General features: G+C 71.2%; 48 protein-coding genes, 2 tRNA genes, 2 pseudogenes and 1 riboswitch (1 of these 53 only partly in view). Of the genes and pseudogenes, 23 read left to right on the plus strand and 29 right to left on the minus strand.

The window, feature by feature from the left end:
- Positions 1–26: 26 nt before the first annotated feature.
- Both AOQ37_RS06985 and AOQ37_RS06995 read right to left on the minus strand, forming a co-directional pair.
- On the minus strand, positions 27–605 hold the full coding sequence (locus AOQ37_RS06985) for a histidine phosphatase family protein (protein ID WP_062642239.1): 579 nt from the start codon (positions 603–605) through the stop codon (positions 27–29).
- 456 nt (positions 606–1,061) lie between these two features.
- Positions 1,062–1,646 (minus strand): dihydrofolate reductase family protein, encoded by a 585-nt coding sequence (locus AOQ37_RS06995; RefSeq protein WP_062642240.1) that lies wholly within the window; start codon positions 1,644–1,646, stop codon positions 1,062–1,064.
- Positions 1,647–1,768: 122 nt separating this feature from the next.
- Here AOQ37_RS06995 and AOQ37_RS07000 point away from each other — a divergent pair, with 122 nt between their 5' ends.
- The gene (locus tag AOQ37_RS07000; protein WP_062642242.1) at positions 1,769–2,374 is read left to right on the plus strand and encodes a TetR/AcrR family transcriptional regulator; all 606 of its coding nucleotides are present in this window, start codon (positions 1,769–1,771) and stop codon (positions 2,372–2,374) included.
- Between the two features lie 145 nt (positions 2,375–2,519).
- Here AOQ37_RS07000 and AOQ37_RS07005 read toward each other — a convergent pair whose 3' ends face one another.
- Both AOQ37_RS07005 and AOQ37_RS07010 read right to left on the minus strand, forming a co-directional pair.
- A complete protein-coding gene (locus AOQ37_RS07005) occupies positions 2,520–3,578 on the minus strand; it encodes a family 2 encapsulin nanocompartment cargo protein polyprenyl transferase (RefSeq protein WP_234436832.1) in 1,059 nt (352 codons plus the stop codon).
- A gap of 50 nt (positions 3,579–3,628) precedes the next feature.
- The gene (locus tag AOQ37_RS07010; RefSeq protein ID WP_062642244.1) at positions 3,629–5,035 is read right to left on the minus strand and encodes a family 2B encapsulin nanocompartment shell protein; all 1,407 of its coding nucleotides are present in this window, start codon (positions 5,033–5,035) and stop codon (positions 3,629–3,631) included.
- Positions 5,036–5,208: 173 nt separating this feature from the next.
- Here AOQ37_RS07010 and AOQ37_RS07015 point away from each other — a divergent pair, with 173 nt between their 5' ends.
- A complete protein-coding gene (locus AOQ37_RS07015) occupies positions 5,209–6,093 on the plus strand; it encodes a 1-aminocyclopropane-1-carboxylate deaminase/D-cysteine desulfhydrase (RefSeq protein ID WP_062642523.1) in 885 nt (294 codons plus the stop codon).
- Between the two features lie 62 nt (positions 6,094–6,155).
- Here the strand turns inward: AOQ37_RS07015 and AOQ37_RS07020 are convergent, their stop codons facing one another.
- Positions 6,156–7,754: a Na+/H+ antiporter gene (locus AOQ37_RS07020; RefSeq protein ID WP_062642246.1), complete on the minus strand. Its 1,599-nt coding sequence runs from the start codon at positions 7,752–7,754 to the stop codon at positions 6,156–6,158.
- 59 nt (positions 7,755–7,813) lie between these two features.
- Here AOQ37_RS07020 and AOQ37_RS07025 point away from each other — a divergent pair, with 59 nt between their 5' ends.
- From AOQ37_RS07025 to AOQ37_RS38460, 3 genes are all read left to right on the plus strand, one after another.
- Positions 7,814–8,074 (plus strand): UBP-type zinc finger domain-containing protein, encoded by a 261-nt coding sequence (locus AOQ37_RS07025; protein ID WP_062642248.1) that lies wholly within the window; start codon positions 7,814–7,816, stop codon positions 8,072–8,074.
- Between the two features lie 281 nt (positions 8,075–8,355).
- A complete protein-coding gene (locus AOQ37_RS07030; RefSeq protein ID WP_020130755.1) occupies positions 8,356–8,769 on the plus strand; it encodes an ATP-binding protein in 414 nt (137 codons plus the stop codon).
- On the plus strand, positions 8,766–9,908 hold the full coding sequence (locus tag AOQ37_RS38460; protein ID WP_107085123.1) for an RNA polymerase sigma factor SigF: 1,143 nt from the start codon (positions 8,766–8,768) through the stop codon (positions 9,906–9,908). Before AOQ37_RS07030 ends, AOQ37_RS38460 begins: the two co-directional genes overlap by 4 nt.
- Positions 9,909–9,979: 71 nt before the next feature.
- Here the strand turns inward: AOQ37_RS38460 and AOQ37_RS07040 are convergent, their stop codons facing one another.
- Positions 9,980–10,420, minus strand: coding sequence for a hypothetical protein (locus AOQ37_RS07040; RefSeq protein ID WP_062642252.1), 441 nt, complete (start codon positions 10,418–10,420; stop codon positions 9,980–9,982).
- Positions 10,421–10,567: 147 nt separating this feature from the next.
- On the opposite strand from AOQ37_RS07040, the gene AOQ37_RS07045 reads away from it, so the two are divergent.
- A complete protein-coding gene (locus tag AOQ37_RS07045) occupies positions 10,568–11,536 on the plus strand; it encodes a diacylglycerol/lipid kinase family protein (protein ID WP_062642254.1) in 969 nt (322 codons plus the stop codon).
- Positions 11,537–11,855: 319 nt separating this feature from the next.
- Positions 11,856–12,113 carry a WhiB family transcriptional regulator gene (locus tag AOQ37_RS07050; RefSeq protein WP_016639615.1) on the plus strand — a complete coding sequence of 86 codons (258 nt, stop codon included), beginning with the start codon at positions 11,856–11,858 and terminating at the stop codon, positions 12,111–12,113.
- Positions 12,114–12,278: 165 nt separating this feature from the next.
- Here the strand turns inward: AOQ37_RS07050 and AOQ37_RS07055 are convergent, their stop codons facing one another.
- Positions 12,279–13,745 carry a sensor histidine kinase gene (locus AOQ37_RS07055; protein WP_062642255.1) on the minus strand — a complete coding sequence of 489 codons (1,467 nt, stop codon included), beginning with the start codon at positions 13,743–13,745 and terminating at the stop codon, positions 12,279–12,281.
- Between the two features lie 570 nt (positions 13,746–14,315).
- On the opposite strand from AOQ37_RS07055, the gene nagB reads away from it, so the two are divergent.
- Entirely contained in the window at positions 14,316–15,101 is a 786-nt protein-coding gene (gene nagB / locus AOQ37_RS07060) for a glucosamine-6-phosphate deaminase (RefSeq protein WP_062642256.1), read from the plus strand.
- A gap of 96 nt (positions 15,102–15,197) precedes the next feature.
- Here the strand turns inward: nagB and AOQ37_RS07065 are convergent, their stop codons facing one another.
- The 4 genes from AOQ37_RS07065 to AOQ37_RS07080 all read right to left on the minus strand — a co-directional run bounded on the left by AOQ37_RS07065 (position 15,198) and on the right by AOQ37_RS07080 (position 19,988).
- Positions 15,198–16,730 carry a glycoside hydrolase family 3 protein gene (locus AOQ37_RS07065; protein ID WP_062642259.1) on the minus strand — a complete coding sequence of 511 codons (1,533 nt, stop codon included), beginning with the start codon at positions 16,728–16,730 and terminating at the stop codon, positions 15,198–15,200.
- Positions 16,731–16,738: 8 nt separating this feature from the next.
- On the minus strand, positions 16,739–17,605 hold the full coding sequence (locus AOQ37_RS07070) for a carbohydrate ABC transporter permease (protein ID WP_062642260.1): 867 nt from the start codon (positions 17,603–17,605) through the stop codon (positions 16,739–16,741).
- The gene (locus tag AOQ37_RS07075; protein ID WP_062642263.1) at positions 17,602–18,588 is read right to left on the minus strand and encodes a carbohydrate ABC transporter permease; all 987 of its coding nucleotides are present in this window, start codon (positions 18,586–18,588) and stop codon (positions 17,602–17,604) included. The genes AOQ37_RS07070 and AOQ37_RS07075 overlap by 4 nt, the downstream gene beginning before the upstream one ends.
- Before the next feature lie 119 nt (positions 18,589–18,707).
- On the minus strand, positions 18,708–19,988 hold the full coding sequence (locus AOQ37_RS07080) for an extracellular solute-binding protein (RefSeq protein WP_062642265.1): 1,281 nt from the start codon (positions 19,986–19,988) through the stop codon (positions 18,708–18,710).
- Positions 19,989–20,361: 373 nt separating this feature from the next.
- On the opposite strand from AOQ37_RS07080, the gene AOQ37_RS07085 reads away from it, so the two are divergent.
- From AOQ37_RS07085 to mctP, 3 genes are all read left to right on the plus strand, one after another.
- Entirely contained in the window at positions 20,362–21,126 is a 765-nt protein-coding gene (locus AOQ37_RS07085) for a GntR family transcriptional regulator (RefSeq protein WP_057603350.1), read from the plus strand.
- Between the two features lie 102 nt (positions 21,127–21,228).
- Complete coding sequence (locus AOQ37_RS07090; protein ID WP_062642267.1) at positions 21,229–21,504, plus strand: DUF3311 domain-containing protein; 276 nt, start codon at positions 21,229–21,231, stop codon at positions 21,502–21,504.
- Positions 21,501–23,129, plus strand: a complete 1,629-nt coding sequence (mctP, locus tag AOQ37_RS07095) for a monocarboxylate uptake permease MctP (protein ID WP_062642269.1) — start codon at positions 21,501–21,503, stop codon at positions 23,127–23,129. Before AOQ37_RS07090 ends, mctP begins: the two co-directional genes overlap by 4 nt.
- 130 nt (positions 23,130–23,259) lie before the next feature.
- On the opposite strand, the gene AOQ37_RS07100 is transcribed toward mctP, so the two are convergent.
- Positions 23,260–26,841: an NACHT domain-containing protein gene (locus AOQ37_RS07100; protein WP_062642271.1), complete on the minus strand. Its 3,582-nt coding sequence runs from the start codon at positions 26,839–26,841 to the stop codon at positions 23,260–23,262.
- A gap of 142 nt (positions 26,842–26,983) precedes the next feature.
- Between AOQ37_RS07100 and AOQ37_RS42100 the strand changes: the two are divergent.
- From AOQ37_RS42100 to AOQ37_RS07115, 3 genes and pseudogenes are all read left to right on the plus strand, one after another.
- Positions 26,984–27,500, plus strand: a pseudogene (locus tag AOQ37_RS42100) (GNAT family N-acetyltransferase).
- Between the two features lie 52 nt (positions 27,501–27,552).
- A riboswitch (cobalamin riboswitch) is annotated at positions 27,553–27,688 on the plus strand.
- A 123-nt stretch (positions 27,689–27,811) separates the two neighbouring features.
- Complete coding sequence (locus tag AOQ37_RS07110) at positions 27,812–30,187, plus strand: ribonucleoside-diphosphate reductase subunit alpha (protein WP_062642274.1); 2,376 nt, start codon at positions 27,812–27,814, stop codon at positions 30,185–30,187.
- On the plus strand, positions 30,187–31,215 hold the full coding sequence (locus AOQ37_RS07115; protein WP_062642275.1) for a ribonucleotide-diphosphate reductase subunit beta: 1,029 nt from the start codon (positions 30,187–30,189) through the stop codon (positions 31,213–31,215). Before AOQ37_RS07110 ends, AOQ37_RS07115 begins: the two co-directional genes overlap by 1 nt.
- On the opposite strand, the gene AOQ37_RS40795 is transcribed toward AOQ37_RS07115, so the two are convergent.
- A complete protein-coding gene (locus tag AOQ37_RS40795; RefSeq protein ID WP_199824946.1) occupies positions 31,128–31,370 on the minus strand; it encodes a hypothetical protein in 243 nt (80 codons plus the stop codon). The two genes, AOQ37_RS07115 and AOQ37_RS40795, sit on opposite strands and share 88 nt — an antisense overlap.
- A gap of 93 nt (positions 31,371–31,463) precedes the next feature.
- On the opposite strand from AOQ37_RS40795, the gene AOQ37_RS07120 reads away from it, so the two are divergent.
- Positions 31,464–32,432, plus strand: a complete 969-nt coding sequence (locus AOQ37_RS07120) for a helix-turn-helix domain-containing protein (RefSeq protein WP_062642525.1) — start codon at positions 31,464–31,466, stop codon at positions 32,430–32,432.
- A gap of 10 nt (positions 32,433–32,442) precedes the next feature.
- On the opposite strand, the gene AOQ37_RS07125 is transcribed toward AOQ37_RS07120, so the two are convergent.
- The 10 genes and pseudogenes from AOQ37_RS07125 to AOQ37_RS07170 form a co-directional block, all read right to left on the minus strand.
- Positions 32,443–33,813: a bifunctional albaflavenone monooxygenase/terpene synthase gene (locus tag AOQ37_RS07125; RefSeq protein ID WP_062642276.1), complete on the minus strand. Its 1,371-nt coding sequence runs from the start codon at positions 33,811–33,813 to the stop codon at positions 32,443–32,445.
- Entirely contained in the window at positions 33,810–34,907 is a 1,098-nt protein-coding gene (cyc1, locus tag AOQ37_RS07130) for an epi-isozizaene synthase (RefSeq protein ID WP_199824947.1), read from the minus strand. Before cyc1 ends, AOQ37_RS07125 begins: the two co-directional genes overlap by 4 nt.
- A 283-nt stretch (positions 34,908–35,190) precedes the next feature.
- Positions 35,191–35,841 carry a peptide deformylase gene (gene def / locus AOQ37_RS07135; RefSeq protein WP_062642277.1) on the minus strand — a complete coding sequence of 217 codons (651 nt, stop codon included), beginning with the start codon at positions 35,839–35,841 and terminating at the stop codon, positions 35,191–35,193.
- 124 nt (positions 35,842–35,965) lie between these two features.
- Positions 35,966–36,946 (minus strand): tetratricopeptide repeat protein, encoded by a 981-nt coding sequence (locus tag AOQ37_RS07140; protein WP_062642279.1) that lies wholly within the window; start codon positions 36,944–36,946, stop codon positions 35,966–35,968.
- 125 nt (positions 36,947–37,071) lie between these two features.
- On the minus strand, positions 37,072–38,340 hold the full coding sequence (locus AOQ37_RS07145) for an HD-GYP domain-containing protein (protein WP_062642281.1): 1,269 nt from the start codon (positions 38,338–38,340) through the stop codon (positions 37,072–37,074).
- Positions 38,337–39,643 (minus strand): annotated as a pseudogene (locus AOQ37_RS07150) (HD-GYP domain-containing protein). Before AOQ37_RS07150 ends, AOQ37_RS07145 begins: the two are co-directional and overlap by 4 nt.
- A gap of 120 nt (positions 39,644–39,763) precedes the next feature.
- On the minus strand, positions 39,764–40,066 hold the full coding sequence (rsrA, locus tag AOQ37_RS07155) for a mycothiol system anti-sigma-R factor (protein WP_062642283.1): 303 nt from the start codon (positions 40,064–40,066) through the stop codon (positions 39,764–39,766).
- Positions 40,063–40,923, minus strand: a complete 861-nt coding sequence (locus tag AOQ37_RS07160; protein WP_078890040.1) for a sigma-70 family RNA polymerase sigma factor — start codon at positions 40,921–40,923, stop codon at positions 40,063–40,065. Before AOQ37_RS07160 ends, rsrA begins: the two co-directional genes overlap by 4 nt.
- Before the next feature lie 99 nt (positions 40,924–41,022).
- Positions 41,023–41,670 carry an alpha/beta hydrolase family protein gene (locus tag AOQ37_RS07165; RefSeq protein ID WP_234436828.1) on the minus strand — a complete coding sequence of 216 codons (648 nt, stop codon included), beginning with the start codon at positions 41,668–41,670 and terminating at the stop codon, positions 41,023–41,025.
- 1 nt (position 41,671) lies between these two features.
- Complete coding sequence (locus tag AOQ37_RS07170) at positions 41,672–42,487, minus strand: SOS response-associated peptidase (RefSeq protein ID WP_078890041.1); 816 nt, start codon at positions 42,485–42,487, stop codon at positions 41,672–41,674.
- A 78-nt stretch (positions 42,488–42,565) separates the two neighbouring features.
- Between AOQ37_RS07170 and AOQ37_RS07175 the strand changes: the two genes are divergently transcribed.
- The 4 genes from AOQ37_RS07175 to AOQ37_RS07190 all read left to right on the plus strand — a co-directional run bounded on the left by AOQ37_RS07175 (position 42,566) and on the right by AOQ37_RS07190 (position 46,199).
- On the plus strand, positions 42,566–43,288 hold the full coding sequence (locus AOQ37_RS07175; protein ID WP_062642289.1) for a M50 family metallopeptidase: 723 nt from the start codon (positions 42,566–42,568) through the stop codon (positions 43,286–43,288).
- Positions 43,289–43,408: 120 nt separating this feature from the next.
- On the plus strand, positions 43,409–44,749 hold the full coding sequence (aroA, locus tag AOQ37_RS07180) for a 3-phosphoshikimate 1-carboxyvinyltransferase (protein WP_062642291.1): 1,341 nt from the start codon (positions 43,409–43,411) through the stop codon (positions 44,747–44,749).
- Positions 44,750–44,760: 11 nt separating this feature from the next.
- Positions 44,761–45,771 (plus strand): ribosome small subunit-dependent GTPase A, encoded by a 1,011-nt coding sequence (gene rsgA / locus AOQ37_RS07185; protein WP_062642292.1) that lies wholly within the window; start codon positions 44,761–44,763, stop codon positions 45,769–45,771.
- A 104-nt stretch (positions 45,772–45,875) separates the two neighbouring features.
- On the plus strand, positions 45,876–46,199 hold the full coding sequence (locus tag AOQ37_RS07190) for a DMT family transporter (RefSeq protein WP_062642293.1): 324 nt from the start codon (positions 45,876–45,878) through the stop codon (positions 46,197–46,199).
- Here the strand turns inward: AOQ37_RS07190 and AOQ37_RS07195 are convergent.
- Positions 46,193–46,819 carry a TetR/AcrR family transcriptional regulator gene (locus tag AOQ37_RS07195; RefSeq protein ID WP_062642294.1) on the minus strand — a complete coding sequence of 209 codons (627 nt, stop codon included), beginning with the start codon at positions 46,817–46,819 and terminating at the stop codon, positions 46,193–46,195. The genes AOQ37_RS07190 and AOQ37_RS07195 overlap by 7 nt on opposite strands.
- A 167-nt stretch (positions 46,820–46,986) precedes the next feature.
- Between AOQ37_RS07195 and hisN the strand changes: the two genes are divergently transcribed.
- The 3 genes from hisN to AOQ37_RS07210 all read left to right on the plus strand — a co-directional run bounded on the left by hisN (position 46,987) and on the right by AOQ37_RS07210 (position 48,969).
- On the plus strand, positions 46,987–47,787 hold the full coding sequence (gene hisN / locus AOQ37_RS07200) for a histidinol-phosphatase (protein ID WP_062642300.1): 801 nt from the start codon (positions 46,987–46,989) through the stop codon (positions 47,785–47,787).
- Positions 47,788–47,944: 157 nt separating this feature from the next.
- On the plus strand, positions 47,945–48,337 hold the full coding sequence (locus AOQ37_RS07205; RefSeq protein WP_062642302.1) for a CBS domain-containing protein: 393 nt from the start codon (positions 47,945–47,947) through the stop codon (positions 48,335–48,337).
- Between the two features lie 215 nt (positions 48,338–48,552).
- The gene (locus tag AOQ37_RS07210) at positions 48,553–48,969 is read left to right on the plus strand and encodes a Fur family transcriptional regulator (RefSeq protein WP_062642304.1); all 417 of its coding nucleotides are present in this window, start codon (positions 48,553–48,555) and stop codon (positions 48,967–48,969) included.
- 81 nt (positions 48,970–49,050) lie between these two features.
- On the opposite strand, the gene AOQ37_RS07215 is transcribed toward AOQ37_RS07210, so the two are convergent.
- The 4 genes from AOQ37_RS07215 to AOQ37_RS07230 form a co-directional block, all read right to left on the minus strand.
- A tRNA-Met gene (locus AOQ37_RS07215) sits at positions 49,051–49,124 on the minus strand.
- A 260-nt stretch (positions 49,125–49,384) separates the two neighbouring features.
- Positions 49,385–51,247 (minus strand): tetratricopeptide repeat protein, encoded by a 1,863-nt coding sequence (locus AOQ37_RS07220; protein WP_078890042.1) that lies wholly within the window; start codon positions 51,245–51,247, stop codon positions 49,385–49,387.
- A gap of 207 nt (positions 51,248–51,454) precedes the next feature.
- A tRNA-Met gene (locus AOQ37_RS07225) sits at positions 51,455–51,528 on the minus strand.
- Positions 51,529–51,568: 40 nt separating this feature from the next.
- Entirely contained in the window at positions 51,569–54,547 is a 2,979-nt protein-coding gene (locus AOQ37_RS07230) for a UPF0182 family membrane protein (RefSeq protein ID WP_062642311.1), read from the minus strand.
- A gap of 164 nt (positions 54,548–54,711) precedes the next feature.
- On the opposite strand from AOQ37_RS07230, the gene AOQ37_RS07235 reads away from it, so the two are divergent.
- The gene (locus AOQ37_RS07235) at positions 54,712–55,254 is read left to right on the plus strand and encodes a PPA1309 family protein (protein WP_062642314.1); all 543 of its coding nucleotides are present in this window, start codon (positions 54,712–54,714) and stop codon (positions 55,252–55,254) included.
- A gap of 9 nt (positions 55,255–55,263) precedes the next feature.
- On the opposite strand, the gene AOQ37_RS07240 is transcribed toward AOQ37_RS07235, so the two are convergent.
- Positions 55,264–56,267 carry the 3' portion of a YlbL family protein gene (locus AOQ37_RS07240; RefSeq protein ID WP_062642315.1) on the minus strand. Its footprint extends 88 nt past the window's final position, so only the last 1,004 of its 1,092 coding nucleotides appear in the window; its start codon lies beyond the right edge, outside the window; the stop codon is at positions 55,264–55,266.

The following is a 56,267-nucleotide window of genomic DNA, read 5'->3' on the forward strand; positions in this document are numbered from 1 at the left end:
GCAGGCCGCGCCGCTCGGCTGGCTGCCTACGGCGCCTCGCCGAGCGGCGTGCCCACCCGTAGGTTCCACCGTCCCGCCCGGCCGCTCAGGTCCACGGCGGCCAGCGGGCGCACGTCCAGGCGCCAGAAGGCCGGTTCCGGCAGACCCAGCGCACGGACGAGCAGGGCCCGCACGACATCGGGTTCCACCACGGCGGTCACCCGCCCCGGAGTGCGGGCGATGTCCTCCAGCCATGTCCCGGCCCGATCGCACAGCGCCCGCACGGTCTCCCCGCCGTGCGGGGCGTGGTCCGGATCCGCCAGCCACGAGGCCACCGCCTCCGGCTCGGCGGCCGTCACCTCGGCGAGGGTCCGGCCGCGCCAGCGGCCCACGTCGAGGGCGGCCGGCGCGGCCGTCCGGGGCGCGGGCAGGCCCAGCGCCTCGGCGGTCTGCCGGCAGCGGGTGGAGGGCGAGGCGGCCGAGCGGTCCGCGCCGGGCAGCAGCCCCGCGACCGACCGGGTCCGGCGCACCCCGGCGGCGTCCAGCTCACCGCTGCCGTCGTCGAACCGCGCCTCGCGCAGTGCCGAAGTGATCGCCGGTGAGATCAGGGTCACTCGGCTGGTCATCCGTCTCCGCTCGGTCTGTTCAGGAGGTGGGGGCGGTGGGCGCACCGGGTCCGTCTTCGCCCTCGGCGACCTGGGAGGCCGCGCCCCGGGTCCTGGCCTGCTGGGTCTCCGCGCCTTCGGGCCCGGCGGCTCCGACCGACGCGCTGTCACTCCCGGCGGCTCCGGCCGACGCGCTGTCACTCCCGGCGGCTCCCGTGGACGCGCCTTCGGGCCCGGCGGCTCCGGCCGACGCGCCCTCCGTCCCGGCGTGCTCGTGCCGGGGCCCCGGCTCCACGTACGCCTCGCACCGCGGGTTGTGGCACGGGCCCGGCACCCAGCGCGGTACCCACGCGCCCAGCGTCTTGTGTCGCCGGACGACGGACTGCACAGGCTGCCCACACTGGGGACAGGCGCGTTGTTCCCGGTCCATGCCCTACAGAGTAGGGCGGCAGGGGCACGAGCGCCCCCCGCCGTGCGTCAGCGCTCCCTGGCGTACGTCCGTACGACCGCGCCGTTGCCGAAGGAGCGCACCCCGCCGAGGGTGAAGCGGGCGAGGTCGGAACCGGCGCCGAACATCGGCATGCCCGTGCCGTAGACGATCGGGTAGGTCTTGATCACCAGCTCGTCGATCTCGTCGAACAGCTCTCCCGCGAGGCGGGAGCCGCCGCACAGGTAGATGCCGAGGCCGCCGTCCTCCGCCTTCAGCTCGCGGACCCGGTCGAGGAGACCGTCCGCGATGATCTCGACGTCCGGGGAGGGCGACTCGCCGAGGGTGCGCGAGGCGACGTACTGGCGCAGGTGCGCGTACGGGCTCGTGACGCCCTGCTTCAGCGCCACGTCGTAGCTGGCCCGGCCCTGGACGACGGTGTCGAACCTCTTGTTCTCCAGGTCGTCGAAGCCGAGCGCGCGACGGCCGGGGGTGGACATGGTCTCCGGATGGTCGGCCTTCAGGAAGTCGAGGAACTCGTCGTCGACGTAGGGGTACATCGCCGCGGCGTCGCCGTTCACGTCGCCGATGAAGCCGTCGACGGAGCAGGCGATGAAGTACGTGAGCTTTCGCAAGTGGGGGCTCTTTCCGTAGGCTGCTCTCGAACCACTCCATTTGTAGTACTTCAGTTGTAGTGGTTGCAAGAGGGTTTCCCGGTCTTCCGGGAAACGGAGCCAAGTGAGAGAGAGGGTTCCGCATGGCCGGAAATCCGGAGCGCCGGGCGGCCCTGGTGGACGCCGGGGTGGAGGTGCTCGCGCGGGAGGGCGCGCGCGGGCTCACCTTCCGCGCGGTGGACTCGGCGGCGGCGGTGCCGGTGGGCACCGCCTCCAACTACTTCACCGGGCGGGACGACCTGCTGCGGCAGATCGACTCCCGGCTGCGCGTCCGGCTGGCACCCGATCCCGAGGTGCTCGGCGCGCTGCTGGCGCGGCCGCGCGACCGCTCCCTGGTCACGGCGCTCATGCACGATCTGACGGCCCGCGCGACCGGTGACCGCAGCGGCTACCTCGCCCTGCTGGAGTTGCGCCTGGAGGCCACCCGGCGCCCCGAACTCCGCGCCTCCTTCACCAGCTCGGTGCGCGGCGACCTCGAGTACGGCATGGACTTCCACCGCGAGGCCGGGCTGCCCGGCGGCGACGAGACCGTCGTCGTCCTGTACCTCGCGATGCTCGGGCTGCTCATGGAGCACCTGACCCTGCCGGACGTCCTGGACGGCGTCCTGCCGGGGGTGGGAGTGCCGGAAGGACTGGTCGAACGGATCGTGGCCACGGTGCTCCCGCACGACGCCCAGGCCCCCACGTAGGGCACCCCACGGCACGTCCCGCCCACGGCCGGCGCCCCACGAGGCCGGCGCCGCGCGGCGCCGCGTTCGTCAAGGGACGCGGGGAACCGCGCACGCACCCGGCAGGGAACGGCGCGCGGTTCCCCGCGGGGGCGTGGCGTCGTGTTCAGTTGCTGCGCCGTGTCACGAACTCCGCAAGGGACAGCAGGCCGCCCGCCGACTCCGGGTCCGGGATCGCCCGGGCCAGTTCGTGCATCGCGCGGGCCATCCGGTCGGCCGCCTGTTCCTGCGCCCACGCGCGACCGCCGGCCCGCTCGACGGCCAGGGTGGTGCGCTCCAGGTCGGCCGGGTCGTAGGGCGCCGCGTAGAGGCCGGCCAGTTCACCGGCCGCCGCCGTGCCGGAGGTCAGCGCGGCGACCACCGGCAGGGACTTCTTGCGGGCGGCGAGATCCGCGCCGGCCGGCTTGCCGGTGTGCTTCGGGTCTCCCCACAGGCCGATGACGTCGTCGATGAGCTGGAAGGCGAGCCCGGCCTCCCGGCCGAACGCGTCCAGCGCGTCCACGTCCTCCTCGGCCGCCCCCGCGTACAGCCCGCCCACGGCACAGGCGCAGCCGAGCAGCGCTCCCGTCTTGGCCTCGGCCATGACGAGCACCTCGTCGAGGGTGATCTCGGTGGGGCCGCGCTTCTCCAGGGCCGTGTCCGCCTGCTGGCCCGCGCAGAGTTCGATCACGCAGGCCGCGACCCGGCGGGCGGCCGCCGAGGACGCGGGATGCGGATCCGCCGCCAGCAGCCCGAGCGCGAGGGCGTGCAGGGCGTCCCCGGCGAGGATCGCGTCGGCGTCACCGAACACGGTCCAGGCGGTGGGGCGGTGCCGGCGGGTGGTGTCCCGGTCCATCACGTCGTCGTGCAACAGCGTGAAGTTGTGGACCAGTTCGATCGCCGCGGCCGCCGGCAACGCCGCCGCGCGGGCCGCCGGGCCGCCGAGCGCGGCGGCCGCGGCGAGCACGAGGGCCGGGCGGATCGCCTTGCCCGCGTTGCCCGCCGCCGGGGTGCCGTCCGCGTGCTCCCAGCCGAAGTGGTAGAGCGCGACCCGTCGCATGGAACCGGGCAACGAGTCGATGGCCGCGCGCAGTTCGGGGTCGACGGACGCCCGGGAGCGCTCCAGGATCACCGCCGCCTCGCGCCCGTCGGCCGGCCCCGGACCGCTGTCGCCCTGGCTGCCGATGGGCCCCCGCCTTTCGCGCGTCTCACCCCGGTACCGCCTGATGGCGGAAGTCACCGCCAGCGGCCGATCTCGACGTTCTCCAGGACGCCCAGCGCGTCCGGCACCAGGACCGCGGCCGAGTAGTAGGCCGTGACCAGGTATTTGATGATGGCCTGTTCGTTGATGCCCATGAACCGCACCGACAGGCTCGGCTCGATCTCGTCCGGGATGCCGGACTGGCGCAGTCCGATGACGCCCTGGTCCTCCTGGCCCAGGCGCAGCGCGATGATGGAGCTGGTGCGGGCCTCGGTGACCGGGATCTTGTTGCACGGGTAGATCGGCACCCCACGCCAGGTCGGGATGCGGTTGCCGCCGACGTCGATCGTCTCGGGGACGAGCCCGCGCTTGTTGAGCTCACGGCCGATCGCGGAGATCGCGCGCGGGTGGGCGAGCAGCATCTTGGTGCCGCGCCGCCTGCTCAGCAGTTCGTCCAGGTCGTCCGGGCCGGGCACGCCGTCGTGCGGCTGGATCCGCTGGTCGTACTCGCAGTTGTGCAGCAGTCCGAACTCACGGTTGTTGACGAGCTCGTGCTCCTGGCGCTCCTTGAGCGCCTCGACGGTCAGCCGCAACTGCTGCTCGGTCTGGTTCATCGGCTGGTTGTAGAGGTCGGCCACCCGCGAGTGGATGCGCAGGACGGTCTGCGCGATGCTCAGTTCGTACTCGCGCGGCCGGGCGTCGTAGTCCACGAAGGTGTGCGGGATGTCCGGCTCCCCCGCGTGGCCGGCGGCGAGGTCGACCTCCTTCTCGCCGTACTTGTTGGTGCGCTGCTCGGGGATCGCGCGCAGCTCCTGGAGGTGTTCGCGCAGCGAGTCGGCACGCTCCGCGACCTGCTCGACGTCCTGCCGGGCGAGGACCAGCACCGTGCAGGCCGTGTCCGCGCGAGCCGTGTACTCCCAGATGGCGTCCGCGTCGAGCAGCGCCTGGTCGCCGAAGTACGCGCCGTCCGCGAGGACGCCCAGCACCTGGTCGTCGCCGTAGGGGCCGGTGCCGACCTTCTCGACGCGGCCGTGCGCCAGCAGGTAGACCTCGTCGCTCTGGCTGCCGAAGGAGGCGATGACCTCGCCCGGGCCGAACTCCCGCTGCCGGCAGCGGGAGGCGATCTCGCCGAGCACCTCCTCGTCCTCGTAGGAGCGCAGCGCGGGCAGTTCGCCCAGCTCGGCCGGGATGACCTCGACCCGGTCGCCGGTCTTCACGAACGTGATGCGGCCGTCGCCCACCGCGTACGTCAGACGCCTGTTGACCCGGTACGTACCGCCCTGCACATCCACCCAGGGCAGATTGCGCAGCAGCCAGCGGGAGCTGATCTCCTGCATCTGCGGTGCGGACTTGGTGGTGGTGGCCAGGTTCCGCGCCGCCGCGGTGCCGAGACTCTGCTGCGGCTTGCCCGAATCCGCGCGGACCTCTTCGCCTACCGACATGAGAAATGCCCTCCCGATTCATGCACGGGCGCCGAACTGCGCCGGTGCACTTCGTTCACGCGGCAAGCCTTCCATCACCGTGTGTGCTCGTGCTATTACACGAAAGAGCGGGAATGGATCAACGTGGGCAGGGAAGACGTACGTTTCACCGAACGGTGTTCGACAATGGGCGGGTGACCGACCTGCGCCCCCGCCTGCCGTCCCCCCTCCAGGAGGTGTCGGACGACCGGTTCGGGCGGCACGGCGTCCGGCTGCTGCTGAAGCGCGACGACCTGATCCACCCGGAGCTGATCGGCAACAAGTGGCGCAAGCTGGCGCCCAATCTGGAGCGGGCCGCCGGACGGACGCTCCTCACCTTCGGGGGTGCGTACTCCAACCACCTGCGGGCCGCGGCCGCCGCCGGCCGGCTCCTCGGGCTGCCCACGGTGGGGGTGGTGCGCGGCGACGAACTGGCCGGACGGCCGCTCAACCCGTCCCTGGCCCGGTGCGCGGCCGACGGCATGCGCCTGCGTTTCGTGGACCGCTCGACGTACCGCCGCAAGACCGAGCCGGACGTCCTCGGCGGGCTTCTGGACACGGCCGGCGCGCGGGACGCCTATGTCGTGCCCGAGGGCGGCAGCAACGCGGCGGCGGTCCTCGGCTGCCGCGCGCTCGGCGAGGAGCTGCGGGGCCGTACCGATGTCGTCGCCCTGGCCTGCGGCACCGGCGGCACCCTCGCCGGGCTGGCGGCCGGCCTCGCCCCCGGCCAGCGTGCCCTGGGCATACCGGTCCTCAGAGGAGGCTTTCTGGCCGACGGGATACGGGCGCTCCAGGAGGAGGCCTTCGGCGGCCGGCGGGGCGACTGGCTGCTGGACGAGCGCTTCCACTTCGGCGGCTACGCCCGTGTCACCCCCGAGCTGGAGGCGTTCGCGGCGGACTTCGAGCGGCGCCACGCGGTGCCCGTGGAACGTCTCTATGTCGCCAAGTCGCTCTACGGCCTCGTCGTCCTGGCCGAGGAGGGCGCCTTCCCGCGCGGCACGACGGTCACGGCCGTGATCACGGGCCGCCCGTTCCCCTGAGGCCCGGACCGCCGCGCCGCCCCTCGGGAGCCGGCCGCGTCAGCGACCTGCCGGAAGCCCGGCTAGGCCGTCTCCCGGAACGCCGCGGCCTCCTCCAGGTCCAGCCGGCGCAGCAGGGTGCGCAGCATCTCGTCGTCGATGTAGCGGCCGTCCCGCAGCCGGACGAACATCGCGCGCTCCGCGCTGATCATCTCGCGCGACAGGCGCCGGTAGGTGTCGTCGACGGTCTCGCCGGTGACCGGGTTGACCTGCCCGAGGCGCTCCCAGACGGCGTTGCGGCGCCGCTCCAGGACGCTGCGCAGCCGGTCGGCGAGCGGCGGCGGCAGCGCGTTGCGCTCGTCGGCCAGCAGTTCGTCCAGCCGCTCCTCGGCGACCCGGGAGGCCTGCGCCTGGGCGTTGGCCTCGGCGAGCGTCGCGGCCTGCGGGTCGGGCTTCGGGAACTTCAGCAGGCGAATCAGCGGCGGCAGGCTCAGCCCCTGGACGACCAGGGTGCCGATGACCGTCGTGAAGGTGAGGAAGAGGATCAGGTTGCGGTACGGGAAGGGCGCGTCGCCGTGGTCCACGGTGAGCGGGATGGAGAAGGCGATGGCGAGCGAGACCACCCCGCGCATGCCGGCCCAGGCGATGACGATCGGCCCCCGCCAGGTCGGATTCTCCTCCCGCGCGCGGATGCGCGCCGAGAGCAGCCGGGGCAGGAAGGTCGCCGGGTACACCCACAGGAAGCGCGCCGCCACGACCACGAGGAACAGCGCGACGGCGTACCAGGCGGCGTCCGTGCCCCGGTAGTCGCCTAGGCCCTTCAGGACGACCGGGAGCTGGAGGCCGATCAGCGCGAAGACCGCCGACTCCAGGACGAAGGCGACCATCTTCCACACGGCCTCCTCCTGGAGGCGGGTCGCGAAGTCGACCTCCCACGCGCGGTGGCCCAGATAGAGCGCGACGACGACCACCGCGATGACACCGGAGGCGTGGAACTGCTCGGCCGCGGAGTAGGCGACGAAGGGGATCAGCAGGGAGAGCGTGTTCTGGAGCAGGGGCTCCTTGAGGTGGGTGCGCAGCCAGTGCAGCGGGACCATCAGGATCAGGCCCACGGCGGTCCCGCCGACCGCCGCCACCAGGAACTCCTCGATGCCGCCGGCCCAGGACGCGCCCTCGCCGACCACGACCGCGAGGGCGACCTTGTAGGCGGTGATCGCGGTGGCGTCGTTCAGCAGCGACTCGCCCTGGAGGATCGTGGTGATCCGTGACGGCAGGCCGACCCGGCGGGCCACCGCCGTGGCCGCGACCGCGTCCGGCGGCGCCACCACCGCGCCCAGCACCAGCGCCGCCGTCAGCGGCAGCCCGGGGACGATCAGATAGGCGGCCCAGCCGACGACGAAGGTCGCGAACAGCACGTACCCGACCGACAGCAGGGCCACCGGCCGCAGCTGGGCGCGCAGGTCGAGATAGGAGCTGTCGGTGGCCGAGGTGTACAGCAGCGGCGGCAGCAGGAGCGGCAGCACCACGTCCGGGTCCAGGGTGTAGTCCGGCACCCCCGGCAGGTAGGACACCACCAGGCCGACCGCCACCAGCAGCAGCGGCGCGGGCACCGGGGTGCGCCGGGCCCCCGCCGCGATCGCCGCACTGCCGGCCACCAGCAACAGCAGTGGCATCACGTCCATGTCGAGCCGCCCTCGTTTTTCCGCGCGGCCGTCCGCGCGCCCGTCGTAATCTGGCAATCATGAAACAGTGCACGCATGCCGACGCGCTGCCCCACCCGGAACCCGTCCCGCTGGGCGAGACGTGTCCGGAGTGCCTGCGAGACGGTACCCACCCGGTGCAACTTCGGCTGTGCCTGACCTGCGGCCACGTCGGCTGCTGCGATTCCTCGCCGAGCCGGCACGCGACCGGGCACCACAAGGAGTCCGGCCACCCGGTGATGCGGACCTTCGAACCCGGCGAGGACTGGCGCTGGTGCTTCGTCGACCATGTCCTCGTCTGAGGAGCCCCGTAGGAGGAGACCATGACGCCCCGGCCGTCCGGCGGGTACGGTTCGACCATCTGACGCCTGGGTACGTCAACCCGGCGCGCCCTGTTCCCATTTGGGCCGACCGACCTCTAGACACGGAGCGTGTTCACAGCTTTACTGTGAGTGACGCCAGGGGGTTGGGGTCCCGGGGACAGAAACCTGAGAGCGCGATAGCGTCACCGCTGCACCACAGACGCGTTACCCCGGGGGGCGACCCTCGGCCCCGAAAAGCTTGTACCACCTTGGAGGTGAGGGTGTCCCAGATCGCAGGCGAGCCCGCGACCCAGGACTTCGTGGAAGTCCGGCTGCCGGCTGCGGGTGCCTACCTGTCGGTGCTGCGGACGGCCACGGCCGGCCTCGCGGCCCGTTTGGACTTCACCCTGGACGAGATCGAGGACCTGCGCATCGCGGTGGACGAGGCTTGCGCGATCCTGCTTCAGCAGGCCGTGCCCGGCTCGGTACTCAGTTGCGTGTTCCGACTCGTCGACGACTCGCTGGAAGTCACCGTCTCCGCGCCGACCACGGACGGACACGCCCCCTCACGGGACACCTTCGCCTGGACCGTCCTGTCCGCCCTCGCGGGCAAGGTGTCCTCCGCCGTCGACGAGGACAAGACCGTGACGATCAGTCTCTACAAACAGCGCGGCGCGGGACCCGGGCCGGCGTGAGGAACGGGGACGGGCCGGTGCGGGACGAAGAGCGCGGCACACGGGAGCTGCCGGCCGAGAACGCCGGGATTCCCGTCTCTCCGGACGGTTCCCGACGCATGACGGACGGCATCGACGGCATTCCCGAGCAGGCCCGGCCGCATCCGGAGGACGACTCGGTCTCCGCGCAGGCGGGTCTGCCGGAAGGTGCCGTGCAGGGCTCGCCTCGGGAGAGGCGGATCGGGGGCGCGCCCCCGGGCCGAGCAGAGGCGAGGGCTCGACAGAGGGCGACGGGCGGGACAATGAGCGAGCACCAGCGAGACGGCGAACAGAGCGTGCCGGGCACGCCACACGAACCTCCGGCCACCCCTGTGCCGGCCGTCCCCGTGCCGGGTCCCCCGGCGCCGGGGGACCGCAGCGGCGCACGGGCGATGTTCATCGAGCTGCGCAAGCTCGAGAGCAGCAGCGCCGAGTACGCGGAGATGCGCAACCAGCTGGTCCGTATGCACCTGCCGCTCGTCGAACACCTCGCGCGGCGCTTCCGCAACCGCGGCGAGCCGCTGGACGACCTGACCCAGGTCGCCACCATCGGCCTGATCAAGTCGGTCGACCGGTTCGACCCGGAACGCGGTGTGGAGTTCTCCACGTACGCGACCCCGACGGTCGTCGGCGAGATCAAGCGGCACTTCCGTGACAAGGGCTGGGCGGTGCGGGTGCCGCGCCGGCTCCAGGAACTGCGCCTGGCGCTGACCACGGCCACGGCCGAGCTGTCGCAGCAGCACGGCCGCTCCCCCACGGTCCACGAACTCGCCGAGAAGCTGGCGATCTCGGAGGAGGAGGTCCTGGAGGGTCTGGAGTCCGCCAACGCGTACTCCACCCTCTCCCTGGACGTGCCGGACACCGACGACGAGTCCCCGGCGGTCGCCGACACCCTCGGCGCGGAGGACGAGGCGCTGGAGGGGGTCGAGTACCGGGAGTCCCTCAAGCCGCTCCTGGAGGATCTCCCGCCGCGCGAGAAGCGAATCCTGTTGCTGCGGTTCTTCGGCAACATGACCCAGTCGCAGATCGCGCAGGAGGTCGGCATCTCGCAGATGCACGTCTCCCGCCTGCTGGCCCGCACGCTGGCCCAGCTGCGGGAGAAGCTGCTCGTCGAGGAATAGCCGAGGAACAGCCGCGGCACAGCGGACCGCGGCAGGACGGCGGTACGCGGGAGGGCCGGCCGGAAAGGCGGCTACTCCGACGCGCGGCCCGGCCCCCGGATCCCGAGGGCCCGGGTCGTCTCACCGTTGACGAGCAGGACGAGCGACGCGACGGCGACGGCCGCGAGCGCGATGCCCGCCGGGATCGCCATGCTGTCGGCCCGCAGCAGGTTGTAGGCCACCGGCAGCGCCATGATCTGGGTGATGACGGCGGGTCCCCGGCTCCAGCCGCGCAGCCCGAGCAGTCCGCGCGCGGCGAGCAGCGGCAGCAGGGCGAGCACGATCAGGGTGACGCCGCCGGTGACGGCCTGCCGGCGGTCGTCCGGGTCGCCGCCGATGCCCAGGGCGAGCATCCACACCCCGCCGACGACCAGCGCCAGCCCTTCGAGGGCGACGAGCGCGGCGGCGTACGTCAGCCGGCGCGGGCGCGGGGCGGCGGATTCCGGGGCTGCGGGAGTCTGGTCACTGCTCACCCCAGAAGGGTAGCCCGCGCCCCTGACCGGCCCCGGGCCGCCCGCACGGGGAGGCGCGGCACCCGTGTCGAGGCTCACCCCGCGATCTCTTACCCGATCCCCACCTCGGCCTGTGCCCGGTACCACCCAGTAGGTACGCTGCAACTCATGCGTGCACTTCTCGTGGTCAATCCGGCGGCAACCACTACGAGTGCACGGACGCGCGACGTCCTCATCCACGCGCTCGCGAGCGAGATGAAGCTCGAAGCGGTCACCACCGAGTACCGCGGGCACGCACGGGACCTGGGCCGGCAGGCCGCGGACAGCGGGAACGTCGATCTGGTGGTGGCCCTCGGCGGCGACGGCACGGTCAACGAGGTGGTCAACGGCCTCCTGCACGCCGGCCCCGATCCGGAGAGACTGCCCGGCCTCGCGGTGGTCCCCGGCGGCTCCACCAACGTCTTCGCCCGCGCCCTGGGGCTGCCCAACGATCCGGTGGAAGCCACCGGCGCGCTGCTGGACGCCCTGCGGGAGAGCAGTGAACGGACGGTGGGGCTCGGTCTGGCCTCGGGCACGCCGGGCACGGAGGACGAGGCGGTGCCGTCGCGCTGGTTCACCTTCAACGCCGGGCTGGGCTTCGACGCCGGGGTGGTGGGGCGGGTGGAGCAGCAGCGCGAGCGCGGCAGGAGATCCACCCACGCTCTTTACATCCGCCAGGCCATGCGCCAGTTGTTGGGTGAGTCACAGCGGCGGCACGGGTCGATCACGCTGGAGCGGCCGGGCGCGGAACCGGTGACCGATTTGGTGCTGTCCATAGTCTGCAACACGGCTCCGTGGACCTATCTGGGCAATCGCCCGGTGTACGCGTCGCCTAAGGCCTCGTTCGATACGGGGCTGGACGTACTCGGTCTCAGCCGTCTGTCCACGGCGTCGGTTGCCCGATATGGCACCCAGTTGCTCACTTCGTCCCCCGAGCGGGGCCCGCACGGCAAGCATGCGGTCTCACTGCACGATCTGGACCGGTTCACCTTGCATTCGAAGGTCCCCTTGCCCCTTCAGATGGACGGTGACCACCTGGGGCTGCGAACAAGCGTGACGTTCACAGGCGTACGCCGTGCACTGCGTGTGATTGTGTGAGCAGAAAGGGCTGAAGTCCTTTCACTCGAACGTTTAGGCCAGGGTCCACCCCATGGAAGTACGGCTGTGACCTAGTCGACACCGAGGAATCAAAAAAAACTTTCCGGAAGGGGTTGTATCCGCCGCTGAGGTTTGCGAGTCTCTACGTGGCGATCGAGACAGCCCGCAACACCGGCATCCACTGATCACCGGAACCCCTCTTCAAACAACAGGACCGCGCCAGGGAACCTGGCTGGTGGCCCTTCACTTGTTGAGGGATTCGTGAAAGCGTTCACATTCACAAGCAACTTGCACGTAATACCAAGGAGAGGTAGCAGCCATGGACTGGCGTCACAACGCCGTTTGCCGCGAGGAAGACCCCGAGCTCTTCTTCCCCATCGGCAACACCGGTCCTGCGCTGCTGCAGATCGAGGAAGCCAAGGCCGTCTGCCGTCGCTGCCCGGTTATGGAGCAGTGTCTGCAGTGGGCGCTCGAGTCCGGCCAGGACTCCGGCGTCTGGGGTGGCCTCAGCGAGGACGAGCGTCGCGCCATGAAGCGCCGCGCCGCCCGCAACCGGGCCCGTCAGGCCTCCGCCTGACAACACCCGCCCCGCAAGCCTGAGCTTGGCGGCGCGTACGACGTGTACGCATCTCCCGCCCCCGAGCCGCAGCGCGCAGTACCCCCGATGCGCAGCACAAGCTGGCAACGAGCATTCGAGCCCCGGACCCCTGAACGGTCCGGGGCTTCTTGCTGTGCGGGCCCGCTACTTCTGTGCGCGCACGGGAATGTCCAGGATCACCTGGGTGCCGCGCTCGGGCCCCGGGACCATGTCGAAGGTGCCGCCCAACTCGCCCTCCACCAGCGTCCGTACGATCTGGAGGCCGAGGTTGCCCGAGGTGTGCGGGTCGAAGCCCTCGGGGAGTCCGACGCCGTCGTCCTGGACGGTGACCAGCAGACGTGTCTCCTTGCTGGTGCCGCCGCGGACCGCGGAGACCTCGACCGTGCCGGTGTCGCCCTCGACGAAGCCGTGCTCCAGGGCGTTCTGGAGGATCTCGGTGAGGACCATGGACAGCGGGGTGGCGACCTCGGCGTCCAGGATGCCGAAGCGTCCGCTGCGCCGGCCGGCGACCTTGCCCGGCGAGATCTCGGCGACCATCGCCAGCACCCGGTCGGCGATCTCGTCGAACTCCACCCGCTCGTCCAGGTTCTGAGACAGCGTCTCATGCACGATGGCGATCGAGCCGACCCGCCGGACCGCCTCCTCCAGCGCCTCCCGGCCGCGTTCGGACTCGATACGCCGGGCCTGGAGCCGCAACAGGGCCGCCACCGTCTGGAGGTTGTTCTTCACCCGGTGGTGGATCTCCCGGATGGTCGCGTCCTTGGTCATCAACTCGCGTTCGCGACGGCGCAGTTCGGTGACGTCACGCAGCAGGACGAGCGCGCCGATGCGGGTGCCCTTGGGCTTCAGCGGGATGGCCCGGAACTGGATGACGCCGTCCTTGGCCTCGATCTCGAACTCGCGGGGCGCCCAGCCGCTGGCGACCTTGGCGAGCGCCTCGTCCACCGGACCCCGGGTCGGGGCGAGTTCGGCCGTGGTCAGGCCCAGGTGCTGGCCGACCAGGTCGGAGGCGAGGCCCATCCGGTGGTAGGCCGACAGCGCGTTCGGGGAGGCGTACTGGACGATTCCGTCGCCGTCGACGCGGATCAGGCCGTCGCCGACGCGTGGGGCGGCGTCCATGTCCATCTGCTGGTCGGGGAACGGGAAGGAGCCGGCCGCGATCATCTGGGCGAGGTCGGAGGCGCTCTGGAGGTAGGTGAGCTCCAGGCGGCTGGGGGTGCGCACGGTGAGCAGGTTGGTGTTGCGGGCGATGACCCCGAGCACCCGGCCCTCGCGCCGCACCGGGATCGACTCGACCCGGACGGGGACCTCCTCGCGCCACTCCGGGTCGCCCTCGCGCACGATCCGGCCCTCGTCCAGGGCGGCGTCGAGCAGCGGACGGCGGCCCCGCGGGACGAGGTGGCCGACCATGTCGTCCTGGTAGGAGGTCGGGCCGGTGTTGGGCCGCATCTGGGCGACGGAGACATAGCGGGTGCCGTCGCGGGTGGGGACCCACAGGACCAGGTCGGCGAAGGAGAGGTCGGAGAGCAGCTGCCACTCCGAGACCAGCAGGTGGAGCCACTCGAGGTCGGAGTCGTCGAGTGCGGTGTGCTGGCGTACGAGTTCGTTCATGGAGGGCACGTCTGCGAGCGTACCCGTGGGTCTGTGCGGGGCCTAAACCCGTCGGCGGCGCGCGGGAGGCCGCGCGGGGCACCCGGGCCCGGAAACACCCGCGGGCCGCGGCGCCTGAGAGGGACCCTCAGCCCTCCCGGCACCGCAGCCCGGAGCAATATCGGCCGCGGGGTGTGCGGTCCCGTCGACCGAAGGGTGAGGATCCGGGGCAGTCAGGGCAGAGAGCTCCGGGTCCTCGGTCCGCCTTCCTGTGCGGGGAAGACGGAAGTGCTGTGTCTCGCTCCCCTCCATTGTGGACTAGACCACTAGGGGTGTCCATGTGTGGAAGGTCGTTCGTTGTCATGGGTCTGCGGACGCTCTGACATCCACTGCGCAGCCTAGCCTGTGCGGGTTCCCGCGCGGGGCCGGTTACGCGGGGCATTTTCCGCGATCCACGCCGGAGCGGCCCGCGTCGCCCCTCCCTCGCCCGAAGACGAACAGGGCCGTTTCTGTTAGATTGACCTCATAGATTGGTCTAAACCACATAGCCCTTCCGGGCCCCCGAAGCCCCTCTCAGAACGGCAGGCCAGCGTGGAAGTTGTCATCGTTGCGGACGCCCGGTCGGGCGGCGAGATCATCGCCGAGGCCATGGGGCGCCTCCTGCGGCGCAAGCCGGACGCCCTGCTCGGTGTGGCCACCGGTTCCACCCCGCTGCCCGTCTACCAGGCCCTGGCGGCCGCGGTGCGCGCCGGCTCGGTGGACACCGCGCGGGCGCGGATCGCCCAGCTCGACGAGTACGTGGGCCTGCCCGCCGAGCACCCCGAGTCCTACCGCTCGGTGCTGCGGCGCGAGGTGCTGGAGCCGCTGGGCATCAGCATGGACGCCTTCCTCGGTCCGGACGGCACGGCCACGGACGTACAGGCCGCGTGCGAGGCGTACGACCGCGCGCTGGCCGAGGCCGGCGGAGTGGACCTCCAGCTGCTCGGGATCGGCACCGACGGGCACATCGGGTTCAACGAGCCGTGCTCCTCCCTCGCCTCGCGCACCCGGATCAAGACGCTGACCGAGCAGACCCGGGTGGACAACGCGCGCTTCTTCGACGGCGACATCGAGCAGGTCCCGCACCACGTGATCACCCAGGGCATCGGCACGATCCTGGAGGCGCGGCACCTGGTGCTGCTCGCCACCGGGGAGGGCAAGGCGGACGCGGTCGCGGCTACGGTGGAGGGGCCGGTCGCGGCGGTGTGCCCGGCGTCCGCGCTCCAGCTGCACCCGCACGCGACGGTCGTCGTCGACGAGGCCGCCGCGTCCAAGCTGAAGCTCGCGGACTACTTCCTGCACACCTTCGCCAACAAGCCGGAGTGGCAGGGCATCTGAGGGCGCCGCCCCTCCTCCCCCGCGCACACCACCGCCGGCCATGACGAAGGCGCCGGGCTCCCGTTCAGGAGCCCGGCGCCTTCGTCGTGACGGCACTCAGGCGGGCGTGGCCCCCGCGATGACCTCAGCCGCCGCGCGGCCGCACACACGGGCCGCGCCGTGGGTGGCGATGTGCAGGGCGCCGCGGGGCGGGGCCTGCGGGACGCCCATCTCGACGACGACCGTGTCCGGGCGCGCCGTGAGGAGGGTGTCCAGGGCCGCCGTCATCCAGGGGTGCCGGTGCTCGTCGCGGACCACCGCCACGATCCGCCGCTCCCCCGCCGCGACCAGCGCCTCGTGGCCCGCCTCCGCGCCCGTGAAGCCGCCGGTCCCGGTCCCCGGCAGCAGGCGGCCCAGCTCGGCGGCCACACCCCACGGGGTCTCGTCCCCGACGGCGATGTTCGCGACCGGGGTGAGCGCGGCGACGTAGGGCGGGTCGGTGACCGGGGTGAAGCCGTCGCCGCCGGTGAGTCGCAGCGCACGGCGGGCGGCGATCAGGCCGACATCGGCCCGCCCGGTGCTGCGGCCGGCGCGGGCCGGCGCCTCGTCGGTACCGGCCGCCGCCGTGCCGTGTGCGGCTGTGGCTGTCCAGCGGGCCAGTGCCCGTACCCGCTCCGCCGCGTCCGCGAGACGCTGTTCGGGGAGTTCACCGGTGCGGACGGCGGTGACCAGGGCGTCGCGCAGGCGGCGTACCGTCTCGTCGTCCGCCAGGCCGCCGCCCACGCAGATGGCGTCGGCGCCGGCCGCGACGGCGAGGACGCTGCCGCGCTCGATGCCGTAGGTCGCGGCGACGGCCTGCATCTCCATGCCGTCCGTGACGATCAGGCCGTCGTAGCCGAGTTCCTCGCGGAGCAGGGTGGTGAGGATGCGCGGGGACAGGGTCGCCGGCCGGGCCGGGTCCAGGGCGGGGACCAGGATGTGCGCGCTCATCACGGCGCGGGTGCCGGCCGCGATGGCGGCGCGGAACGGGGTCAGTTCGCGTTCCGTCAGGACCGCGGGGTCGGCGTCGATGCGCGGCAGCGCGTGGTGGGAGTCGACGGCGGTGTCGCCGTGCCCCGGGAAGTGCTTGGTGCAGGCCGCCACGCCGGCCGACTGGAGGCCGGTGACGTAGGCGGCGGTGTGCCGGGCGACCAGGCCGGGGTCGGCGCCGAAGGAGCGGACCCCGATGACCGGGTTGGCGGGGTTGGAGTTCACGTCGGCGGAGGGCGCCCAGTTGAGGTTGACGCCGCACTCCGCGAGGCGGCGGCCCAGCTCGGCGGCGACCTCCAGCGTGAGCGCGACGTCGTCCACCGCGCCCAGCGCGTGGTTGCCGGGGAAGCTGGAGCCGGTGCGCACCTCCAGCCGCGTGACATCGCCGCCCTCCTCGTCGATCGCGACCAGGACGTCGTCCCGTTCCGCGCGCAACTGCGCCGTCAGCGAGGCGAGTTGTTCGGGCGAGGCGATGTTCCGCCCGAACAGACCCACCGACGCCAGGCCCTCGCCCAGGCGGCGCAGCAGCCAGTCGGGGGCGGTGGTGCCGGGGAATCCGGGTTGGAGGACCGTCAGGGCGTCACGGGTGAGAGTGTCGGTGCCGCTGGCGATTGTCGTCATCGGGGGCGTTATCCCTTCACGGCGCCCGCGGTCAGCCCCGCGGCCATCTTGCGCTGGACGAGGAGGAACAGGGCGACGATCGGTAGGGCCATCATGGTGGCGCCGGCCATCATCGGGGCGTACTCGGTGCCGTGCTTGGTGGAGAAGTTGCTGAGCCAGACGGTGGCCGTCTGGTTCTTCTGGCTGAGCAGCATCAGGGCGTAGAGGTACTCGTTCCATGCCTGGATGAAGGCGTAGACCGAGGTGGCGACCATGCCCGGGGCCAGCAGGGGGAAGACCACCCGGACGAAGGCCCCGGTGCGGGAGCAGCCGTCGACCATCGCGGCCTCCTCCAGCTCCTTCGGGATGTTGACGATGAAGCCGCGCAGCGTCCACACCGTGAAGGGGAGGATGAAGGTCAGATACGTGATGATCAGGCCCGACAGCTTGTCGTACTGGTTCAGGTCGTTCAGGAGCAGGAAGACCGGGATGATCATGGCGACGAGCGGGACCATCTGGACGGCCAGGATGCCCACGATCACGACCTTGCGGCCGCGGAAGGCGAACCGGGAGATGGCCAGGGCGGCCAGCATGCCGACGACGACGCCGATCGCGACGACCGCCAGGGAGACGAGCAGGCTGCGGCCCACCGGACCCCAGAAGTCGGCGATGTGCAGCGCGCGGCTGAAGTTGTCGAGGGTGAGTCCGGTCGGCAGCACGCTCGGGTCCGGGTCGATGGCGTCCTTCGCCGGCTTGAACGCGGTGTTCAGCATCCAGTAGACGGGGAAGCCCGCGACGGCGAAGACGAGCAGGCCGAGGAGGTTCCAGCCGGACTTCGACCTGCGGCGCCCGGAGCGGCTGCCCGCCCGGCTCGCCTCGGAGGCAACGGCGCTCATTCGACCTCTCCGATCTTCAGCATCTGGCGCATGTAGACGGCGACCACCCCGAGCAGCAGCAGCACGGTGATCAGGGCGATCGCCGAGCCCTGGCCGTAGTCGTTGACGACGAAGGCCCGGTCGTAGGAGTAGGTCGTCAGGATCTGGAACTCGGCTTCCGGGTGTCCGTTGCGCATGACGAAGACCTGGGGGAAGACGCCCATGTCCCAGATGACCGACAGGGTCGTGAGCATCACGATGATCGGCTTGAGGATGGGCAGGGTGACGTACCGGAAGACGCCCCAGGCGCCCGCGCCGTCGAGGCGGGCGGCCTCCTCCAGTTCGGCCGGGACCTGGGTCAGGCCGGCGCTGAGGGTGATGACCACGAAGGGCACGGCGCCCCAGACGACCAGGAGCATGATGACCGCCAGCCCCTGCGGTCCGCTGGCGAACCAGTTGTGGCCGATCAGTTCGACGCCCGGCAGCCTGCTCAGGACCGCGTTGAGGATGCCGTAGTCGGCGTCGAACAGCCACTTGAAGACGGTGGTGGCGACGATGACCGGCATTCCCCAGCTGGCCACGAGCGCGATGTTGACGAGGGTCTTCACCCAGCCGGAGACCCGCTGGAGGAGCAGCGCGATCAGCATGCCGATGACCATCGTGAGGATCACGCAGCCGGCCGCGAAGACGATCGTGCGGAGGACGACCTGCCAGAACTCGCCGTCCTCCAGCACACCCGTGAAGTTGTCGATGCCGACGGACTCGGCCGGCTGGAAGCCCCACAGCTGGGACTGCCCGAACTTCTGGAAGGAGAGGGTGACCAGCCGGACCAGCGGATAGCCCATCACCAGGGCGAGCACAAGCAGGCAGGGGGCGAGGAGCAGCCAGGGGGTCGCGGCCCCGCCGGACCTCCGGCCGCCGCGTGGTCTTGGCACCACGGGTGGTGGTGGCGGTGACTGCCGCGTCGGCGGCACTTTGGCAGTGGTCGTGTCTGCGGCACTCATCCGCGCGCTCCTCAGCGGTCCCTCGGGTCGTACGAAGGCGAAGCCCCGTACGGGTCGTACGGGAGGCAGGGCCCCGCCCCGATGAAGCTCTCCGGGGTCGACGGGGCCCTGCCCTCAGGTCACTTGTTGTTGATGACCTTGTCGATCGCGGCGTCCGCGTCCTTCGCGGCGGCCTCGACCGTCTTCTTGCCGGTGCCGATGCTCTGGAGCATGGTCTGGAGCACCTGGGCCTTCTCGACCTGGCCCCAGCCCGGAGCCATCGGGACGAACCAGTTGGACTCGGCCGCGGTGGCCGGGACCGCGGTGGCCGGGTCGCTCTTGAGGGTCGCGAGGTCGGTCTTGTTGTTGGGCAGGTTGCCCTTGGCGATCAGACCCTTCTGGCCGGACGGGCCGGTGAAGGCGTTGATCCACTCGGCGGCGAGGGCCTGCGCGTCCGACTTCACCGGGACGGCGAGGTCGGAGCCGCCCAGGAAGACGGGCAGGTTCTTGCCGGACGGGCCGGGCATCACGAAGTTCTCGACGTTGTTGGCGAGCTTGCCGGTCTTGTCGTTCTCCTTCGCCGCGGCGGTCGCGCCCTCCCAGGCGGGGGCGAAGATCATGCCGGACTTGCCCTGACCGTAGACGATGTAACGGTCGGACTCGTCCTTGGTCTTGTCGCCGTGCATGTACTTGTCGAGGACGTTCTTGAACTCGTTGAGGCCCTTGAGCGACTCGGGCGAGGACAGGTTGGCCTTCCACTGGCCGCCGTCCTCCTTGGCGATCGAGCCGCCGGCGTCGTACACGAAGGACATGGCCGCGTACCAGTCACGGGAGGGCTGGTACCAGGCGGAGAACTTGTCGCCCTCCTTCTTCTGGACCTTGTCCAGGGCGGCGGTCAGCTCGGCGTACGTCTTCGGCGTGGTCTTGACGCCCGCCGAGGCGAAGAGGTCCTTGCGCCAGTTGGCGACCCGGCCGCCCGCGTAGTACGGCACGCCGTAGGTCTTGCCGTCGTAGGTCACCGAGGCCTTGAGGCCGTCGAGCCAGGCGGAGGAGTTGTCGAACTTGGCGGTGTCGAGGGGGGCGAAGGCACCCTTGACCATGTAACCGAGCATCTCGGTGTTGCCCATCTCGACGACGTCGGGGGCCTTGTCGGTGGCGAGAACGGCGTCGAGCTTGGCGTTCTTGTCCGGCCAGCCGTAGTACTCGTGGTTGATCTTGACGCCGGGGTGCGCCTTCTGCACCGCCGCGTCGGCGGCCTTCACGAGCTCGGGCCAGTTGTTCTGCGCGTCGACGGTGAGCCAGACCGTCAGCTCCTTGGCTTCGGTGCCCTTCGAGTCCCCGCTGCCACTGTCGTCCCCGCACGCCGCGATGGAGACCATCATGCCCGCGATACCGATCGCGGCTATCAGCTTGCGCTTCACGCCATCCTCCTCAGGGATGCCACACCCCCCGCCCACGGGCCGGGACCTCGATCTGGACCAATGGTGTAGACCAGTGCGCAGAGCTTGGCTCAGACCAATAAGCCTGTCAAGGGTGGCCGAACCCCCTCCGAACAGCCGTTATGGGACCTACATATGCAGGAACCTTTAAGTAAGAAGCCCTCGAAAACCCGAACGCCGGAGGGCCTCGCTCCGGTAGACCATTTGCCCTGGTGGACTAGACCAGCAAAGGTTGCGACGGTATACAGAGGGATCACGGAACGGTGGAGCAGCATTCCCGCGTCCGTGCCACGATGTGAGCCGCGGCCGACGGCGTGTCGGCCATTTCGGCACCCCGCAGCCGGGAAGGCAGGCCATGAGCACCGACGTCAGCAGTGCGGAGAACGAGGGTGGGGCGACCGTCCGTACCGCGCGTGTGCCCAAGTACTACCGCCTGAAGAAACACCTGCTGGACATCACGGAAACCCAGTCCCCGGGCACCCCGGTCCCGCCGGAGCGCACGCTGGCGGCCGAGTTCGACACCTCGCGCACGACCGTCCGCCAGGCCCTCCAGGAACTCGTCGTCGAGGGCCGCCTCGAGCGGATCCAGGGCAAGGGCACCTTCGTGGCCAAGCCGAAGGTGTCCCAGGCACTCCAACTCACCTCGTACACCGAGGACATGCGCGCCCAGGGCCTCGAGCCGACCTCGCAGCTCCTGGACATCGGCTACATCACCGCCGACGACCGGCTCGCCGGCCTCCTCGACATAACGGCGGGCGTCCGGGTGCTGCGCATCGAGCGCCTGCGCATGGCCAACGGCGAACCGATGGCCATCGAGACGACCCATCTGTCGGCCAAGCGCTTCCCGGCCCTGCGCCGCTCGCTGGTCAAGTACACCTCGCTGTACACCGCCCTCGCCGAGGTCTACGACGTCCGGCTCGCCGAGGCCGAGGAGACCATCGAGACCTCGCTGGCCACCCCGCGCGAGGCGGGCCTGCTGGGCACCGACGTGGGTCTGCCGATGCTGATGCTCTCCCGCCACTCGCTGGACCAGGAGGGCCGGCCGGTGGAGTGGGTGCGGTCGGTGTACCGGGGCGACCGGTACAAGTTCGTGGCACGACTGAAGAGGCCCACCGAGTAGAGGGTCTGTGGAGGGTCTTCCGCTCGGCTTATCCGTCACTTACATTGCCTGCGCATTACACCTGTAATCAAGGCGATCAGAGTGAGGGGACGGGAGCCGCCGATGTCCGACGAACGAACGAGGGAACCGGTGGTGACGCCTGCGCGCGTCGCCATCGGCCTCTGTCTGATCGCGCCCTTCGTGGCGATGCTGTGGGTGGGTTCGTACGCGAAGGTCGATCCGGCGTTCATAGGGATCCCCTTCTTCTACTGGTACCAGATGCTGTGGGTGCCGCTCTCCGCCGTGCTCACCGTGACCGCGTACAAGCTGTGGCAGCGTGACCAGCGCGGCCGCGCCGGCTCCTCGTCCGCTTCCGCGAAGGGCGGTGCGTCGGAGTGAAGGACGGCGTGAACGGCGTCGCGCTCGCCGTCTTCATCTTCTTCTTCCTGGCCGTCACGGTCATGGGCTTCCTGGCCGCGCGCTGGCGCAAGGCCGAGAACGAGCACAGCCTCGACGAATGGGGCCTGGGCGGCCGCTCCTTCGGCACCTGGGTCACCTGGTTCCTGCTCGGCGGCGACCTGTACACCGCGTACACGTTCGTCGCCGTACCCGCGGCGATCTACGCGGCGGGCGCGGCCGGCTTCTTCGCGGTGCCGTACACGATCCTGGTGTACCCGCTGATCTTCACGTTCCTGCCCCGCCTGTGGTCGGTGTCGCACAAGCACGGCTATGTGACGACCTCGGACTTCGTGCGCGGCCGGTTCGGCTCGAAGGGCCTGTCGCTGGCGGTCGCCGTCACCGGCATCCTGGCGACGATGCCGTACATCGCGCTCCAACTGGTCGGTATCCAGGCGGTGCTCGACGTGATGGGCGTCGGCGGCGGCGAGGACACCAACTGGTTCGTGAAGGACCTGCCGCTGCTGATCGCCTTCGGCGTGCTGGCGGCCTACACCTACTCCTCGGGTCTGCGGGCGCCCGCGCTGATCGCGTTCGTGAAGGACACGCTGATCTACATCGTCATCGCGGTGGCGATCATCTACATCCCGATCAAGCTCGGCGGGTTCGACGACATCTTCGCCAAGGCGGGCGAGGCGTTCAGCCAGACCAACCCGGCGACGGGCAAGCCGCGCGGCGCGCTGGCACCGGCGGAACCCGGCCAGTGGACGTACGCCACGCTGGCCCTGGGCTCGGCGCTGGCGCTGTTCATGTACCCGCACTCGATCACCGCGACGCTGTCGTCCCGCAGCCGTGAGGTGATCCGCCGCAACACCACGATCCTGCCGCTGTACTCGCTGATGCTGGGTCTGCTGGCGCTGCTGGGCTTCATGGCGATCGCGGCCGGGGTCAAGGTCACCAACGGCCAGCTGGCGATCCCGCAGCTGTTCGAGGACATGTTCCCGTCCTGGTTCGCGGGTGTGGCGTTCGCGGCGATCGGCATCGGCGCGCTCGTGCCCGCGGCCATCATGTCGATCGCGGCCGCGAATCTCTTCACCCGAAACATCTACAAGGACTTCATCAAACCGGACGCGACGCCCGCGCAGGAGACGAGGGTCTCCAAGCTGGTCTCGCTGCTGGTGAAGGTGGGCGCCCTGGTCTTCGTCCTCACCATGGACAAGACGGTGGCCATCAACTTCCAGCTGCTGGGCGGCATCTGGATCCTCCAGACGTTCCCGGCCCTGGTCGGCGGCCTGTTCACCCGCTGGTTCCACCGTTGGGCGCTGCTCGCCGGCTGGGCGGTCGGCATGGTCTACGGCACGGTCGCCGCGTACGGCGTCGCGTCCCCGACCCAGGCGCACTTCGGCGGCTCGTCGAAGGAGATCCCGGGCATCGGCGAGATCGGCTACATCGGTCTCACCGCGTTCGTGATCAACATCGTCGTCACGGTGGTGCTGACCTTCGTCCTGAGGGCGGCCAAGGCCCCCGACGGCATCGACGAGACGAAGCCGTCGGACTACACGGCGGACGCGGGCGACCCCGGCGTCGCGGTGGAACTGCCCCCGGCGACGGCGGGCGCGGGCCACTAGCGCCCGTCCGAACGCGCGGATCACCGGGCCGCGCGGATCACCGGGCCGCGCGGATCACCGGGCCGCGCGGGCCATCGGGGCGCGCGGGCCATCGGGGCGGGACCGGGCGCGGGACGGGTGCGGGACGGGTCTAGTCCCGCGTCCGTCTGGCCATCGTGGCCCAGAAGCGGTCCAGTTCGCGCACCCGCATGCCGACCCAGCGCGGGGTCTTCCTGCGCAGCCCCCGGGGCAGCCGGCGCCGGACGCCGCCGGGCAGCAGGGCCTGCTGCTGACGGCAGAACGGCTCGCGGATCTCTCCCCGGGGCAGGCCGCCCCGGGGAGGGTAGGGGCACAGCTGGAACTTGCAGCCGGGCAGACAGGTCGAGCCCGGTGCGGGCGGGGTGGACGTGCCGATGCGCAGTCCGGGCCGCAGTGGCTCCCGGTCCGTGCGGATGCACGGCGGCAACGACATCCCGGGCTGCTCCACGCGGGCCAGGCGCTCCTCGACCTCGTCCGGGTGCCCGTCCCGTTCGATGAGGTTCAGCATCACGAGCACGTCGGCGACGAGACGCTGGGCGCGCGGGTCGAGGGTGCTCCAGCCGACCGACGGGGGAATCCACAGGCTGTGCTTGCGGTACACCCCCGTGCTCCCCGCGCGGGCGCCGATGTTGTCGGCGACGCCCTTCTCGTCGATCCACAGGAACCGCTCGGGCTGCCCGGTCTCCAGGGCGAGGGCGACCAGGTCGCCGGCCTCGGCTACGAACGGATGCAGGCACCGCCGGGCCGGTTCGCCGTCCGGCCGGCCCGGCGCCGCGTTCACCGTGCCGGCCATCGCCAGCCACCGCTTCACCGTCTCCACGGCGGTGGCCCCGCCGAACCGCTGGACCGGCTGGTGCCCGTCGGACCGGCCGCCGCCGGCGTCCGGGAGTTCCCACAGGCACAGGGCCTGGAGCAGGCTGAGCTGCGCGTACCAGCAGCGTGACTGGCGGAGCACGGTCTCCGCCTGACGGATCAGGTCGGTGCGGCCTCCCAGGTGGGTGCGCGGGTGCCGATGGCGCCGGTTGGCCGCGTACTTGAAGCCCTGGGCCAGCGCGGCCTCCAGGGCGAGCGGCAGATCGGGGGCGCCGCCGGTGAACTCCGGGTCGAGGTGACGCAGCCACTTGGTGAGGCGTTCCCGGGCCTCGTCGCGATGGGCCTCGTCGACGGAGCCCAGGAGCATCGGGAGCATCCAGGCCCGCATCACGAACTCCCGGAAGAGAGCGACCCGGCGCTCCCGGTAGCGCCGGTTCAGTTCCCTGCGCTCCTCCTGGAGCCGCCCGATGTCCTCGGCCGAGGCGCCCCCTTGTGCCATACGGTCCGCGTGCGCCTGCCCCATCCGCGCGGACCACGCCTCGTACTCCCGCCTCTTCCAGGCTCTGAGTTCGTCCAGCCGGTCGTTGTACTCGTTCACGGGGTCGCTGTTCAGGCCGACCCGCTCGCGGATGACGGCGAACGCCGCGTTGCCGCCCGCGCCGAACTCCTGGGCGACCACCAGGCGGATGGAGTAGGAGGGTTCCTGGATCCCCAGCCGGAAGAACTCCCAGTACAGCGGGGTGGTGTCGATCCGGTCGGAGACCTTCCGCAGGGCGGCGCCCAGTTGTCTGAGCACTCTGCGCTTGGCGTCCCGCAGGGTGCGCCGGTCCCCCTTGATCCCGGCCCAGTGCTCCCGCACCGCGGTGACGATCGCGCTCAGCTCGCCCGGGTCGTCCTCGGCGCTCTCGATCTCCAGGGCGGCCGCGTACAGGTCCAGGGCCTTGGGGTCGTCGGTGCGGCGGCCCGCGGCGGCGCACAGCCGGTGGGCGAGCGGGCGTCCCCGCACAGGTGTCTGCCGCAGCAGTTCCGCGATCTCCTTGCGCAGCTCGGCCCGCACGCCGTGTCCCCGGGACGGGTCGTGCGCCGCCCTGTGGCGGGACAACAGGACGAGGGCGATGAGCAGTTCGCGGCTGGGGCCGGGCGGCTGGAGCGCCTGCTCGGCCAGGTCCCCGGCGCCGCGCTCCCCGAGGTGGTTCAGCAGACGGCATCCGAAGTAGGCCTGGATGATGCTGTGCGGGAAGCGGACCCGGTGCTCGAAGCCCTCCACCAGTCTGAGCTTGCCCGCGCGGGCCGCGAAGCGGGCGAGGACGGCATGGCACTGGTCCATGTTGCCCTCGCGCAGCCGCCTGCTCTCCGCCTCGCCGAGCCGCTCGCACAGCGCGTCCCAGATCCGGCGCCGGTGCCAGTCGGAGAGAGTGGTCCCGCGTCTGCCGTACCGGTCGAAGCCGTGGCCGGCCCACGCGTGCTCGGCCCGTGCCCGTGCCCGCCGCCCCGGACCGGGGTGCAGGACGTCCGGGTCGAGGAGCTCCGCGAAGCCGACCTCCAGCTTGTCCTGGAGCAGTCCGACACAGGCCAGGGCCGAGACCACTTCGAGCGTGTCACGGCGCTCCTGCGGGGTCAGCGCCACGTCCTCGCGCAGCCGGCCCTCGCACAGCGCCTCGGCCCAGGTCTCCAGCAGCCACAGGCGCAGGGTGGCGCGGTCGCGGCTGCGGGTGTTCATGTGCCGCGGATCGTCGTCCGGACGGTCGTGCTCCAGGATTCCCCGCCGGTGGAGTTCGCGGGCGATCTGGAGGTAGATCGGCGACTCGGTCACCTCCGCCGTCTCCACGATCCAGTCCACCCGGCGTTCGTCGGTCTCCGGTACGTCCGCCTCGATGAAGCGCAGCGCCTCCTCCTCGCTGAGCGGTTCCAGCACCACGATCGCTGCGGAGGTGGCCTCCAGCGGGCTGTGCGGCCGGGAGGCGATGACCAGGGGCAGCTTCTCCTCGTGGGCGCGCTCGATGGCCCGGCGGATGACGTTGTCCCGGTTGTGCTGCCGGCCGTCGCCGTCGTCGAGCAGGGCCTCCTCCAGGCCGTCGGCGAGGACGACCGGCTTGTCGTCGGCGAGGAGTTGCTGCCACACCCGGTCGGTCTTGCTGCGCGCCAGGATGCCCTTGGGCGCCTCCTGGGCGAAGCGCTGCCTCGCCAGGCGTTCGAAGTTCAGGTCGGAGCCGTCCGCCGCGTCCCGCAGTCTGACCGGCACCGGTACGGCGTGCTGACGGGCCAGCAGTTCGGTGAGCCGTACGAGGACGGCGGTCTTCCCCGCTCCGACGCCGCCGACGAGCAGATAGGGCCGCCGGGTGTCGCGTTCGCGCAGCCGCTCGGCGAGGACCTGGGCGATGTCCTCGCGGCCGACGATCTCGGCGGTGTCGTACCCGGCGGTGGGCACCAGCCGGCGCGGATCCCGCAGTGCCTTGGTGAGGTAACGCCGTTTGGTCCAGCGGTACCACCAGAACAAGAAGAGCGTGGCGGCGATCGAGGCGGCGAGGACGGGGCCGAGGAACTTGAAGACGGTGTCGAACCCGATGTTGCCCTGCCGCCACTGCTCGAACCTGGTCGTCTCCTGCGTGATGACGATGTACAGGCCCTCCCCGACCCAGGCGAGCAGTGCCAGGACGGCGACCAGCCAGATCGCCCTGGTGACGTTGGCGTAGGAGACACACCGGCGCCACTTCTTGGGTCGGGTGACACCGCGGCGGGCCTCCAGACGGATCGTCAGGGAGTGCCAGCGGCCGAGGAGTCCGTGTCCGACCCGGTGCCCCGCCCGTCGGAAGACCAGTGTGGCCATCGGCGCGTCGCGCGGTCGCTCCTTGCCGGGGGGATGGCGGACGACCCTCGTCATGGCGTTCTCCTTGCGCGTTCCGGATAAGCGGTTCCCGGGACGGAGACTCGCGGAGCGGAGAGTTCGTACGGCGCCGACGCCTTCTTCCATGGAATCACTCCCGGCACGCTCCGCAACCCGGGCGTGCGGCACACACGGGGCCGTGGACCTCGTGACACGGCAGGCCGCGCCGGGCCCGGATACACGCCCTCGGCGACACGGCGACACGGCGGCCCGCGCCCGCCCCGACGGCGGCCTCCTCGACTTCGGCGAGCGCGACCGGTGTCCGCGCGCATCGCGCGGCATGGCCGGGCGCGCGGCCGCCGCCGAGGTGCCGGTGGCCGTGGAGGACGGCCGTCTCCTCGGCGGTGTCACCTTCGTCCCCGGCGCCGGCCCGATGTCCGGGATCGCGGTCCGCGGCGAGGACGAGATCCGCGTGCCGGCGGTCGACGGGCCTCGCCCGCGGCCGGGGCGCGGGCGAGGCCCTCGTCCGCGCCCTGCCCCGCCGTGCCCGGGCCGCCAAGGGCCGCACCGCTGTCTTCCCGTCGATCCGGCGCGTGATGTGCGCGGCCCACCGCATCCACGAACGTCCGGGTTCCGTCCGCACACCAGTGCTGGACCGGAATCCCCCGCCGGACCGGAGCGATCTCACTCCGATGGCCTGTCAACTGACGCTCTGAAACCACCCCGACACAACATCTGGGGGTGGCGTGACGGGTGAGCACAAGATGTATGCTCGTGCTCGCTGTCGCCGCAGGGGAATCCGGTGCGAATCCGGAACTGTCCCGCAACGGTGTACTTGCGTGCGTCCATACCCGTATGCGCACGCCTGTTCAGTCCGAGGTCCTGCCGACAGCGTGCCCGGCCGTCCGGTCCGGGTGCCCTGACGTCCGGGTCTCGTGGAGTGGGCCGGTGGACGCGACGCCCCGCGCGCTCGTGTGCCGCCCCCTGCCCTGCGCAAGGCCCACCGCCGAGCGAGGGAGAGCCCCACGTGACCATCGCGCCAGCCGAGCCGGTTTCCGCCACCGAGCTGGAGACCGACGGTCCCGGTACCGCGTTGCTGCGGACCCTGACCGAGCTGACCGCCGACCTGCCCGACGCCGACCCCGGCCGGGTCGCCGCCGCCGCCCTGCGCGGCCGGTCCGCCCGGGCCGACGAGGCGGAGCTGCGCGAGCTGGCCACGGAGGGGGCCGCGGGCCTGATCTCCGAGGACCCCGCCTACTCGAAGCTGGCCGCCCGGCTGCTGACGATCGGCATCGCCGCGGAGGCCGCCTCCCAGGGCGTCACCTCGTTCACCGGCTCGGTGGCCGTCGGCCACCGCGAGGGCCTGATCGCCGACCGCACCGCCGAGTTCGTGCGGATCCACGCGGCCCGCCTCGACGCGCTGATCGACGAGCACGCCGACGACCGCTTCGGTTACTTCGGGCTCCGTACCCTGCACAGCCGCTATCTGCTGCGGCACCCGATCACCCGCAAGGTCGTCGAGACGCCCCAGCACTTCCTGCTGCGCGTGGCCTGCGGCCTCGCCGAGGACGACATGCCGCGTTCCGTGGACGAGGTCGCCGCGCTCTACGGGCTGATGAGCCGGCTGGACTACCTCCCGTCCTCGCCGACGCTCTTCAACTCCGGTACCCGGCACCCCCAGATGTCGTCCTGCTATCTGCTGGACTCCCCGCTGGACGAGCTGGACTCGATCTACGACCGCTACCACCAGGTGGCCCGGCTGTCGAAGCACGCGGGCGGCATCGGGCTGTCGTACTCCCGGATCCGCAGCCGCGGTTCGCTGATCCGCGGCACCAACGGGCACTCCAACGGCATCGTGCCGTTCCTGAAGACGCTGGACGCCTCGGTCGCCGCGGTGAACCAGGGCGGCCGGCGCAAGGGTGCGGCCGCGGTGTACCTGGAGACCTGGCACTCCGACATCGAGGAGTTCCTGGAGCTGCGGGACAACACCGGTGAGGACGCCCGCCGGACGCACAACCTGAACCTCGCGCACTGGATCCCGGACGAGTTCATGCGCCGGGTCAACGCCGACGCCCCGTGGTCGCTGTTCTCCCCCGCCGACGTGCCCGAGCTCGTCGACCTGTGGGGCGAGGAGTTCGACGCGGCCTACCGTTCGGCCGAGGCGAAGGGGCTGGCGAAGAAGACCATCCCCGCCCGGGACCTGTACGGCCGCATGATGCGCACCCTCGCGCAGACCGGCAACGGCTGGATGACCTTCAAGGACGCGGCCAACCGCACCGCCAACCAGACGGCCGAGCCGGGCCACGTCGTGCACTCCTCCAACCTCTGCACGGAGATCCTGGAGGTCACCGACGACGGCGAGACGGCGGTCTGCAACCTGGGCTCGGTGAACCTCGGCGCGTTCGTCGACACGGCGGCCGGCACGATCGACTGGGAGCGGCTGGACGACACCGTCCGCACGGCCGTCACCTTCCTCGACCGGGTCGTCGACATCAACTTCTACCCGACCGACCAGGCGGGCCGTTCCAACGCCCGCTGGCGGCCGGTCGGCCTGGGCGCGATGGGCCTCCAGGACGTCTTCTTCAAGCTGCGGCTGCCCTTCGACTCGGCCGAGGCGAAGGCGCTGTCCACCCGTATCGCCGAGCGCGTCATGCTCGCCGCGTACGAGGCCTCCGCCGCCCTGGCCGAGCGCAACGGCCCGCTGCCGGCCTGGGAGAAGACCCGTACGGCCAGGGGCGTGCTGCACCCGGACCACTACGGCGTGGAGTTCACCTGGCCCGAGCGCTGGGCGGCGCTGCGCGAGCGGATCGCGAGGACGGGCATGCGCAACTCGCTGCTGCTCGCCATCGCGCCGACCGCCACCATCGCGTCCATCGCGGGCGTGTACGAGTGCATCGAGCCGCAGGTGTCCAACCTGTTCAAGCGCGAGACGCTGTCCGGCGAGTTCCTCCAGGTCAACTCCTACCTGGTGCGGGACCTCAAGGAGCTCGGTGTCTGGGACGCCCGCACCCGTGAGGCGCTGCGCGAGTCCAGCGGCTCGGTGCAGGACTTCGCCTGGATCCCGGCGGACGTGCGCGCCCTGTACCGCACGGCGTGGGAGATCCCGCAGCGCGGCCTGATCGACATGGCCGCCGCCCGCACCCCGTACCTGGACCAGGCCCAGTCCCTGAACCTGTTCCTGGAGACGCCGACCATCGGCAAGCTCTCCTCGATGTACGCGTACGCCTGGAAGTCGGGCCTGAAGACGACGTACTACCTGCGTTCCCGCCCGGCGACCCGGATCGCCCGCGCGGCCCAGGCCCAGGCGCAGCCCGAGAAGACCCTCCCCGTCCAGCAGGTGACCGAGCCCGACGCCGTCGCCTGCTCCCTTGAGAACCCCGAGTCCTGCGAGGCCTGCCAGTGATGACCAGCGAAGCCAAGGCTGCACCGCCCAAGAACCTGCTCGACCCCGGCTTCGAGCTGACCCTGCGCCCGATGCGCTACCCGGACTTCTACGAGCGCTACCGGGACGCCATCAAGAACACCTGGACCGTCGAGGAGGTCGACCTCCACTCGGACGTCGCCGACCTGGCGAAGCTGTCCGAGGGTGAGCAGCACATGATCGGCCGGCTGGTCGCGTTCTTCGCGACGGGCGACTCGATCGTGGCGAACAACCTCGTGCTGACGCTGTACAAGCACATCAACTCCCCCGAGGCCCGCCTCTACCTGTCGAGGCAGCTCTTCGAGGAGGCCGTCCACGTCCAGTTCTATCTGACGCTCCTGGACACCTACCTCCCGGACCCGGAGGACCGCGCGGCCGCCTTCGACGCGGTGGAGAACATCCCCTCCATCCGCGAGAAGGCCGAGTTCTGCTTCAAGTGGATCAACGAGGTCGAGAAGCTGGACCGGCTGGAGACCAAGGCCGACCGCCGCCGCTTCCTGCTCAACCTGATCTGCTTCGCCGCGTGCATCGAGGGCCTGTTCTTCTACGGCGCCTTCGCGTACGTCTACTGGTTCCGCAGCCGGGGTCTGCTGCACGGCCTCGCCACGGGCACCAACTGGGTGTTCCGTGACGAGACGATGCACATGAGCTTCGCCTTCGAGGTGGTGGACACCGTCCGCAAGGAGGAGCCGGACCTCTTCGACGACCGGCTCCAGGAGGAGGTGACCGCCATGCTGCGGGAGGCCGTGGAGGCCGAGCTCCAGTTCGGGCGCGACCTGTGCGGTGAGGGGCTGCCGGGCATGAACACCGACTCGATGCGGCAGTACCTCGAGTGCGTCGCCGACCAGCGTCTGTCGCGGCTCGGGTTCGCCCCGGTGTACGGCTCGGAGAACCCCTTCTCCTTCATGGAGCTCCAGGGTGTTCAGGAGCTGACCAACTTCTTCGAGCGCCGTCCGTCGGCGTACCAGGTCGCGGTGGAGGGCTCCGTCGACCTGGACGAGGACTTCTGACCCTCCCTCTCGCCCCGGGCCTCCTGGGCCTCCCTGATCTGCCGGTCGGCGCGCCGGTCGCGCACGACGCCGAGCGCGGACGGGAGGACCAGGAGGACGAGGATCCCGAGGACCATGAGCATTCCGATGAGGCCTTCGATCTGGTTCGTGTTCATGGACACCAGTGTCGTGCGGAACGCTCCTGACCGTGAGTGGCAGGACTGCCGCACACCTTCAAATTCCTGCCACTTCGGGTGCACACTGGCAGCATGCTGAACAACGTGGCCGCCGTCCTCGTCGACGGCGTGCATCCTTTCGAACTCGGCGTCGTCTGCGAGGTCTTCGGCCTCGACCGCAGCGACGAGGGACTGCCGGTGTACGACTTCGCCGTGGTGTCGGCGGAGGGCCCGGTGCTGGGCACCCACGTCGGCGGGCTGACCGTGTCCACGCCGTACGGCCTGGACCGGCTGGACGAGGCCGACCTGATCGCCGTACCGGCCGCGGACGCGAACATCGACCGCGCGTACCCGCCCGAGCTGCTCGACGCGCTGCGCCGGGCCGTGGACCGCGGCGCCCGGGTCCTCAGCGTCTGCTCCGGGGTGTTCGTGCTGGGCGCCGCGGGGCTGCTCGACGGCCGGCGCTGCGCCGCGCACTGGCGGCACGCGGACGTGCTGGCCCGCCGCTACCCGCGGACCGCCGTGGAGCCGGACGTGCTCTACGTCGACGAGGACCCGGTGATCACCTCGGCCGGCACGGCCGCCGGGATCGACGCCTGTCTGCACCTGGTCCGCAAGGAGCAGGGCCCCGAGGTCGCCAACCGGATCGCCCGGCGGATGGTGGTGCCACCGCACCGGGACGGCGGGCAGGCCCAGTACATCGAGCGGCCGCTGCCCCGGTCGCGGTGCGACACCGTCGGCGAGGTGCTCGCGTGGATGGAGCAGCACCTCGACGAGGAGGTCACGGTGGAGCAGCTCGCCGAGCGTGCCCACATGTCACCGCGCACCTTCGCCCGCCGTTTCCAGCAGGAGACGGGTACCACCCCCTACCGCTGGCTGCTGCGCCAGCGGGTGCTGCTGGCACAGCACCTGCTGGAGGCGACGGACGAGACGGTGGACGCGATCGCCTGGCGGGCCGGCTTCGGCACGGCCGGCGCCCTGCGCCACCAGTTCGTGCAGGCGCTGGGTACCTCCCCCAACGCCTACCGGCGCACGTTCCGCGGCCCGCAGGCCGCCGCCTGAGCCGCGGCTCTCACCCGGGTACGGCCCGCAGCAGCAGCCGTCGCGGCCGCAGCGTGATGCCGATGTGCGTCCGGTTGTCGGAGCCCGGCGCCGCCTCGAAGCGGAACGCGGACGCCACCACCGCGGCGATCAGTGTCAGCTCCGCCATCGAGAAGTGGTCGCTCGGGCACTTCCGGTTGCCGACGCCGAACGGCGTCATGGCGTACTTCGGCACCTCCGGGGAGCGGCCGGGCAGCCAGCGGTCGGGATCGAACTCCGTGTGCCGCTCGTAGGACCGCGGATCGCGCTGCACGGCGTACGGGCTGTAGACGATGTCGGCGCCCGCAGGAATGCGGTAGCCGCCGAGCTCGGTCTCGGTCACCGCGCGCCGCGTCAATATCCACACCGCTGGATACAACCGCATGGTCTCGACGACGACATTGGCGGTGTGCTGGAGCTTTCGGACGTCGCCGAATGCGACCGGCCGGTCACCGGCGACGCTTTTCACCTCTTCGCGGATCTTGTCCACCAGGTGGGGGTGCTCGGTGAGGACATGGAGCAGGGACATCACCACGGAGCCTGCTGTTTCGCTGCCCGGGGTGAGTATCGCGATGACCTGGTCGTGGATCTCCTGTTCCCCGATCGGTTCGCCATTCTCGTCCTTCGCCTCCAGCAAAGCCGTCAGCAAATCGTTCGGCTTTTGACCGGATGCGCGGCGGTCGGCGATGATCTCGTCCACCAGCCGATGCAGATCGGCCAGCGCCCGGTTGAATTCGCGGTTGGCCGGAATCGGTACCCGATAAAGCGGACCGAGGGGCACCACCATGCGCTGGTACATACCGGCGAACAGGGTGGCGAGCGCGGAGGTGATGCGCTCGGACCGGGCGTCCATATAGCTGCCGCGCATCAGGCAGCGGGCCGAGATGCGCACGGACACCCGGAAGGACTCCGCGGTGACGTCGAGGACCTCGCCCTGCCGCCAGCGCTCGACGAGCGCGTGCGCCTCCTCCTCCATGATCGGCCCGTAGCCGGGGATGGCGTCGAGCCGGAACGCGGGCTGGATCGTGCGCCGCTGGCGGCGGTGCAGCGGGCCGTTGGCCGTGGCCACGCCCTCCTTGCCGAGCAGGCTCTCCAGGGACTCCCACAGGGGCCCCGAGATGATGAAGTCCGGGCTGAGCGCCAGGGCGCCGGTGAGTTCCGGCGCGGTGACGGCGTACACCGTCTTGGGGCCGAGCCTGAGGCGGACGATGTCGCCGTGGTCGCGGAGCCGGGCCAGGAAGGCCAGCGGGTCACGGGCCAGCTTCCAGCCGTGTCCGAGGAACGGCACCCTGCCACCGGCCAACGGTGGCTCACGCAGTTCGGGCGACGCGGGGGTCGCGGGTTTCACCGACTCGACGGTCATTTCTCACCTGCCGCTTCGTTGTTGACGTACGGGGGCGTGGACCGGTCGTCCCAGCTGTCGACCATGTATCGGCCGGACTCGTGGTGGAACCAGTAGACGGAACTGAACCAGTTCCGCATATTGCCGAGGCAGGACCGCACGGCGGCGCCCAGCCGATTTCCGCGGACCGTCCCGTCGGCGAGCCGGTCGGCGAGGAGCAGGACTTCCTGTTCGACGACGAGAAACTCGGAAATGCATTCCTCGACGCGTCGCCTGACTTCCTCCACCGCCTCTTCGAGGGTCAGCCCATGATGGGTGATGAGACTGATCCCGAGATTGTGTACCTCATCGCCCGCTATTTCCTTGGGAAGCGAGCAGAGGTCGTTGTACCAGGCGGCGAATTCCTGACTCAGCAGCGCCGCGCGGCGAAATGCGGGGTGTTTCCTCACCGGGTCCGGGAGTTCTTGTCCCGCGCTCGGCTCGAGCAGGTCGGTCCAGATCCAGTGTGCGAAGGTGAGCCGACGCAGCGCCAGATATTCCTCGACCCCTGGAACGCGCCCTTCGATTCGGTTGTGGAATTCACGGTCGTACGCGTCGATCACGGCGTGGAAGTGCCGGACGAACCGGGCGTTCCAGGTGCCGGGAAGGAAGGAGTGCAGCCGGCCCACGCTGTCCGCGAGCCCGGCGACCAGCGGATCCGGGTGACGCAGATGGTCCGCGGGCGAGTCCAGGGCCGCATGCAAGCGGAACCTGAGCCGCCGCCAGGAGGACGTACGGCCGTGCACGACGTCACGGTCGTGCCGGTCGTCCCAGACGAAGAACCACGCGCTGTAGTCGGCGATGGCCTGCATGACCTCGTCGGGTGCGCCGAGGTAGAAGCCCGCCATCAGGTCGGTGTAGCAAAGTCCGTCGGCATATTCTGCGACCTTGTCCGCCGGCATCAGGCGCATTTCCAGCAGCCAGGAGCGCGTCCTCTCCTGCAACTGAGGCCAATACGGATGCAGTTGCCGGGAAAACGCCGCCTCGATGACCGGAAGAGAGAGCGAGGGAGGGACCGCGGGCGCGGTCACCGTCGCTGTGGTGCTGTATGTGGTGCTGTATGGGAAAGCTGGCACGGACAACCCCTCTCAGCCGCCAGTGGGCACACACCCCTCCCCCCGTGCCGGGCGTGCGCCGTTGCGTATCCCCGCACTTCCCATTCAGCACTACAACTGACCGTTCTGGGAACGGATTTGCTTCATTCACCACCCCAACATGCCGAGAATCCACCCCCACGTGACTGGTTACGGATCAGCAGATGTGCAGTAGATGTGCGTAAGCGATCGAACGTCCGTCGGACACACGAACGACGCCCGGCCGGGGGGATCCCGGCCGGGCGTCGTCGTGCTGCGGGTGGGCTCAGTCGTTCGCGACCACGGGATAACGGGGCTCGTTCTCGGCCATCTGCCGCAGGGCGTCCTTGCGTTCACGCTTGGACAGGCGGTCGATGTAGAGGTACCCGTACAGGTGGTCGGTCTCGTGCTGCAAACACCGAGCGAAGTATCCGGTGCCGCGCACCTTGATCGGGTTGCCCTTCTCGTCCTGCCCGGTCACCTCGGCGTAGTCGGGACGGGCCAGCGGCGCGTAGGCAGTGGGCACCGACAGGCAGCCCTCGTTGCTGTCGTCCAGCCGGCGCCTCTCGGCGGGCAGTTCGACCAGCTTCGGGTTGCACACGACGCCGGTGTGCCGGGCGCCCTCGTCGTCCGGGCAGTCGTAGACGAAGACCTTCAGGTCCACGCCGATCTGGTTGGCGGCCAGACCCACGCCCTCGGCGGTGTGCTGCGAGGCGAACATGTCCGCGACCAGCTGCCGCAGCTCCTCGCCGAACTCGGTGACGTCCTTGCACTCCTTGTGCAGCACCGGGTTCCCGACGACGGTGATCGGCCGCGAGGTGCCGGCCTCACGCCATGCCAGCTCGCGCGCCTCCGCCTCCTCGGTGTCGATGACGAAGCCCTCGTCGTCCACGGGGAGCACGCCCGCGTGCTGCTGATCGGTGTCCTGCTGGGCCATGACCGACGATGCCTTCCTCAAACAGACAGGGGGTGAATGCTCGATACAGGGTACGGGCAGCGCGCCCCCTCGGGGGCGGGGGGAACGGCGCGACCAGCCACGACGAACAGGCGACCGAAAGCGGTCAGCAGACCTCTTCCAGGTCCCGCCAGTCCCTGGAATCGGGGCTGTCGGCGACCCACCCGTCCAGCAACCCCCGGACCAGGGAGGCCGGCGCGGCCACCCCGCACTCCCGCTCCGGCACCCACAGCTGCCCGTCCGTCCGGTGCCCGAGCGGCCCCGGATGCCCCGGCTCGCTGTGGTCGTGCGGGTCGAGATGCTCACCGTCCCCCTCGTCGGACGGCATCCGCGACTCCGAGCACATCCGGCAGAGCAGCCGCACCGACGACGACCAGTCCTCCGCCGCGAAGCCCGCGTCGGCCGCCAGCTGCTCCAGCGCGTCCCGGTCCGACTCGGTGGCCGCCTCCAGCAGGACGACCCAGGTCGGCACGGGCGACGGCGCCCACAGCTCGATCTCGTCGAAGACCGGGTAGGAGTGGCCCGTGGCGGTGGTCCGCTCGCCGTGCGGCACCCCGTCGTGCAGCACGACCTCGCCCCAGCGCCGCCCGGACGAGGGCAGCGGGATGGACAGCACCTCCATCCGCGCCGGGTCCAGCCGCCGCCCCCACACCACCTCGGCCTCGCCCTCGGGCGACAGCCGGACGGCCGCGCTGCCCAGCTCCATGCCGACCGGCTCGCCCGCGCCTATGGCGTCGCCGGGCACCCGCAGGCCGTACGCCTGCCAGGCGCGGCGGGCCAGCGGCCAGTCCTGGAGGGCGGTGGCCGCGATGCCGACGTTCCACCAGTCGGGGGCCCCGGTCTCGCGGTCGAGCAGGGCGACGGCCCGCAGCCCCGCCGTGCGGGCCTGCTCCCAGTCGTGCCGGAACTTGTGCAGCAGCGCGAGGTTGAACCAGGACTCGGACAGCCAGGGTTCCAGATCCGCGGCACGTGTCAGCAGCGCGCCCGCGTCCTCGTACCGCCCGTCGCCGATCAGCGTGAACGCGCGGTCGGTGGCCTGCCGCCAGGAGGCGGAGGGCCGGTGCCGTCCCTTGCCGAAGATCCTCACGATTCCCGCCTGCCAGTTCCGTTCTGTGGGCTGGCCAGTGCCCCCGGACACTCTCTCCCTCGCATCCAACCACGTGGGGCCGGAGGGCCGCTCATTACCCATGGGTTACCCAGCCGGGGACGAGGTCAGACAGCCCACCCGTCGCCTCCCGCCGGCCGGCCCGCGGAGCCGCGCGCCACCCCCACGTTCCACAGCACCCTGGCCAGGGCCTCCACCACCTCGGGCGCGTACTCCCCGCCGGTGCCGAGGCGCAGCTCCTCCAGGGCGTCGAGAGGCCCACCGGGACCGCTGCCCCGGACCTTCTCCTCGTATGCGTTCACCACCCGGACTATGCGCGCGGCCACCGGCTGCTCCGGGTACGGGTCGGCCTGCCGCTCGACGACCGCGGCGACCTGGGCGCCCGCCCCGGTCTGGCGGACGACGGCCCCGCCGAGCAGCGCGATCCGCCGCTGCTGGTCCGCCGGCAGCCCCGCCGTGGCGCCGGCCGGGACCGGGTCGACGAGGCTGAGCTGGCCGATGTCGTGCATGAGGGCGGCGTACTCCAGGACGGCCAGTTCGGGCTCCGGGAGCCCCAGGTCGCGGCCCACGGCCTGGCTGAGGGCGGCGACCCGGCGGGCGTGCCCGGCCGGGGTGTACCCGGCGATCTCGGTGGCGCGGGCCAGCGAGGCGATGGTCTGCCGGTAGGTGGCCCGCACGGCCGCGTACCGGCGCAGGGACAGCTGGGTGAGCAGCAGCGGCACCGAGAACACCGGCAGCGCCCACAGCCCGACGACGGCCACCGCGAGCGCCATCACCGCCCCCGTCGCACAGACCGCGGAGCCGATCCCGGGCACCGCCCGCAGCTCGTCCCGCAGCAGCGGGGTGAACGGCCAGCCGGTGCGGGAGTGGGCGAGCGCCGCGGCCACCACGGCGTCGCACAGGACGGTCAGGACGAGCAGCGCGAGCAGCAGCAGCGCGTAGGCGGGTCCGCTCCATCCGTCGAACACCCCGCGGTTGTGCAGGGGCTGGAAGCAGACGGCGGCGAACCCGACGGCCAGGACCCGCCGGACCAGGTGGTCGAGGACGGCCTGTCCCCGGGCCAGCTGCGGCACGCTGCCGAGCAGCGAGGCGGCGACCACGACCGTCACGACCTGGGTGACCCCGTGGTGCGTGGGGTGCCCGGCGTGCCCTCCGACCAGCGCGTAGGACAGCGATCCGGCGGCACCGAGCGGCGCGGCCTCCCGCAGCCGGGGTCCGCTCTGCGGGCGGGTCAGCTCCCCGACGGCGACCAGGACGCCGAAGGCGAGCGCCACGGGGCGGTCCTCGACGCCCGTCAGCAAGGTGACGAGGAGGGAGAAGGCGCCGAGGAGCGCCGCCGCGCCGTGGAGCGCGACATGCGAGCGGCGGACCGTCATCGACGCACCTCGGACCGGTCGTCGGCGGCCTGCGCGGGCACGGCCGGGCGATCCTCCCCGGCGGTCACCACCGGATGCCAGCCGTCCCGGGCGATGACGTGCGCCAGCGCCGCGACCATCCGGGGGTCGAACTGGGCGCCCGCGCACTTGCGCAGCTCCTCCAGGGCGACGTGCACCGGCCGGGCCCTGGAGTAGGAGCGGGTGGAGGTCATGGCGTCGAACGCGTCGGCGACGGCGACCACCCGGGCCGGCTCCGGGATCTGGCTGCCCACCAGCCCGTACGGGTAGCCCGTGCCGTCGATGCGTTCGTGGTGGTGCAGGATCGCCGAGCGGGCCTCGCCGAGGAAGGAGATCCCGCGGGTGATCTCGTGGCCGTACTCGGGGTGCAGCTCGATCACCCGCCGCTCCTGCGGTGTCAGCGGGCCGTCCTTGCGCAACAGCCGGGTGGGGACGCCGAGTTTGCCGACGTCGTGCAGGATCCCGGCGAAGCGGAGCATGTCGATCCGGCTCTCGTCCATCCCCAGTTCGCGGCCGATCAGCACCGAGGCCTGGCCGACGCGTTCGCTGTGTCCGCGCGTGTAGCCGTCCTTGATGTCGACGGCCTGCACCAGGGCGCGGATGGTCGCCTGGTGGGCGGCGCGCTCACGGTGGTACTGCGCGAACACCCACCACGACACGGCCATCGGGAACAGCACGAGCAGGGCGGCCACCGGCCCGTAGGGGCTGAGCCACAGCACGGCCATCATCAGCCCGCCGAGCCCGTGCACGGCCAGCGGCGCCAGGGAGCGCAGGAACAGCCCCCGGCAGACCCGGCGCGGCGGCAGCCCCTCGGCGAGCGCCAGCATCCCGCCGTGAGGAGGGCGAGCGCGGCGCAGAACACCAGCACGGCCGCGCCCGCGGGCAGCAGCGCGTACGGCAGGTCGGAGTCGGCCACGGCCGCCGGTCCGCCGAGCGCCCTGTGCACCCGGGCGGCCGCCCAGACGGCGAGCGACGCGTGGGCGGCCCGCCAGACCCGCCGCAGCAGAAAGGGGCGCCGCTCGACATGCGAGAACAGCGCCCCGGGCAGCGGGACGAGCGCGGCCGCGGCCGGCGCGAGCAGGAACGCGCCGGCCAGCAGCACGGGGTGCAGGGTGCCGGCGAACCGGCGCCGGGCGATCCGCTCGCCGCCGGCGTACAGGACGGCCAGCAGGCCGACGGCCCACCAGGGCGTGCGCCCGTCGGGCAGTGCGGGGAGCGTGCAGAGCAGGGCGCCGAGGGCGACACAGGCGGCGTACGCGCGCGCCCGCGCCGGAATGCCCTCCATGACGCCTCCCCCAGCCGTACCTGTCCGGGCTCAGGAGCCTAGGAGGCAGGGGGCGGATCCGCGGGCGTATCACCCGCGGATTAGCACATTCGAGTGACGGCAGCGCTTCCGCGGAGCGGCTCAGGTCTCCTGACGCGTCGCCGTCACGTCGTGGTCGGGGACGGCCTGGCCGGAGCGGATCAGGTCGATCCGGCCCATGACCTTGGCCCGCAGGTCGGTCGGCACGTCGTCACTTCCGCAGCACCGCTTGACCAGCTTCTTCACGGCCTCCTCCAGCCCGTACTTCTCCAGGCAGGGGGAGCACTCCTCGAAGTGGTGCTGGAACTTGTCCCGGTCCACCGGGGGCATCTCGCTGTCGAGGTACTCGTACAGGTGGTCGAGGACCTCACCGCAGTCCGTCTCGTGCGGATCTCCGCAGCTCATGAGCCCGAACCTTTCGCTTCGTTCGACTCTCCGGCACCGGCCGGGACCAGCCCACGCTCGCGGGCGTAGTCCTCGAGCATGCCGCGCAGTTGACGGCGGCCCCGGTGCAGCCGGGACATCACCGTACCGATGGGTGTCCCCATGATGTCCGCGATCTCCTTGTACGCAAAGCCCTCTACGTCCGCGAGATACACGGCGATCCGGAACTCCTCGGGGATGGCCTGGAGCGCCGCCTTCACGTCCGAGTCGGGCAGGTGGTCCAGCGCCTGCGACTCCGCCGAGCGCAGACCGGTGGACATGTGCGACTCGGCACGCGCCAGCTGCCAGTCCTCGATCTCCTCGGCCGCGCTGCGCTGGGGTTCGCGCTGCTTCTTGCGGTACGAGTTGATGAACGTGTTCGTGAGGATCCGGTACAGCCAGGCCTTGAGGTTGGTGCCCTCCCGGAACTGGTGGAAGGACGCGTACGCCTTCGCGTACGTCTCCTGCACCAGGTCCTCGGCGTCGGCCGGATTGCGCGTCATGCGCAGCGCGGCCGAATACATCTGGTCGAGGAACTCGAGCGCGTCCCGCTCGAAGCGCGCGCTGCGCTCGGCGGTGGACTCCGCGCCCGTCTCCCCGCTCACGCCCTGGCCCTCGGGCAGCTCCGCCTGGCCGTTGTCGGTCCCTGCGTCGGTACCGGTGACCGGACCCACCTCCTCAAGATCGCGGGTGAGACCGAAACCGATCCCACTCGAATCGGAGGATAGACGACTACCCGCGCCTGCCGCCGCTCCAATAGGAGCGGTCTTGGCCGCGTGCAGCACCGTCCAGTCCAGATCGGTACGGCTGCTGCGGCTCGGGCAGATGGTCGAACCCATGCGGCGGACTTCCTCTCCCACTGGTGTCGGTGCCGGTTGTTCAGCACTTCTGTCCGCCTCAACAGCGTCCCGCCCCGTCGCATTCCCCACCCGTACACCTCACCCCGGTGACGCGATCCACCCCACGACACCCGCGGTCACGGCCTCCATCGTCTCCTGCGGGGTGACCCCGGCCCGCTTGGGCACGGCGAAGCCGTGATCGCCGTGCGGGACCTCCACCAGGGCGTAGTCGCCCGCGGGGAACTCGTCCGGTCGGCCGAAGGTGTCGTTGCCGCCCTGGACGACGAGGGTCGGCACGCCCGCCCCGAGCAGCTCGTCGGCGCGGGACTTCTCCGGCCGGCCCGGCGGGTGCAGCGGGAAGCTGAGCGCGAGCACGGCGTGCGCCCCCAGTTCGGTGGCCGTACGGCAGGCCACCCGCGCGCCGGCCGAGCGTCCGCCCGAGATCACCGGCAGCCCGGGCGCGGCGACGGCCGGCCAGATCCCGCGCCAGCCGACGTCGAGGGTCTTCGGCGCGGGCGCGACCTTCCTGCCCGCCACCCGCCAGGGCTGCTCCACGAGGGCGACGCTCACCCCGTGTCCGGGCAGCACGGCGGCGAGGGCCTGGAGGTCCCGGGCCTCGATGCCGCCCCCCGCGCCGTGGCCGACCGCGAGGACGAGCCGCGGCTTCCCGGCGTGGTGCCAGGTGACGCGGGCGGTGCCCGCCTCGGTCTCCACCGTCTCGGTGCTCACCACTGTTTCGCTTCTCACGTCAGAAAAGTGTGCCCTCCTCGGGCCCCTCCAGCTCCTTCAGCAGCTCCGGGCCGTTGTTGCGGACGTTGCTGACGGTCGTGGACACCGGGTAGGCGCGCATCAGCCCGGGCGGCGGGGGTTCGAGGAGGGAGCGCAGGTCGTCGACGTCCGTGCGCGCCGGGTCGAGCCAGGCGTCCCAGCGGTCCGGGGTGAGCATCAGCGGCATCCGGGGGTGGATGTCGGCGAGGGCGTGCGGGCCGTCGGCGGGGGCCACGGCGAGCGGGGAGGTCTCCGCCTCGGTCGTGATCACCGAGCACGTCACCCACCAGGCCCCCGGATGGTCGTCGGGCAGGGTCCGGTCCCGCCAGAACTCGTACAGCCCGGCCATCGCGAAGACCGAACCGTCGGCCGGGAGCACGAAGTAGGGCTGCTTGCGCGGCCGCTTCCGCTTCCCCTCGACCTCCAGGTCCCGCTCCTGGACGCCGGTGACCCACTCGTAGTAGCCGTCGGCGGGCAGGACGCAGCGCCGGGCGGCGAACGCACGGCGGTAGGAGGGCTTCTCGTGGACGGTCTCGGCGCGCGCGTTGATCATCCGCGCGCCTCCCTCGGGGGTCTTCGCCCAGGAGGGGACCAGTCCCCACTTCAGCTTCCGCAGCTGCCGAACCGGGCGCGGGTCGCCGGCGTCTTTCACCGGACGGTCGAGGACGGCGTAGACCTCCTTGGTCGGCGCCACGTTGTAGTCGGGCTCCAGGACCTCCTCGGGCTCCCACTTCTCGACCTCAAAGATTCCTGCGAGATCCTCGGGCCTGCGACTCGCTGCATACCGTCCGCACATACGTGCCACACTGCCAGGCCCGCCCGCCGCCCGGCCACCACCCCCACCGATCACGAGGACAGGGAGCCACCCCGAACCATGGAGAGCACCGCCGCCATCGCGCTGCCCGACCTGTGGGACCGTCTCGTCGGCACCCAGACCGACCCCGACCTGTGGGTGGTGGTGGCCACCGCGGTCGCCGCCCTCGCGGTCGTCGTGCCGCACACCCTGTGGCGGATATCGCGCAACGCGATCACCATCGCCCACGAGGGCGGTCACGGCCTGGTCGCGTTGCTGACCGGCCGGCAGCTGACCGGGATCCGGCTGCACTCCGACACCAGTGGGCTGACCCTCAGCCGGGGCAAGCCGCACGGCCTGGGCATGATCCTCACCGCGGCGGCCGGCTACACCGCTCCCCCGCTGCTCGGCCTGGGCGGCGCCGCCCTCCTCGGCGCGGGCCGCATCACCCTGCTGCTGTGGGTGGCGACGGCGCTGCTGGTCGTGATGCTGGTGATGATCCGCAACGCGTACGGCGCCCTCACGGTGGTCCTCACCGGCGGCACCTTCCTGCTGGTGTCGTGGCTGGCGGGACCGCAGGTGCAGGCGGCCTTCGCGTACGCGGTGGTGTGGTTCCTGCTGCTGGGCGGCGTACGGCCCGCCTTCGAGCTCCAGGCGAAGCGCTCGCGCGGCGGCGCGGGCGACTCGGACGCGGACCAGTTGTCCCGGCTGACCCACGTGCCGGCGGGCCTGTGGCTGTTCCTGTTCCACGCGGTGAGCCTGTGCGCCCTGCTGGGCGGCGGCAGGTGGCTGCTGGGGCTGTGAGACAGCCCTGGAGCGGCACGTCACAGCGGTGCCGGAGGGGACCTCGGCGGCCGTGCCCCGGGCACGGCCGGCCCCGACGGCGCCGCACCCGCGGGACGGCCGCCCACTAAAGTGGAGCCCATGGCCCCGAACCCCGCACCCACCGCCCTCTGGCCCGCCCCGCACGCGAGCGAGGCCGTCGCCGCGACGGTCCACGTGCCGGGGTCGAAGTCCGTCACCAACCGCGCCCTCGTCCTCGCCTCCCTGGCTTCCGAGCCCGGCTGGCTGCGGCGTCCCCTGCGCTCCCGTGACACCCTGCTGATGGCGGCCGCCCTGCGCGAGATGGGCGTCGGCATCGAGGAGACCGTGTCGTCGAGCTCCTCCGGCGCGGGCGGCCCGGACGGCAGCGGCGAGGCCTGGCGGGTCCTCCCCGCGGGACTGCGCGGACCGGCCACGGTCGATGTCGGCAACGCGGGCACGGTGATGCGGTTCCTGCCGCCGGTCGCCGCCCTCGCCGACGGTCCCGTCCACTTCGACGGCGACCCTCGCTCGTACGAGCGACCCCTGAACGGCGTCGTCGACGCCCTGCGGGTGCTCGGCGCCCGGATCGACGACGACGGCCGTGGCGCGCTGCCGCTGACCGTGCACGGCGGGGGCGCACTGGACGGCGGCACGGTGGAGATCGACGCCTCGTCCTCGTCCCAGTTCGTGTCGGCCCTGCTCCTCTCCGCCCCCCGCTTCAACCAGGGCGTGGAGGTCCGTCACACCGGCGCCACGCTGCCCTCCCTGCCACACATCCGGATGACGGTCGACATGCTGCGCGCGGTCGGCGCACAGGTGGACACCCCCGAGTCGGGCGGCGAGCCCAACGTCTGGCGGGTCACCCCGGGCGCCCTGCTGGGCCGGGACCTGACCATCGAGCCGGACCTGTCCAACGCCCAGCCGTTCCTGGCGGCGGCCCTGGTGACGGGCGGACGGGTGCTGATCCCGGACTGGCCGGCCCGCACCACCCAGCCGGGTGACCGGCTGCGCGAGATCTTCACCGAGATGGGCGGTTCCTGCGAACTGGCCGACTACGGCCTGGTCTTCACCGGCTCTGGCTCGATCCACGGCATCGACGTCGACCTCGGCGACGTCGGCGAGCTGACCCCGGGCATCGCGGCGGTCGCCGCCCTCGCGGACTCCCCGTCCACCCTGCGCGGCGTGTCCCACCTGCGCCTGCACGAGACGGACCGGCTGGCCGCGCTGACGAAGGAGATCAACGAACTCGGCGGCGATGTGACGGAGACCGCCGACGGTCTGCACATCCGCCCGCGCCGGCTGCACGGCGGCATCTTCCACACCTACGACGACCACCGCATGGCGACGGCCGGCGCGATCATCGGCCTGGCGGTGGAGGGCGTGCAGATCGAGAACGTGGCGACGACGGCGAAGACGCTGCCGGACTTCCCGGAACTGTGGACCGGGATGCTCGGGGTATAGGGACTTTCGCCATGCGCCGCTATGACAAGCACACCGACCAGGACGACATCCGCAGCCGCCCGAACCGCAAGGGCAACCGGCCTCGCACCCACATCCGTCCCAAGCACGAGGACTCCGTCGAGGGCATGGTCCTCACCGTCGACCGGGGCCGCCTGACCTGCCTGGTCGAGGACCGGATCGTCCTCGCGATGAAGGCCCGCGAACTGGGCCGCAAGGCCGCGGTGGTGGGCGACCGGGTCGCGATCGTCGGCGATCTGTCCGGCAAGAAGGACACCCTGGCCCGCATCGTCCGCATCGAGAAGCGCAGCTCGGTGCTCCGCCGCACCGCGGACGACGACGACCCGTTCGAGCGGGTGGTCGTCGCCAACGCCGACCAGCTCGCCGTGGTCACCGCCCTGGCCGACCCGGAGCCCCGGCCCCGCCTGATCGACCGCTGTCTGGTCGCGGCCTACGACGGCGGACTGACCCCCCTGCTGGTCATGACGAAGTCGGACCTGGCCTCGCCGGACAAGCTGCTGGAGCTGTACGGCCACCTCGACATCCCGTACGTCGTCACCAGCCGCGAGGAGCTGGAGAACGGCGACTCGGCGGACCGGGTGCGCGAGTTCCTGGCCGGGCGCATCACGGCGTTCGTCGGTCACTCCGGGGTGGGGAAGACGACCCTGGTCAACGCGCTGGTCCCGGCGGAGCAGCGACGGGTGACCGGCCATGTGAACTCGGTGACCGGCCGTGGCCGCCACACCACGACCTCGGCGCTGGCCCTGCCCCTGGCGGGCACCGGCGACTGGGTGATCGACACCCCGGGCGTGCGCTCCTTCGGCCTGCACCACGTCGACCCGTCCCGGGTGATCCTCGCCTTTCCCGACCTGGTGCCGGGCACGGAGGGCTGCCCGCGCGCGTGCAGTCACGACGAGCCGGACTGCGCGCTGGACGCCTGGGTGGCCGACGGCCACGCCGATCCGGCGCGCCTGTACTCGCTGCGCCGGCTGCTGGCCACCCGCGACCGCAAGGAAGGCGACTGATCCACCGGCTGACCACCGCGTTGTTTGCGTCCCCCCGGGCTCGGTAAGTGCATAATCGCACCGAGCCGGAGCCGGACCGGGCCGGGCGAACGGAGGGACAGCACATGGCGTGGCTGCTGGTCGTCGTGGCCGGGTTGCTCGAGACCGGTTTCGCCGTATGCCTCAAGCTGTCCCACGGCTTCACGAGGCTCTGGCCCACCATCGCCTTCTGCGCCTTCGCCCTGGGGAGCTTCGGTCTGCTGACCCTCTCCCTGAAGAAGCTCGACGTGGGCCCCGCCTACGCCGTGTGGACGGGCATCGGCGCGGCGGGCACCGCGATCTACGGCATGGTCTTCCTCGGCGACCTGGTGTCGACGCTGAAGCTCGTCTCGATCAGCCTGGTGATCATAGGAGTGATCGGGCTCCAGCTGTCGGGGTCGGCTCACTGACCGGAGCGGTCGGCCGGCTGGCGTTGGAGCGCCCCTCGCACCAGTTCCGCGACGCCGTCCTCGCCCGGCGGGGGCGCGGCCACGCAGGACAGCGCCAGCCGGACGGCGAGTTCGCAGGAGCGGGCCAGGTCGGCGGCGTCGGCCCGGATCGCGCCGGGGCCCGAGAGCACGGCCACGGCCCGGTCGCGGACGGCGCCCACCAGGTCACCGGGTGAGGGCAGCGGCCCGTCGGCCCGCCGCTGGGCGGGCGCGGCGGAGGAGGAGGGGACCGCCGAGAGCGTCGGCGAGGGCAGGCGTTCGCTCCAGAAACCGGTGAGGACGGCCCGCAGGAGGGCGTTGTCGCGGGCGGCGGAGGTGGTCCACTCGGCGGTGGCGGTGAGCCTCTCCCGGGCGTCGCCGTGCACGGCCAGCGCCCGCTCGACCCCGGCGAGGTACCCGTCGGCCTCGCGCCGCACGAGCGCCCGGGCCAGGCCCTCCTTGCTGCCGAATTCGTTGTACAGCGTCTGCCGGGACACCCCGGCGGCCACCGCGACGTCCACCATCCGCACCGCGGCCCACGGCCGTCGTGCGAGCGCCTCGAAGGCGGCGTCCAGTAGGGATTCCCGCGCTGAGGGCATCATCGCCTCCCTGGGGCGAGCGACTCTGCGCCCAGGTTTGACGCGGACGGAAGCACTGTCAAGGGTTCGCGGGGGCGACCTACGGTCCACGGCCGCGTACACGGCTCCCGCCCGTCCGTCCTGCGGTCCCCTGTGGCCCCCTCTCACCTCGGCCGGATACGGTTCGTCCCATGCCGGACTACCACGACGATCTCCGACTCGCGCACGTCCTCGCGGACGCCGCCGACGCCGTGACCATGGACCGATTCAAGGCCCTCGACCTCAAGGTCGAGACCAAACCGGACATGACCCCGGTGAGCGAGGCCGACAAGGCCGCCGAGGAGCTGATCCGCGGACAGCTCCAGCGGGCGCGTCCGCGCGACGCGATCCTCGGCGAGGAGTACGGCGTCCAGGGCACCGGCCCCCGTCGCTGGGTGGTCGACCCGATCGACGGCACGAAGAACTACGTGCGCGGCGTTCCCGTCTGGGCCACGCTCATCGCGCTGACGGAGGCCGGCGAGGGGGGCTACCAGCCCGTGGTCGGCGTCGTCTCCGCCCCGGCGCTGGGCCGTCGCTGGTGGGCGGCGAAGGGACACGGCGCCTTCACCGGCCGCAGCCTGACCTCCGCCACCCGGCTGCGCGTCTCCGGGGTCTCGGAGCTGTCCGACGCCTCCTTCGCGTACTCCTCGCTGACCGGCTGGGAGGAGCGCGGGCTGCTGAACGGCTTCCTCGACCTGACCCGCGAGGTGTGGCGCACGCGCGCGTACGGCGACTTCTGGCCGTACATGATGGTCGCCGAGGGCTCGGTCGACCTGTGTGCCGAACCCGAGCTGTCCCTGTGGGACATGGCGGCCACGGCGATCGTCGTGACGGAGGCCGGCGGCACCTTCACGGGCCTCGACGGCCGTCCCGGCCCGCACAGCGGCAACGCGGCCGCCTCCAACGGACTGCTCCACGAGGAGCTGCTGGGCTACCTCAACGAGCGCCACTGAGGGACCCGCCCGGACCTCACATGAGCGCGCACGCCCTCAATTGGCTGCGCGCGCCCTCTTGTTGACCCCCGCTTTACCTGCCACGCTGACAGCACCCCCCACTTGTGAACTTGTGAATCCATGAACAACCGTGGGTTCTTAGGAGGTGGCTCCAGCCATGCTCGTCCGCGACGCCATGAGCACGGTGGTCCTCACCATCGGCCCCGCACACACCCTCCGTCAGGCCGCCGCCCTGATGGCCGCCCGCCATGTCGGCGCGGCCATCGTCCACGACCCGGACGCGGGCGGCATCGGCATCCTCACCGAGCGGGACATCCTCAACTCCGTGGGCCTGGGACAGGACCCGGACACGGAACGCACCCACGCCCACACCACCAACGACGTCGTCTTCGCCGCTCCGGGCTGGACCCTGGAGGAGGCGGCCCGGGCGATGGCCCACGGCGGCTTCCGGCACCTGATCGTCCTCGACCGCGACGAACCGGCCGGCATCGTCTCGGTCCGCGACATCATCCGCTGCTGGGCGCCGGCCCGGCAGCAGGTACCGGCCTGAGCACGCGAACGGGCCGGGCCCCGAAGGGGAACCCGGCCCGTGCGCCACGACGAGCGGTCCAGTGCTGTCCGCCGCGCGCGATCGGGACCGCGGCCTCCAGCCGCTCATCGCGGATTCTGTCGACTTGATCCTACAGTGGACTTCATCCAATTCAGTCTGGGATCTAAAATCACACCTGTTCGGGACCTGGTCCAGTTGGCTGCTAGGCTGATTCCATGAGTGACCTTCTGGAACGGCTGCGCGGACGCGGCTGGCGGATGACCGCACAGCGGCGCGTCGTGGCCGAGGTGCTCGACGGCGACCACGTCCACCTGACCGCCGACGAGGTGCACGCCAGGGCCGTCGTCCGGCTGCCCGAGATCTCCCGGGCGACCGTCTACAACACGCTGGGCGAGCTGGTCTCGCTCGGCGAGGTGCTCGAGGTCGCCACCGACAAGCGCGCCAAGCGGTACGACCCGAACGCGCACAGCCCGCACCACCACCTGGTGTGTGCCCGGTGCGGAGCGATCAAGGACGTCCACCCGAGCGGCAACCCGCTGGCCGACCTCCCCGACTCGGAGCGCTTCGGCTTCACGGTCTCGGACGTCGAGGTGACGTACCGCGGGGTCTGCCCGAACTGCGCGGCGGCCTGAGCGGAACCCGCGTGGGCCATGCCCCTGACGACATACGACGGAGGGCCGGAACCCTTTCGGGTTCCGGCCCTCCGTCTTCAGTAGCGGGGACAGGATTTGAACCTGCGACCTCTGGGTTATGAGCCCAGCGAGCTACCGAGCTGCTCCACCCCGCGCCGTTGAATGCAACGTTACGTGAAGGGGAAGGACAAAGGCAAATCCCTTGACCGTCCCCTGTCGACGCAGGTCAGAGCACTCCGGCGTCCGCCCACCTGGCCTAGGAGGACGAGGCTCATTCAGGGCCGGCAGCGGGAGGTCCGTGGGCGGCAGCCCCCGGGGATGGGACGGGAAGGGGCGGCGGGGGCGAAATCCAGCCGTACGGACCCCGGCCCCGCTCCACCGTCCCGCTCCGGAACAAGGGCGCCGCAGGACACCGTCAGGCGGACAGCTCTTCCCGCAACGCGTCCCGCAGCCGGGCCGCCCGCTCAGCCACCTCTCGCGGCCCCAGCGACACCGCCCGGTCGGCCCACCGCTGCCCCTCGGCCAGCTCACCGCGACGCGCGTAGACCAGGGCGAGCCGCAACGCCGCCCGCCCGTGCCCGGCGTCGGCGGCCCGCGTCCACCAGACGGCCGCCTCGGGCTCGCTCCCCTCCCGCGCGAGCAGCAGCCCGAGGTTGAAGGCGCCGTTGCGGGACCCGGCCTCGGCGGCCGTCCGGTACCACCGCGCCGCCTCCACCACGTCCCCGCGCGCGGCGGCCAGCATCCCGACCCTGACCTGGGCCCGACGGTGCCCCTGGGTCGCGGCCCGCTCGTACCACTCCTCGCACTCGGTCTTCTCGTGCACGGTCTCGCCGAGCTCGTGCGCGGGCTGCGGCGGCCGCCGCGCGTCCAGCACGGCGGCCAGTCGGTAGGCCGCCTCCGCGCTGCCGCCGCCGGCCGCGCACCGCAGATGGCGTTCAGCCTCCCGCTCGTCCCCGTCCCGCAGGCGCGCGATACCGACCTGGAGGGCCGCCTCGGTGTGCCCGGCCGCCGCCGCCCGCTCGTACCAGCGCAGCGCGACGGACTCCTCGCCCCGCCCCGCGAACAGGATTCCGAGGTTGAACGCGGCGTCGACGCTGCCCGCTTCCGCCGCCTTGGAGAACCAGGGCTCGGCCCCGGCCGTGTCGCCGCCCTGGAGCAGCAGGATGGCGAGCGCGTTGGCCGCCTCCCGGTGACCCGCGTAGGCGGCGCGCCGGTACCACTGCTCGGCCTGCACGGTGCGCCCCTGCTCGGCGCAGAGCAGGGCCAGGTTGTAGGCGCCGTTGTCGTCACCGGCGTCCATCGCGGCCCGGTACCAGCGTTCGGCGGTCTGGGTCTGTCCCCGCTCGGCGTGCAGCGCGCCCAGGGCGTTCGCCGCGTTGCCGTCGCCCTCCTGGGCCGCCCGCAGCCACCAGACGGCCGCGTTCTCGGTGTCACCGGCGTCGCGCAACAGGAACCCGAGCGCGCAGGCGGCCCGCGCCTCGCCGTCCTTGGCGGAGGTCAGGTACCAGCGGCCGGCCTCCTTGAGGTCGCCGCGCCGCTCCAGGATCGTCCCGAGGTGCAGGGCGGCCCGCCGGTGCCCGCGCGCGGCGGCCTGGCGGTACCACTGCTCGGCCTCCGCCCGCACGATGACACCGTTGTCATGCGCACACCCGTCCGGCTCACCGTCGGCGCGGGGGCCGCCGCACTCCTGGTGATCGAGGGCCCGGGCCAGCCGGTACGCCGCTTCCCGGTGCCCCCGCTCGGCGGCGGCCCGCATCCACTGCTCGGCTCCGGGGTCCCCACGGTGTTCCAGCAGGTCGGCGAGGGCGTACGCGCCGAGCGCGTGCCCCTGCTCGGCGGACTGGCGCAGCCAGTACTCGGCGGCCGGCTCGTCGCCGCACTCACGACGGTGACGGCCCAGGGCGTGCGCGGCGGCGGCGGACCCGGCGACGGCGGCGACCCGCCACCATCCGGCCGCCTCGTCGGGGTAACCACGCTGGTGGAGCAGGACGCCCAGGTTGTTGGCGGCGGCGCGGTCGCCCTCCGCGGTGGCGGCACGCAGATGGGGCTCGGCTCCGTCGAGGTCACCGCGGCGCAGCAACATGGCCCCGAGGACGCTGACGGCCTCGACATCGCCGGCTTGCGCCGCGAGCCGCAGGCTCATCTCCTCGACGGCCTCCCCCGTCTCGACGGCGTCCGCCGTCTCGTCCCGGCTCTCGTCCGGGGTCGCTTCCTCACCGGAAGGCTGCACAAACCGCCCTGTCTCGAACAGAGTTGCCTTGTCCCCCATAACGTCCATCGTCGCACCACCCGCAACCCGGGTACACCTGGTATACCGCGGCCCGTAAGGTCACTTCAGCGTTTTGTCGACATGCCCACAGAGAGACAAGTCAAACACAGATCGCTCAACTCCCCCCAGCGGCGCGGCCACCCGTCCCCCCCGGCACATGCGTTCGCACACCACGAAGGCCCGGATCCTGAAAAGGATCCGGGCCTTCGTCTTCAGTAGCGGGGACAGGATTTGAACCTGCGACCTCTGGGTTATGAGCCCAGCGAGCTACCGAGCTGCTCCACCCCGCGTCGTGTTCCACAACCGTACCACGACGCGGGGCGGGCAAGATCAGCCGCTGCTGGGACTGGGGCTGGGCTTCGGACTGGCGGCGGCGCTGCCGCCACCGGAGCCGGCGCCCGGACTCGCCGAGCTCGTGGGGCTCGGGGTGCTGCTCGCCTTGGCGCCCTTGTCGGCCTCGGCCTGGGCTTCCTCGGCCCGCTTCAGCGCCGCCTCGAGATCCTTCTGCGCCTTGGCGTACGCGTCCCAGTCAGGCTTCTTCAGAGCCTCCTGGCCGGCCGTGAAGGCCTTCTGCGCGTCGGCCAACGCCTCTCTGACCGTCGGGTTGGTGGACGTCGGCGGTGGTGTGGTGCCGCCGCCCTCGTCCGCCGGCGGCGGGGTCGTACTCTGCGCGCCGAAGACCTTGTTGAGGGCTTCGTCCAGGGTGTCCTCGAAGGCGGTGTTGCCGCCGTAGGTCACCAACACCTTCTTCAGAAGCGGGTACTTGAGTCCGCCACCGCGCACATAGACGGGCTCCACGTACAGCAGACCGCCGTCGAGCGGCACCGTCAGCAGGTTGCCGTACTCGATGTCGGAGTCGCCGCCCTTCAGCAGCCTGATGGACTCGGCGATGTCCTGTTCGGAGTTGAACTGGCTCTGGACCTGTTTGGGTCCGTCGACGGTCGTACTGGTCGGCAGTTTCAGCACTCTGATCTTGCCGTAGTCGGGAGTGCCCGCCTCGGAGTCGACCGCCATGAACGCGCTGAGGTTGTCCCGGCCGTTGGGCGTGAACGTCGTCGTCAGCGAGAACGCCTGTGCCTTCTGGTCGGGCATCTTCATGCTCAGGTAGTACGGCGGCACCGCGTCACCCGACTTGTTGGACGGGTCGTCCGGCACCTGCCACACCTCGCTGCCGCTGAGGAACGTCGTCGCGTCCTTCACGTGGTAGCGGGTGAGCAGTTCGCGCTGGACCTTGAACAGGTCCTGCGGGTACCGGAGATGGGCCATCAGGTCGGCCGAGATGGACGACTTGGACTTCACCGTGCCGGGGAACGCCTTCATCCAGGTCTTCAGGACCGGGTCCTTGGTGTCCCACTGGTAGAGCTTGACCTCGCCGGTGTACGCGTCGACGGTCGCCTTCACCGAGTTGCGGATGTAGTTGACCTGGTTCTGCTGGGCCACCACCGCGCGGTTGTCGTTGGTCGCGGTCAGCGAGTCGGCCGTGGTGTCGCCGAGGGTCGTACGGGACGCGTACGGGTAGCCGTTCGTCGTCGTGTACGCGTCGACGATCCACTGGATCTTGTGGTTGACCACGGCCGGGTAGGCGTCGCCGTCGATGGTCAGCCAGGGGGCGACCGCCTCGACGCGCTCCTTGGGCGTGCGGTTGTACAGGATCCGCGAGCCCTCGCCGATGGCACCGGAGTACAGGATCTGCGGTTCGCCGAACGCCACCGCGTACGCGGCCCGGTTGACCGGGTTGGAGAGGTTGACCCCGCTCTTGCCGGTGTAACTGGTGGTCTTCTCACCGGCGTCGTCGGAGTAGTCGATCTCCTTCTGGGGACCGCCGACGATCGAGTACGCGGTCGTCTTCTCGCCGTAGTAGATCCGCTGCTGGTAGGTGCCCAGGTCGCCCACGGAGGGCAGGTTGGACTCCGTGAAGAGCGGACGTCCCTCGGCGTCGGCGGTGGTGCCCTTGGCGGCGACCACTCCGTAGCCGTGGGTGTAGCGGAAGTGGTTGTTGATCCAGTTCTGCTTGTCCACGCCCGCGAGGTTCAGCTCGCGCAGACCGATCACGGTGTCCTGGTCGGCGCCGTCGACGTTGTAGCGGTCCACGTCCAGGTTGGTCGGGAACGCGTAGTACTTCCGCATCTGCTGGAGCTGCTGGTACGTCGGGGAGACGATGTTCGGGTCCAGGACCCGGATGCTCGCCGTCGCGTCCACGTCGTCGCGCAGCGTCGTCTTGTCCTTGGTGGTGCTGGTACCCGAGTACTCGGTGACCTGCGCGCCCTCGATGCCGTACGCCTCACGTGTCGCCTTGAGGTTCTTCTCGACGTACGGGGCTTCCTTGGCCTGCTCGTTCGGCTGGACCTGGAACTTCTGGACGATCGCCGGGTACAGCCCGCCGATGAGGATCGCCGAGAGCACCATCAGGCCGAAGCCGATCACCGGCAGCTGCCAGGTGCGCCGCCACAGGGTGGCGAAGAACAGCAGGGCGCAGATGACGGCGATGCAGAACAGGATCGTCTTGGCCGGCAGATACGCGTTCGCGTCGACGTAGCGCAGGCCGGTCCAGTTGTCCGTCGCCTTGAAGTCGCTGGACTTCACGGCCAGGCCGTAACGGTCGAGCCAGTAGGCGACCGCCTTCAGCGTGACGAAGATGCCCAGCAGCACCGACAGGTGACCGGTGGCCGCCGCGGTGGCGCGCGCGCCCGGGCTGGTGACGCGCAGCCCGCCGTACAGGTAGTGGGTGAGCGCGGCGGCGATCAGCGAGAGGATCGTGGCGGCGAAGCCGAAGCCGAGCAGGAACCGGTACCAGGGCAGGTCGAACGCGAAGAAGGACACGTCGAGGTGGAACTGCGGGTCCTTCTGGTGGAAGGGCACGCCGTTGACCCACATCAGCCACGTCCGCCACTGACCCGCCGCCGAGGCGCCGGCGATCAGGCCGACCAGGGCGGTGATGCCGAGCAGCAGCCAGGTCTTGTACGGCGCGATGCCCATGCGGTAGCGGTCGAGGCTCTGCTGCTCCACCGACATCGCGCTGAGCGGCGGCCGCAGCCGGTGTGCCAGCCAGATGTTGAAGCCGACCGCGAGGGCCATCAGCAGGCCGAAGACGAAGAACAGCCCGATCTTGGTCCACAGTGTGGTCGTGAACACCGACGAATAGTTCACCGAGCGGTACCAGAGCCAGTCGGTCCAGAACCCCGCGAACATGGTGAACGCCATGCCGAGTACGGCTAGGACGCCCAGCGTCATGAGCAGGGTCCGGACGCGCCGGGACGGGCGGCCCACTCTGATCCGCGGCCCCGTGGGGCCTCCGCCGCGGTCCGGCATCTGGAAAGCCAAGGTGCGCACCTCGAAAGTCGCGATTGATCCGTCAGGCCCGCGTGTTCGTGGACCGTTCGTGGCCCCCCGTGATCGCGGGCCCACACCTATGCAACTTACTCACCGTTTACTCGGTTCCCGATTCCACCCCTGAACGAGGCAGGATTGTGACCATGTCCAACACTCCCATGGCGGCGAGCCCGCTCACCCGGGCCGTACTCGAGATCGACGAGTACGCCTCCGGCCTCGGCTGGGACCAGCCCGCCCGCCTTTTCGCCCTCGTAGACACCGCTCGGCTGCGAACCCAGGAACCGTCGCTCGCGGCCCAGCTCGGCCTTCAGGGCGAGTCCGAGACCACCGGTCTCACCCCGATCGAGCAGGACGAAGTGCCAACGGACAAGCCGCTCGACGAGTTCCTGGCGACCATCGCCTGGCCCGACGCGGTCGTCGGCTGCGCCCTCACCGTCGAACGACTGATGCTGCCGCCGTCCGCCGAAGCCCAGGTCCCCCAGGGCCTGAGCGACAAGAAGCTCGCGAAGTGGGTCGCGGAGCACCCCGACCGTCAGGAGGTCCGGATGACGGTCGGCGTCCTGCGGGACGGCACCCGCGACTCCGCCCTCCGGCTGCGCGAGAAGGACGCCCCCACCGAGGTCCTCACCGGCGCGGGTCTGGTGCCGGGTCTCGCCGAGGCGTTGTCGGCGACGTTCGCGGAGTAGCCCTTCCGGCTACTTCGTGCACTTCGGCAGGTCCGCGGTGTCGCCGCCGCGGATGTCCGCGAGGGCCTCGAGGGCGTCGTCGATGGTGTTCACCTTGACGAGCCTGAGGCCCGAGGGGGTGTCCTTGGCGGCGGCCGCGCAGTTCTCGGCGGGGGTCAGGAAGTACTGGGCGCCCTGACTGCGCGCGCCGACCGTCTTCATCTCGATGCCGCCGATCGGCCCGACCTCGCCGGCGTCGTCGATGGTGCCCGTGCCGGCGACGAACTTGCCGCCGGTCAGACTGCCCGGGGTGAGCTTGTCGTAGATGCCGAGCGCGAACATCAGACCGGCGCTCGGTCCCCCGACGTCGGCCAGCTTGATGTCGATGGTGAACGGGAAGGTGTGGTCGGTCCCGGCCGAGATCCCGACGATGGCGCGCTTCTCGCCGGTGTCGTCGGAGGTCGCGGTCGTGATGGTGACGTCCTGGGTCCTGGCCGCCGCCTTGTTCGCCTTCTCGGCCACCGCCTGCTCCTTCGCCGGGACGATGCGGAAGACGACCTTCTCCCCCGGCTTGTGCCGGGTCACCAGCTTCGCGACATCGCCCGGCTCCTTCACCGCGGTGCCGTCCACGGCCTTGATCACGTCACCGGCGTGCAGCCGGCCCTCCGCCGGGGACCCCTTCACCACCGTCGAGACGATCACCCAGGACGTCACCGGGATGTCCAGCTCCTTCAGGGCGGCGACCTTGGCGCTCTCCTGGGACTGGCTGAACTCCTCGGCGTTCTCCTGGGTGGACTGCTCCTCGGTCTTGCCGTCCGGGTACAGCGTGTCGTGCGGCACGACCTTGTTGTCGTGCGCGAGCCATCCGTAGACCGCCTCGACGAGGTTCATCCGGTAGTCCGCGCTGGTGACCCGCACCGTGGTCATGTTGAGGTGACCGCTGGTCGCGTAGGTCTTGCGCCCGGAGATCTGGAGCACCGGCTCGCCACCGTGATCGCCGAGGGTGTTCACCGTCGGGCCGGGGGACATCTCCG

It is taken from the genome of Streptomyces maremycinicus (genome assembly GCF_001184025.1).
GTDB classification, from domain to species: domain Bacteria; phylum Actinomycetota; class Actinomycetes; order Streptomycetales; family Streptomycetaceae; genus Streptomyces; species Streptomyces maremycinicus.

Bases quoted from the DNA above. Each gene is read 5' to 3' on its own strand.
- AOQ37_RS06985 (WP_062642239.1), bottom strand. From the start codon at position 605: ATGACCAGCCGAGTGACCCTGATCTCACCGGCGATCACTTCGGCACTG.
- AOQ37_RS07000 (WP_062642242.1), top strand. From the start codon at position 1,769: ATGGCCGGAAATCCGGAGCGCCGGGCGGCCCTGGTGGACGCCGGGGTG.
- AOQ37_RS07010 (WP_062642244.1), bottom strand. From the start codon at position 5,035: ATGTCGGTAGGCGAAGAGGTCCGCGCGGATTCGGGCAAGCCGCAGCAG.
- AOQ37_RS07020 (WP_062642246.1), bottom strand. From the start codon at position 7,754: ATGGACGTGATGCCACTGCTGTTGCTGGTGGCCGGCAGTGCGGCGATC.
- AOQ37_RS07025 (WP_062642248.1), top strand. From the start codon at position 7,814: ATGAAACAGTGCACGCATGCCGACGCGCTGCCCCACCCGGAACCCGTC.
- AOQ37_RS07045 (WP_062642254.1), top strand. From the start codon at position 10,568: ATGCGTGCACTTCTCGTGGTCAATCCGGCGGCAACCACTACGAGTGCA.
- AOQ37_RS07050 (WP_016639615.1), top strand. From the start codon at position 11,856: ATGGACTGGCGTCACAACGCCGTTTGCCGCGAGGAAGACCCCGAGCTC.
- AOQ37_RS07055 (WP_062642255.1), bottom strand. From the start codon at position 13,745: ATGAACGAACTCGTACGCCAGCACACCGCACTCGACGACTCCGACCTC.
- AOQ37_RS07065 (WP_062642259.1), bottom strand. From the start codon at position 16,730: ATGACGACAATCGCCAGCGGCACCGACACTCTCACCCGTGACGCCCTG.
- AOQ37_RS07070 (WP_062642260.1), bottom strand. From the start codon at position 17,605: ATGAGCGCCGTTGCCTCCGAGGCGAGCCGGGCGGGCAGCCGCTCCGGG.
- AOQ37_RS07075 (WP_062642263.1), bottom strand. From the start codon at position 18,588: ATGAGTGCCGCAGACACGACCACTGCCAAAGTGCCGCCGACGCGGCAG.
- AOQ37_RS07085 (WP_057603350.1), top strand. From the start codon at position 20,362: ATGAGCACCGACGTCAGCAGTGCGGAGAACGAGGGTGGGGCGACCGTC.
- AOQ37_RS07090 (WP_062642267.1), top strand. From the start codon at position 21,229: ATGTCCGACGAACGAACGAGGGAACCGGTGGTGACGCCTGCGCGCGTC.
- AOQ37_RS07100 (WP_062642271.1), bottom strand. From the start codon at position 26,841: ATGACGAGGGTCGTCCGCCATCCCCCCGGCAAGGAGCGACCGCGCGAC.
- AOQ37_RS07115 (WP_062642275.1), top strand. From the start codon at position 30,187: ATGACCAGCGAAGCCAAGGCTGCACCGCCCAAGAACCTGCTCGACCCC.
- AOQ37_RS40795 (WP_199824946.1), bottom strand. From the start codon at position 31,370: ATGAACACGAACCAGATCGAAGGCCTCATCGGAATGCTCATGGTCCTC.
- AOQ37_RS07120 (WP_062642525.1), top strand. From the start codon at position 31,464: ATGCTGAACAACGTGGCCGCCGTCCTCGTCGACGGCGTGCATCCTTTC.
- AOQ37_RS07125 (WP_062642276.1), bottom strand. From the start codon at position 33,813: ATGACCGTCGAGTCGGTGAAACCCGCGACCCCCGCGTCGCCCGAACTG.
- def (WP_062642277.1), bottom strand. From the start codon at position 35,841: ATGGCCCAGCAGGACACCGATCAGCAGCACGCGGGCGTGCTCCCCGTG.
- AOQ37_RS07145 (WP_062642281.1), bottom strand. From the start codon at position 38,340: ATGACGGTCCGCCGCTCGCATGTCGCGCTCCACGGCGCGGCGGCGCTC.
- rsrA (WP_062642283.1), bottom strand. From the start codon at position 40,066: ATGAGCTGCGGAGATCCGCACGAGACGGACTGCGGTGAGGTCCTCGAC.
- AOQ37_RS07160 (WP_078890040.1), bottom strand. From the start codon at position 40,923: ATGGGTTCGACCATCTGCCCGAGCCGCAGCAGCCGTACCGATCTGGAC.
- AOQ37_RS07170 (WP_078890041.1), bottom strand. From the start codon at position 42,487: ATGTGCGGACGGTATGCAGCGAGTCGCAGGCCCGAGGATCTCGCAGGA.
- AOQ37_RS07175 (WP_062642289.1), top strand. From the start codon at position 42,566: ATGGAGAGCACCGCCGCCATCGCGCTGCCCGACCTGTGGGACCGTCTC.
- aroA (WP_062642291.1), top strand. From the start codon at position 43,409: ATGGCCCCGAACCCCGCACCCACCGCCCTCTGGCCCGCCCCGCACGCG.
- rsgA (WP_062642292.1), top strand. From the start codon at position 44,761: ATGCGCCGCTATGACAAGCACACCGACCAGGACGACATCCGCAGCCGC.
- AOQ37_RS07190 (WP_062642293.1), top strand. From the start codon at position 45,876: ATGGCGTGGCTGCTGGTCGTCGTGGCCGGGTTGCTCGAGACCGGTTTC.
- AOQ37_RS07195 (WP_062642294.1), bottom strand. From the start codon at position 46,819: ATGATGCCCTCAGCGCGGGAATCCCTACTGGACGCCGCCTTCGAGGCG.
- hisN (WP_062642300.1), top strand. From the start codon at position 46,987: ATGCCGGACTACCACGACGATCTCCGACTCGCGCACGTCCTCGCGGAC.
- AOQ37_RS07205 (WP_062642302.1), top strand. From the start codon at position 47,945: ATGCTCGTCCGCGACGCCATGAGCACGGTGGTCCTCACCATCGGCCCC.
- AOQ37_RS07210 (WP_062642304.1), top strand. From the start codon at position 48,553: ATGAGTGACCTTCTGGAACGGCTGCGCGGACGCGGCTGGCGGATGACC.
- AOQ37_RS07220 (WP_078890042.1), bottom strand. From the start codon at position 51,247: ATGGACGTTATGGGGGACAAGGCAACTCTGTTCGAGACAGGGCGGTTT.
- AOQ37_RS07230 (WP_062642311.1), bottom strand. From the start codon at position 54,547: ATGCCGGACCGCGGCGGAGGCCCCACGGGGCCGCGGATCAGAGTGGGC.
- AOQ37_RS07235 (WP_062642314.1), top strand. From the start codon at position 54,712: ATGTCCAACACTCCCATGGCGGCGAGCCCGCTCACCCGGGCCGTACTC.